The sequence below is a fragment of the Microbacterium sp. WCS2018Hpa-23 genome, assembly GCF_031843845.1.
GTDB lineage: Bacteria > Actinomycetota > Actinomycetes > Actinomycetales > Microbacteriaceae > Microbacterium.
This window is the reverse complement of record NZ_JAVTIZ010000001.1, coordinates 628491-683594: the sequence shown is the minus strand read 5'-3', so window position 1 is coordinate 683594 and position 55104 is coordinate 628491. Positions and strand designations below refer to the sequence as shown.

At 67.7% G+C, this 55104-nt stretch carries 59 protein-coding genes, 1 tRNA gene and 1 other RNA gene (1 of these 61 cut by a window edge); 22 read left to right on the top strand and 39 right to left on the bottom strand.

The window, feature by feature from the left end; translation table 11 throughout:
• Positions 1–35: 35 nt before the first annotated feature.
• Positions 36–1310: an MFS transporter gene (locus RQG77_RS03190; RefSeq protein WP_311243393.1), complete on the bottom strand. Its 1275-nt coding sequence runs from the start codon at positions 1308–1310 to the stop codon at positions 36–38.
• 186 nt (positions 1311–1496) lie between these two features.
• Between RQG77_RS03190 and RQG77_RS03185 the strand changes: the two genes are divergently transcribed.
• Together RQG77_RS03185 and RQG77_RS03180 are read left to right on the top strand one after the other, a co-directional pair.
• On the top strand, positions 1497–2702 hold the full coding sequence (locus RQG77_RS03185; RefSeq protein WP_311243392.1) for a PLP-dependent aminotransferase family protein: 1206 nt from the start codon (positions 1497–1499) through the stop codon (positions 2700–2702).
• Positions 2699–2977 carry a hypothetical protein gene (locus RQG77_RS03180; protein WP_311243391.1) on the top strand — a complete coding sequence of 93 codons (279 nt, stop codon included), beginning with the start codon at positions 2699–2701 and terminating at the stop codon, positions 2975–2977. The genes RQG77_RS03185 and RQG77_RS03180 overlap by 4 nt, the downstream gene beginning before the upstream one ends.
• A gap of 14 nt (positions 2978–2991) precedes the next feature.
• On the opposite strand, the gene RQG77_RS03175 is transcribed toward RQG77_RS03180, so the two are convergent.
• Genes RQG77_RS03175 through RQG77_RS03165 form a run of 3 tightly spaced genes read right to left on the bottom strand, consistent with a single transcriptional unit; the run spans position 2992 to position 5658 of the window.
• Positions 2992–4194 (bottom strand): acetyl-CoA C-acetyltransferase, encoded by a 1203-nt coding sequence (locus tag RQG77_RS03175; protein WP_311243390.1) that lies wholly within the window; start codon positions 4192–4194, stop codon positions 2992–2994.
• 38 nt (positions 4195–4232) lie between these two features.
• Complete coding sequence (locus RQG77_RS03170; protein ID WP_311243389.1) at positions 4233–4883, bottom strand: 3-oxoacid CoA-transferase subunit B; 651 nt, start codon at positions 4881–4883, stop codon at positions 4233–4235.
• A gap of 1 nt (position 4884) precedes the next feature.
• A complete protein-coding gene (locus RQG77_RS03165; protein WP_120493059.1) occupies positions 4885–5658 on the bottom strand; it encodes a CoA transferase subunit A in 774 nt (257 codons plus the stop codon).
• 105 nt (positions 5659–5763) lie between these two features.
• On the opposite strand from RQG77_RS03165, the gene RQG77_RS03160 reads away from it, so the two are divergent.
• The 4 genes from RQG77_RS03160 to RQG77_RS03145 are packed head-to-tail and all read left to right on the top strand — an operon-like array spanning position 5764 to position 8764.
• Positions 5764–6552: an IclR family transcriptional regulator gene (locus tag RQG77_RS03160; protein WP_311243388.1), complete on the top strand. Its 789-nt coding sequence runs from the start codon at positions 5764–5766 to the stop codon at positions 6550–6552.
• 43 nt (positions 6553–6595) lie between these two features.
• On the top strand, positions 6596–7033 hold the full coding sequence (locus tag RQG77_RS03155) for a MarR family transcriptional regulator (protein ID WP_311243387.1): 438 nt from the start codon (positions 6596–6598) through the stop codon (positions 7031–7033).
• Positions 7024–8256, top strand: coding sequence for an MFS transporter (locus tag RQG77_RS03150; protein WP_396653383.1), 1233 nt, complete (start codon positions 7024–7026; stop codon positions 8254–8256). The genes RQG77_RS03155 and RQG77_RS03150 overlap by 10 nt, the downstream gene beginning before the upstream one ends.
• A gap of 34 nt (positions 8257–8290) precedes the next feature.
• The gene (locus RQG77_RS03145; RefSeq protein ID WP_311243385.1) at positions 8291–8764 is read left to right on the top strand and encodes a YbaK/EbsC family protein; all 474 of its coding nucleotides are present in this window, start codon (positions 8291–8293) and stop codon (positions 8762–8764) included.
• Positions 8765–8782: 18 nt separating this feature from the next.
• Here the strand turns inward: RQG77_RS03145 and RQG77_RS03140 are convergent, their stop codons facing one another.
• Both RQG77_RS03140 and RQG77_RS03135 read right to left on the bottom strand, forming a co-directional pair.
• Entirely contained in the window at positions 8783–9199 is a 417-nt protein-coding gene (locus RQG77_RS03140) for a hypothetical protein (RefSeq protein ID WP_311243384.1), read from the bottom strand.
• Positions 9200–9305: 106 nt separating this feature from the next.
• Positions 9306–9378, bottom strand: a tRNA-Lys gene (locus tag RQG77_RS03135).
• A 148-nt stretch (positions 9379–9526) separates the two neighbouring features.
• On the opposite strand from RQG77_RS03135, the gene hisN reads away from it, so the two are divergent.
• Both hisN and RQG77_RS03125 read left to right on the top strand, forming a co-directional pair.
• Positions 9527–10324, top strand: coding sequence for a histidinol-phosphatase (gene hisN / locus RQG77_RS03130; RefSeq protein ID WP_311243383.1), 798 nt, complete (start codon positions 9527–9529; stop codon positions 10322–10324).
• Positions 10325–10337: 13 nt separating this feature from the next.
• A complete protein-coding gene (locus RQG77_RS03125) occupies positions 10338–10904 on the top strand; it encodes a hypothetical protein (RefSeq protein WP_056308074.1) in 567 nt (188 codons plus the stop codon).
• Between the two features lie 51 nt (positions 10905–10955).
• On the opposite strand, the gene RQG77_RS03120 is transcribed toward RQG77_RS03125, so the two are convergent.
• Positions 10956–11270: a hypothetical protein gene (locus RQG77_RS03120; protein ID WP_311243382.1), complete on the bottom strand. Its 315-nt coding sequence runs from the start codon at positions 11268–11270 to the stop codon at positions 10956–10958.
• 88 nt (positions 11271–11358) lie between these two features.
• Between RQG77_RS03120 and RQG77_RS03115 the strand changes: the two genes are divergently transcribed.
• Positions 11359–12213 carry a transposase gene (locus RQG77_RS03115; protein WP_311243381.1) on the top strand — a complete coding sequence of 285 codons (855 nt, stop codon included), beginning with the start codon at positions 11359–11361 and terminating at the stop codon, positions 12211–12213.
• Between the two features lie 92 nt (positions 12214–12305).
• Here RQG77_RS03115 and ssrA read toward each other — a convergent pair.
• Positions 12306–12675: a transfer-messenger RNA gene (gene ssrA, locus RQG77_RS03110) on the bottom strand.
• A 142-nt stretch (positions 12676–12817) separates the two neighbouring features.
• On the opposite strand from ssrA, the gene RQG77_RS03105 reads away from it, so the two are divergent.
• Positions 12818–13486, top strand: coding sequence for an SIMPL domain-containing protein (locus tag RQG77_RS03105; RefSeq protein WP_311243380.1), 669 nt, complete (start codon positions 12818–12820; stop codon positions 13484–13486).
• A 6-nt stretch (positions 13487–13492) separates the two neighbouring features.
• Here the strand turns inward: RQG77_RS03105 and hflX are convergent, their stop codons facing one another.
• On the bottom strand, positions 13493–15004 hold the full coding sequence (gene hflX, locus RQG77_RS03100; RefSeq protein WP_311243379.1) for a GTPase HflX: 1512 nt from the start codon (positions 15002–15004) through the stop codon (positions 13493–13495).
• Between the two features lie 68 nt (positions 15005–15072).
• Between hflX and RQG77_RS03095 the strand changes: the two genes are divergently transcribed.
• Positions 15073–15714: a methyltransferase gene (locus RQG77_RS03095; RefSeq protein ID WP_311243378.1), complete on the top strand. Its 642-nt coding sequence runs from the start codon at positions 15073–15075 to the stop codon at positions 15712–15714.
• Between the two features lie 18 nt (positions 15715–15732).
• Here the strand turns inward: RQG77_RS03095 and RQG77_RS03090 are convergent, their stop codons facing one another.
• The 16 genes from RQG77_RS03090 to dapA all read right to left on the bottom strand — a co-directional run bounded on the left by RQG77_RS03090 (position 15733) and on the right by dapA (position 31071).
• Positions 15733–16413 carry an HAD family hydrolase gene (locus tag RQG77_RS03090; RefSeq protein ID WP_311243377.1) on the bottom strand — a complete coding sequence of 227 codons (681 nt, stop codon included), beginning with the start codon at positions 16411–16413 and terminating at the stop codon, positions 15733–15735.
• Complete coding sequence (dapF, locus tag RQG77_RS03085; RefSeq protein WP_311243376.1) at positions 16413–17285, bottom strand: diaminopimelate epimerase; 873 nt, start codon at positions 17283–17285, stop codon at positions 16413–16415. Before dapF ends, RQG77_RS03090 begins: the two co-directional genes overlap by 1 nt.
• 22 nt (positions 17286–17307) lie before the next feature.
• A complete protein-coding gene (locus tag RQG77_RS03080) occupies positions 17308–17751 on the bottom strand; it encodes a GNAT family acetyltransferase (RefSeq protein ID WP_311243375.1) in 444 nt (147 codons plus the stop codon).
• Between the two features lie 27 nt (positions 17752–17778).
• Positions 17779–18306 carry a dihydrofolate reductase family protein gene (locus RQG77_RS03075; RefSeq protein WP_311243374.1) on the bottom strand — a complete coding sequence of 176 codons (528 nt, stop codon included), beginning with the start codon at positions 18304–18306 and terminating at the stop codon, positions 17779–17781.
• Between the two features lie 64 nt (positions 18307–18370).
• Positions 18371–19309 (bottom strand): tRNA (adenosine(37)-N6)-dimethylallyltransferase MiaA, encoded by a 939-nt coding sequence (gene miaA / locus RQG77_RS03070; RefSeq protein ID WP_311243470.1) that lies wholly within the window; start codon positions 19307–19309, stop codon positions 18371–18373.
• 14 nt (positions 19310–19323) lie between these two features.
• Positions 19324–20871, bottom strand: a complete 1548-nt coding sequence (miaB, locus tag RQG77_RS03065) for a tRNA (N6-isopentenyl adenosine(37)-C2)-methylthiotransferase MiaB (RefSeq protein ID WP_311243373.1) — start codon at positions 20869–20871, stop codon at positions 19324–19326.
• Between the two features lie 83 nt (positions 20872–20954).
• A complete protein-coding gene (locus RQG77_RS03060; protein ID WP_311243372.1) occupies positions 20955–21893 on the bottom strand; it encodes a regulatory protein RecX in 939 nt (312 codons plus the stop codon).
• 39 nt (positions 21894–21932) lie between these two features.
• Entirely contained in the window at positions 21933–22976 is a 1044-nt protein-coding gene (gene recA, locus RQG77_RS03055; RefSeq protein ID WP_056509487.1) for a recombinase RecA, read from the bottom strand.
• A gap of 265 nt (positions 22977–23241) precedes the next feature.
• Positions 23242–23466: a DUF3046 domain-containing protein gene (locus tag RQG77_RS03050; RefSeq protein WP_311243371.1), complete on the bottom strand. Its 225-nt coding sequence runs from the start codon at positions 23464–23466 to the stop codon at positions 23242–23244.
• Positions 23467–23488: 22 nt separating this feature from the next.
• Positions 23489–23797, bottom strand: a complete 309-nt coding sequence (locus RQG77_RS03045; RefSeq protein WP_056509484.1) for a helix-turn-helix domain-containing protein — start codon at positions 23795–23797, stop codon at positions 23489–23491.
• Positions 23798–23938: 141 nt separating this feature from the next.
• A complete protein-coding gene (locus tag RQG77_RS03040; RefSeq protein ID WP_311243370.1) occupies positions 23939–24421 on the bottom strand; it encodes a CinA family protein in 483 nt (160 codons plus the stop codon).
• Positions 24418–24993 (bottom strand): CDP-diacylglycerol--glycerol-3-phosphate 3-phosphatidyltransferase, encoded by a 576-nt coding sequence (pgsA, locus tag RQG77_RS03035; protein WP_311243369.1) that lies wholly within the window; start codon positions 24991–24993, stop codon positions 24418–24420. Before pgsA ends, RQG77_RS03040 begins: the two co-directional genes overlap by 4 nt.
• The gene (locus RQG77_RS03030; protein ID WP_311243368.1) at positions 24993–27704 is read right to left on the bottom strand and encodes a DNA translocase FtsK; all 2712 of its coding nucleotides are present in this window, start codon (positions 27702–27704) and stop codon (positions 24993–24995) included. The genes pgsA and RQG77_RS03030 overlap by 1 nt, the downstream gene beginning before the upstream one ends.
• Before the next feature lie 82 nt (positions 27705–27786).
• A complete protein-coding gene (locus RQG77_RS03025; protein ID WP_311243367.1) occupies positions 27787–28281 on the bottom strand; it encodes a GNAT family N-acetyltransferase in 495 nt (164 codons plus the stop codon).
• 67 nt (positions 28282–28348) lie between these two features.
• Positions 28349–30025, bottom strand: a complete 1677-nt coding sequence (locus RQG77_RS03020) for a ribonuclease J (protein ID WP_056308111.1) — start codon at positions 30023–30025, stop codon at positions 28349–28351.
• A gap of 68 nt (positions 30026–30093) precedes the next feature.
• Complete coding sequence (gene dapA / locus RQG77_RS03015) at positions 30094–31071, bottom strand: 4-hydroxy-tetrahydrodipicolinate synthase (RefSeq protein WP_056308113.1); 978 nt, start codon at positions 31069–31071, stop codon at positions 30094–30096.
• A gap of 154 nt (positions 31072–31225) precedes the next feature.
• Between dapA and RQG77_RS03010 the strand changes: the two genes are divergently transcribed.
• Positions 31226–31765 carry an NUDIX hydrolase gene (locus RQG77_RS03010; RefSeq protein WP_311243366.1) on the top strand — a complete coding sequence of 180 codons (540 nt, stop codon included), beginning with the start codon at positions 31226–31228 and terminating at the stop codon, positions 31763–31765.
• A 72-nt stretch (positions 31766–31837) separates the two neighbouring features.
• On the opposite strand, the gene RQG77_RS03005 is transcribed toward RQG77_RS03010, so the two are convergent.
• Genes RQG77_RS03005 through RQG77_RS02995 form a run of 3 tightly spaced genes read right to left on the bottom strand, consistent with a single transcriptional unit; the run spans position 31838 to position 33881 of the window.
• Complete coding sequence (locus RQG77_RS03005; RefSeq protein ID WP_311243365.1) at positions 31838–32599, bottom strand: SDR family oxidoreductase; 762 nt, start codon at positions 32597–32599, stop codon at positions 31838–31840.
• A complete protein-coding gene (locus RQG77_RS03000; RefSeq protein ID WP_311243364.1) occupies positions 32599–33075 on the bottom strand; it encodes a dihydrofolate reductase in 477 nt (158 codons plus the stop codon). The genes RQG77_RS03005 and RQG77_RS03000 overlap by 1 nt, the downstream gene beginning before the upstream one ends.
• The gene (locus RQG77_RS02995) at positions 33072–33881 is read right to left on the bottom strand and encodes a thymidylate synthase (RefSeq protein WP_311243363.1); all 810 of its coding nucleotides are present in this window, start codon (positions 33879–33881) and stop codon (positions 33072–33074) included. The genes RQG77_RS03000 and RQG77_RS02995 overlap by 4 nt, the downstream gene beginning before the upstream one ends.
• Positions 33882–33977: 96 nt before the next feature.
• Between RQG77_RS02995 and RQG77_RS02990 the strand changes: the two genes are divergently transcribed.
• From RQG77_RS02990 to RQG77_RS02980, 3 genes are all read left to right on the top strand, one after another.
• On the top strand, positions 33978–34391 hold the full coding sequence (locus RQG77_RS02990) for a thioredoxin family protein (protein ID WP_311243362.1): 414 nt from the start codon (positions 33978–33980) through the stop codon (positions 34389–34391).
• 23 nt (positions 34392–34414) lie between these two features.
• Positions 34415–34981 (top strand): DUF4395 domain-containing protein, encoded by a 567-nt coding sequence (locus tag RQG77_RS02985; protein WP_311243361.1) that lies wholly within the window; start codon positions 34415–34417, stop codon positions 34979–34981.
• Positions 34982–35065: 84 nt separating this feature from the next.
• Positions 35066–35491, top strand: a complete 426-nt coding sequence (locus RQG77_RS02980) for an OsmC family peroxiredoxin (RefSeq protein ID WP_311243360.1) — start codon at positions 35066–35068, stop codon at positions 35489–35491.
• Positions 35492–35497: 6 nt separating this feature from the next.
• Here RQG77_RS02980 and RQG77_RS02975 read toward each other — a convergent pair whose 3' ends face one another.
• The 5 genes from RQG77_RS02975 to RQG77_RS02955 form a co-directional block, all read right to left on the bottom strand.
• Positions 35498–35932: a hypothetical protein gene (locus tag RQG77_RS02975; RefSeq protein ID WP_311243469.1), complete on the bottom strand. Its 435-nt coding sequence runs from the start codon at positions 35930–35932 to the stop codon at positions 35498–35500.
• Entirely contained in the window at positions 35932–36672 is a 741-nt protein-coding gene (gene dapB / locus RQG77_RS02970) for a 4-hydroxy-tetrahydrodipicolinate reductase (RefSeq protein ID WP_311243359.1), read from the bottom strand. Before dapB ends, RQG77_RS02975 begins: the two co-directional genes overlap by 1 nt.
• 59 nt (positions 36673–36731) lie before the next feature.
• Positions 36732–37334, bottom strand: coding sequence for a histidine phosphatase family protein (locus tag RQG77_RS02965; RefSeq protein ID WP_311243358.1), 603 nt, complete (start codon positions 37332–37334; stop codon positions 36732–36734).
• An 80-nt stretch (positions 37335–37414) separates the two neighbouring features.
• Positions 37415–38443, bottom strand: coding sequence for an aldo/keto reductase (locus tag RQG77_RS02960; RefSeq protein ID WP_311243357.1), 1029 nt, complete (start codon positions 38441–38443; stop codon positions 37415–37417).
• A 217-nt stretch (positions 38444–38660) separates the two neighbouring features.
• A complete protein-coding gene (locus RQG77_RS02955) occupies positions 38661–40937 on the bottom strand; it encodes a polyribonucleotide nucleotidyltransferase (RefSeq protein ID WP_056308135.1) in 2277 nt (758 codons plus the stop codon).
• Between the two features lie 363 nt (positions 40938–41300).
• Between RQG77_RS02955 and RQG77_RS02950 the strand changes: the two genes are divergently transcribed.
• Complete coding sequence (locus RQG77_RS02950; RefSeq protein WP_311243356.1) at positions 41301–42611, top strand: UDP-glucose/GDP-mannose dehydrogenase family protein; 1311 nt, start codon at positions 41301–41303, stop codon at positions 42609–42611.
• Positions 42612–42686: 75 nt separating this feature from the next.
• On the opposite strand, the gene RQG77_RS02945 is transcribed toward RQG77_RS02950, so the two are convergent.
• Positions 42687–44612: a GDSL-type esterase/lipase family protein gene (locus tag RQG77_RS02945; protein ID WP_311243355.1), complete on the bottom strand. Its 1926-nt coding sequence runs from the start codon at positions 44610–44612 to the stop codon at positions 42687–42689.
• A gap of 154 nt (positions 44613–44766) precedes the next feature.
• Here RQG77_RS02945 and RQG77_RS02940 point away from each other — a divergent pair, with 154 nt between their 5' ends.
• Both RQG77_RS02940 and RQG77_RS02935 read left to right on the top strand, forming a co-directional pair.
• On the top strand, positions 44767–45336 hold the full coding sequence (locus tag RQG77_RS02940) for a VTT domain-containing protein (RefSeq protein WP_311243354.1): 570 nt from the start codon (positions 44767–44769) through the stop codon (positions 45334–45336).
• A gap of 39 nt (positions 45337–45375) precedes the next feature.
• Positions 45376–45552 (top strand): DUF5302 domain-containing protein, encoded by a 177-nt coding sequence (locus RQG77_RS02935; RefSeq protein WP_311243353.1) that lies wholly within the window; start codon positions 45376–45378, stop codon positions 45550–45552.
• Positions 45553–45615: 63 nt separating this feature from the next.
• Here RQG77_RS02935 and RQG77_RS02930 read toward each other — a convergent pair whose 3' ends face one another.
• Complete coding sequence (locus RQG77_RS02930; RefSeq protein ID WP_311243352.1) at positions 45616–47055, bottom strand: cation:dicarboxylate symporter family transporter; 1440 nt, start codon at positions 47053–47055, stop codon at positions 45616–45618.
• A gap of 107 nt (positions 47056–47162) precedes the next feature.
• Here RQG77_RS02930 and RQG77_RS02925 point away from each other — a divergent pair, with 107 nt between their 5' ends.
• Both RQG77_RS02925 and RQG77_RS02920 read left to right on the top strand, forming a co-directional pair.
• A complete protein-coding gene (locus RQG77_RS02925; protein WP_311243351.1) occupies positions 47163–48497 on the top strand; it encodes an ATP-binding protein in 1335 nt (444 codons plus the stop codon).
• Complete coding sequence (locus RQG77_RS02920; protein WP_311243350.1) at positions 48494–49192, top strand: response regulator; 699 nt, start codon at positions 48494–48496, stop codon at positions 49190–49192. The genes RQG77_RS02925 and RQG77_RS02920 overlap by 4 nt, the downstream gene beginning before the upstream one ends.
• 96 nt (positions 49193–49288) lie before the next feature.
• Here RQG77_RS02920 and RQG77_RS02915 read toward each other — a convergent pair whose 3' ends face one another.
• From RQG77_RS02915 to RQG77_RS02905, 3 genes are all read right to left on the bottom strand, one after another.
• Positions 49289–50641, bottom strand: a complete 1353-nt coding sequence (locus tag RQG77_RS02915) for an FAD-binding oxidoreductase (protein ID WP_311243349.1) — start codon at positions 50639–50641, stop codon at positions 49289–49291.
• A gap of 80 nt (positions 50642–50721) precedes the next feature.
• Positions 50722–51366: an FMN reductase gene (locus RQG77_RS02910; RefSeq protein ID WP_056509413.1), complete on the bottom strand. Its 645-nt coding sequence runs from the start codon at positions 51364–51366 to the stop codon at positions 50722–50724.
• 1 nt (position 51367) lies between these two features.
• The gene (locus RQG77_RS02905; protein ID WP_056308149.1) at positions 51368–52591 is read right to left on the bottom strand and encodes an LLM class flavin-dependent oxidoreductase; all 1224 of its coding nucleotides are present in this window, start codon (positions 52589–52591) and stop codon (positions 51368–51370) included.
• Between the two features lie 108 nt (positions 52592–52699).
• Here RQG77_RS02905 and RQG77_RS02900 point away from each other — a divergent pair, with 108 nt between their 5' ends.
• Positions 52700–53857 carry an acyltransferase family protein gene (locus RQG77_RS02900; protein WP_311243348.1) on the top strand — a complete coding sequence of 386 codons (1158 nt, stop codon included), beginning with the start codon at positions 52700–52702 and terminating at the stop codon, positions 53855–53857.
• On the top strand, positions 53854–54717 hold the full coding sequence (locus RQG77_RS02895; protein WP_311243347.1) for a serine hydrolase: 864 nt from the start codon (positions 53854–53856) through the stop codon (positions 54715–54717). Before RQG77_RS02900 ends, RQG77_RS02895 begins: the two co-directional genes overlap by 4 nt.
• A 13-nt stretch (positions 54718–54730) precedes the next feature.
• Here the strand turns inward: RQG77_RS02895 and efeB are convergent, their stop codons facing one another.
• On the bottom strand, positions 54731–55104 hold the 3' portion of the coding sequence (efeB, locus tag RQG77_RS02890) for an iron uptake transporter deferrochelatase/peroxidase subunit (protein WP_396653376.1). It continues 940 nt past the right edge of the window; 374 of the gene's 1314 nt are visible here — the last part of the coding sequence; its start codon lies off the right edge, out of view; it ends in the stop codon at positions 54731–54733.

Genomic DNA, 55104 nt, shown 5'->3' with positions numbered 1-55104 from the left:
CGCTGCAGTGGTGGTGCTCCTCAGACTGCTGAGGCTCAATCCGAGGCTACGCGACGTCCGGGCATGCTCAGTCGCCAGTTGACAAGCCCGGCGGCGAACGCTATCGCCGCGGCGATGATCGGGAGGATCAGCGCACTTCCGGTGCCGACGTTCTCGGCGAGTTCTCCCGCCACCGCCGCTCCGAGCGACTGGCCGACGACGATGCCGGAACCGAGCATCGTCATGACGGTGGCGGAGCGCCCCAGCGGGCTCCGAGCCGCGCCGAAGCTGTACTGGGTGACCAGCGTCGGTCCTATGCCGATGCCCATGATTGCCAGCGCCACCATCATCATCGCCGGAGAATCGACGAACAGGAGCAGCACGCTTCCCGATAGCAGGATGCCGGAGAACACCAGCCACCTCGCACGCAGCGAGAAGCGCACGGGGAGCCACGCGACACCGAGCGCGAGGATCGCCGATCCCACGCCCATGACCCCATACAGCAGGCCCGCCTGCTCCGGTGCGCCACGGTCGGCCATGAAGGACGTCAGCGAGGTGAGCATCGTGCCGAAGAACATCCCCACACCGAGGATGCCGATGACGACGATGACGACCTTCGGAGTGAAGAGCTCGGAGACGGATGACGGCGCGCGGCCGTCGCTGCCTCGGTGCACGGACACGGCCCGCGCGCTCGGGTGCAGGGCGAACGCGCCGACGAACACCACGGTGAGAACAGCAGCGCCCACGAGCGGGGCCCAGGGCGAGAGCGCCGATGCCAGGATGCCGACGATGAAGGGGCCAAAGACGAACACGGTCTCGTCCGCCGCCGACTCGTAGGCCATCGTGCCTGAGAGTGTGCGGCTGCGCACGGCTTCGGGCATCCGGTCGGTGATCATCGTCACGAGCCGGGATCGCGACATCGGAGCGACCTGCGGCGCCGTGGCCCCGATGCCGAAGGCGGCGACGAGCACGAGCGCGTCCGCAGCACCCGCGTAGACCACGACGGTGAACAGCACGAGCATCGCACCGTTGGCGATCGCGAGGATCAGCAGAACCATGCGCTGTCCGAAGCGGTCGGCCGCTGCACCCAGCAGCGGCCCGAAGCACGCCGTCCCGAGGCCGACGGCGGCGGACGTGAGTCCGCCGAGCGAGAGTGAGCCTCGCGCCGAGACGACGACCGTGAGGACGCCGACGACCATCATCGCGAACGGCAGCCGCGCGATGAAGGCGATGAGGAAATACGGAAGCCCCGCGATACGGAGGAGACCAGGCCCCCCCGGCGTAGGAGTCGAGGAGTGATGCTCTGGTGTGGGAGTCGTTGCGTGCGTCATGGCTCTCGCGCGCCCGGGGGACGCGGGGTCGGGTGCCGCCGCTGTCCGCCGGAATGCCGGCGGCCGGTAGATACACGGATTGCGGCCGCGGACCAGCCGCGACGTCTCCATGGTACCGCGCCGTCGTGAACGGCGCCTGGACGTCGGCAGTACTGTGGTGGCACCCTGACCTACGAGGAGGATCCCATGCCTGCCCCCGAGACCCTCACCGCTCTTCCCGAGCGTTCGCAGCGCGCCGGATCAGCCAAGACCTCTCCGGTGCGAGACCTGCTCGCGCTCACCCGGCGACCCGAGGTGATCTCGTTCGCCGGCGGACTGCCCGCGCCGGAGCTGTTCGATCTCGATGGGATCCGCGAGGCCTACGACCAGGTGCTCCGCTCCCCCGCCGTACTCCAGTACTCGACCTCCGAGGGCGATCCCGGTCTGCGCGAGGAGGTCGCCCGGCAGTACTCCGTCGACGGTCTCCCCACCGATGCCTCGGACCTCATCGTCACCACCGGCTCGCAGCAGGGCCTCGGCCTGCTCTCCACCGCGCTGCTCGACCCTGGCGACGTGATCCTCGTCGAAGAGCCCTGCTATCTCGCGGCGCTGCAGACGTTCGCGCTGATGGGAGCCCGTGTCATCGGCGTCCCCTACGTCGGTGACGACCTCGACATCGAGGAGCTCGAGCGGCTCGCCGCCGAGCACCGCCCCAAGTTCTTCTACACGGTCCCGACGTTCCAGAACCCCACCGGCCGCACTCATGGTGTCGTGGAGCGCCAGCGGATCGCGACCGCCGCCCAGCGGCACGGATTCAGGATCATCGAGGACGAGCCCTATCGTCAGCTCCGCTACGACGGAGAAGCGCTGCCCTCTCTCGCGACGTTCGCACCCGAGCATGTGCTGAGCCTCGGGAGCTTCTCCAAGGTGATCGCACCCGGGCTCCGGATCGGATGGGTGCGCACGACTCCCGACATCCGGCCGACCGTGACCATCGCCAAGCAGGCCGCCGATCTGCACACCTCCACCGTGGACCAGGCGGCCGCGGCCCACTACCTCATGTCCGGACGGGCGATGGGCGCACTCGACCGCATCCGCTCCGCCTACTCCGAAAGGCGAGATGCGATGCTCGCGGCGCTTCCCGAGGCCTTGCCGGGCGGCAGCACCTGGAACAGCCCGGACGGCGGGATGTTCGTCTGGGCGCGCCTTCCCGAGGGGATGGACGCCACGGCGGCCCTCCCCCGAGTTCTGCAGCACGATGTCGCGTACGTGCCGGGGGCACCGTTCTTCGCCGGGCGACCCGACGAGCGTGCGCTGCGGCTGTCGTTCACCACGTATGCGCCTGACAGAATCCGCACCGGGTTGTCAAGGCTGGGCGCGGCATGGCCGACGCCGGGTAGCGTGAAGGCATGAACTACCTCTCGGGTACCGGACTCCTCGGCGCGATCATGACCGGCGTCACCCTGCTCCGCGGCTCTCGCGAGACGAAGATCACGTGGCGATCCGCCCTCGCCTGGGTGAGCTGGGGCATCAGCCTCGCGCTCGCCATCGGCGCCGTCATCGATACACGACGCGCCAGGCAGGGACGCCCCGTATCGCCCGACTCCCCCGTCTACGCGAAGCAGCAGAGGGCCTACGAGAAGGAAGCGAAGAAGAATCCCCGGGACTTCACGCCCTCGAAGCGCTGACGCCGGAGCGGCGCTCAGCGCGTGAGGATCAGCGCCTCTCCCTGACCGCCGCCGCCGCACAGGCCGACAGCCGCCCTCCCCGCACCACGCCGCGCGAGCTCGTGCGCCACGTGCACGACGAGGCGAGTGCCGGACGCGCCGATCGGGTGTCCGATCGCGATCCCCCCGCCGTGGATGTTGACGACTTCGCTCGACAGCCCCAGTTCGACCTGGGACCGCGCCACGACAGCGCCGAAGGCCTCGTTGATCTCGACCAGGTCGAGATCCGAGGGTGAGATCCCCTGCTTGTCACAGGCCTTCTCGATGGCTCGCGCCGGCTGCGCCTGCAACGAGTTGTCCGGGCCCGCGGTCTGCCCGCTCGCACCGACGGTCACGAGCACCGGCCAGCCCCTGGACTCCGCCAGTGCACGGGTGGTGACGACGACCGCTGATGCACCGTCGGAGATCTGCGACGAGTTGCCTGCGGTGATCGAGCCTCCCTCGGCGAACGCCGCCCGCAGGCCGCCCAGCGATTCGACGGTCGTGTCGGGACGGATGCCCTCGTCTGCCGACACCCGGATGTCCTCGCCCCGGCGCTGGGGCACCGAGACAGCGACGATCTCGTCGTCGAACACCCCGGCCTTCTGCGCCGCGGCCGCTCGCTGATGAGACAGCGCGGCGACCGCATCCTGCGCCTCACGCGTCAGCTCGTAGCGGGAGTTGTGTCGCTCGGTGGAGGCCCCCATGCTCTCGCGGTCGTACGCATCGGTGAGACCGTCGTAGGCCATGTGGTCGAGCACCTCGACGCTGCCGTACGTCCAGCCGTCGCGAGAGCCCATCAGCAGATGGGGGGCGCGAGTCATGGATTCCATCCCCGCCGCGACGACGACCTCCGCGTCTCCCGTGCGGATCATCCGGGCCGCGTCGATGATCGCGGTGAGCCCGGAGAGGCAGACCTTGTTCACCGAGTGCGCTGGCACGTCCCAGCCGATACCCGCACCGACCGCGGCCTGACGCGCGGCGTTCTGTCCTGAGCCCGCGGCGAGCACCTGACCGACGATCACCGCGTCGACATCGGTCGGATCGACAGAAGCCTGCTCGAGGGCGCCGCGGATCGCGAACGCCCCGAGTTGCGGCGCGGTGAAGCTCGCCAGCTGACCCTTCAGCCGCCCCTGTGGAGTGCGGGCTGCCGCGACGATGACGACATCCTCGCGGTCGGTGTGATCGTGTGCGGTCATCTCTGTCCCTCTGTCCTGTCGTTCATGCGCCCTGTCGTTCATGCCCGATGCAGCGCATCGGCGATGAGGAGCGGCGGTTCGGTCGCTGCCACGACCTGCTCCACGGTTACTCCCGGCGCCAGCTCGACGAGCACGAGCCCTTCCTGTGTGACGTCGATCACCGCGATGTCGGTGATGATCCGGTCGACGACTCCCCTCCCGGTGAGCGGCAGCGAGCAGTCCCGGACGATCTTCGCCGAGCCGTCCTTGGCGACGTGCTCCATGAGCACGATCACGCGGGCCGCGCCGTGCACGAGATCCATCGCTCCGCCCGGGCCCTTCACCATCTTTCCAGGGATCATCCAGTTCGCTAGGTCACCCGTGGCCGACACCTGCATCGCTCCGAGGATCGCGGCATCGATCTTGCCGCCGCGGATCATCCCGAAGCTCAGCGCCGAATCGAAGAACGCCGCACCGGGAAGGACGGTCACCGTCTCCTTGCCCGCGTTGATGAGGTCGGGGTCCACCGAGTCCTCCTGCGGATACGGACCGACGCCCAGTATCCCGTTCTCCGATTGCAGCACCACGGTCACCCCGTGCGGCACATGATTCGGCACGAGCGTCGGCAGACCGATGCCGAGGTTGACGTACGAGCCGTCCTGGAGTTCGGCCGCTGCACGGGCGGCCATCTCGTCACGCGTGAGCGCCATGTCAGGCTCCTTCCGCGGCGACCGTGCGCCGTTCGATGCGCTTCTCGATGTCGCCGCCGACCTCGACGACCCGATGCACGAAGACGCCGGGCAGGTGGACGCGATCGGGATCGAGCTCGCCGGGTTCGACCAGCTGCTCGACCTGAGCGATGCAGATCCGCCCGGCCATCGCGGCGAGCGGGTTGAAGTTGCGCGCGGCCTTGTTGAAGATCAGGTTGCCGTGCCTGTCGCCGACGAGGGCGTGCACGAGGGCGAAGTCGGTGCTGATCGCCTCTTCGAGCACGTATTCACGCGACTCTCCCGCGACCTCGAAGCTGCGCACGTCTTTGGGAGGGGATGCCACTGCCACCGTGCCATCCGGATTGTAGCGTCGGGGCAGCCCGCCCTCGGCGACCTGGGTCCCCACTCCGGTCTGCGTGTAGAACGCGGCGATCCCGGATCCGCCCGCGCGGAGCTTCTCGGCGAGCGTTCCCTGGGGCGTCAACTCGAGCTCGAGCTCACCCGACAGGAACTGGCGTTCGAACTCCTTGTTCTCACCGACGTAGGACGACGTCATCTTGCGGATGCGCTGAGCGGCCAGCAGGACCCCCAGCCCCCAGTCGTCGACACCGCAGTTGTTGCTCACGATGCTGAGGTCGCGGGTTCCCTGCGCGAGAAGGGCCTCGATCAGGGCGATCGGATTGCCGGAGAGCCCGAATCCGCCCACCGCGAGCGAGGAACCGTCCTCGATGTCCGCGACGGCCTCTGAGGCCGATGCCCACTGCTTGTCGATCACGCGTGCTCCTTCGAAGACGTGCCTGAGTCCAGCATCCGCCCGCGGGCGCCCTCACCGGAAGGCGACTCTTGCGATGTGGACGCTTCACGACGTAGCGTCCACATTATGGAATCCGCTTCGCGCAGCGTCCCCGGCGCCCAGGCCATCGCACGGGCCGCCTCGCTCCTGAGGCTGGTCACCGCGAGCGGCCCTGACGGCGCGTCGTTGCAGGACCTCGCCCGCTCTGCGGATCTGTCGCGATCGACGGCCCATCGACTCCTGTCGGCGCTGCGTGCCGAGGGCCTCGTGGACCGCGATGCCGAGAGCACGAGGTGGATGCCGGGGCCTGAGCTGTTCCTCATGGGTTCCGTCGCCGCAGCGCGTTACGACGTGACGGCACTGGCTCGCGACATCGTGCGGTCACTCGCGGTCAAGACCGAGGAGAGCGCCTTCCTGTCGGTGCGGCGCGCGGATGAGACCGTGTGCCTGCTGCGCGAGGAAGGGTCCTTCCCGATCCGCTCCTTCGTCCTGAGTGAGGGCGTGCGCTTCCCCCTCGGCGTCGCCAGCGCAGGGCTCGCCATCCTGTCCTTCCTTCCTGACCACGATGTGGACGCGTATCTGGAGAGACATCCCGACCTCGAGACCACCTGGGGGCGTCAGCACCGAGAGCACCCGCTTCGAGCCAGGATCGCCGAGACGAAGGAACGCGGGTACGCCGTCAACCCCGGGCTGATCGTCGAGGGCAGCTGGGGCCTCGGCGCCGCGGTGTTCGACCGGTCCGGCCGCCCCGAATGGGCGTTGAGCCTGACGGGGGTCGGCTTCCGGTTCGGCCCCGATCGTATCGCCGACCTGGGGCGCACGCTGCTCGCTCACGCGCACCAGCTCTCCGCACGGATCGCAGGCTCACGGCGTTGAGCTCGCGCACCCTTTACATACCATCAGGTATATACTCGATGGTATGCAACGCCAGGATGTCATTCCCTCGCTCGTGCTGTCCGGGTACGCCCTGGGCCGAATAGCCGCCAAGGATGCCGGCAATGACGCGCCGGCCGCTCAGTGGCGGGTGCTGAACCTGCTCGAGCAGTCCGGCCCGAGACGCGTGGGAGAGCTCGCGGCCGCGGCGCGGACGACCCAACCGGGAATGACCCGACTGATCGGCGCCCTGGAGCGCGAGGGCCTCGTGCTCCGCTCCCCCGTCGCCGAGGACTCCCGGGCGATCGCCGTGGCGATCACGTCGATGGGCTCGGACGCGCTGAAGGCCTGGCGTGCGGAGTTCCGCGACATCCTGGCCCCCCGCTTCGCCGGCCTCGACGACGACGAGTGGACCATCCTCACCCGCGCCGCGGAGATCCTCGCAGCGCACACCGAAACCGACTCGACAGGAGCATCAGAGTGAGCACCACCACCACCTCAGTGTGGAAGCAGCCAGCGCAGGTATGGGCGGTCGCCTTCGCGTGCGTCGTCGCCTTCATGGGCATCGGCCTGGTGGATCCGATCCTGCCTGCCATCGCCGAGTCGCTCCAGGCGAGCCCGTTCGAGACGGAGCTGCTGTTCACGAGCTACCTCGCGGTGACAGGACTCGCGATGCTCGTGACGAGTTGGATCTCGTCCCGTATCGGAGCGAAGAAGACGCTCCTGATCGGACTCGCGCTCATCGTGGTGTTCGCCCTGTTCTGCGCGCTCAGCGGCAGCGTCGATGCCGTGATCGGCTTCCGCGCCGGCTGGGGGCTCGGCAACGCGCTGTTCATCTCCACGGCGCTCGCGACCATCGTGGGCGCGGCATCGGGCGGCAGCTCCGCGGCGATCATCCTCTACGAAGCCGCCCTCGGGCTCGGCATCGCGATCGGACCGCTCCTCGGCGGACTGCTGGGCGAGCAGAGCTGGCGTGCCCCGTTCTTCGGAGTCGTCGTGTTGATGGCGGTCGCCTTCCTGGCCGTCCTCGTCCTCCTCCGCGGCCCCGGCGAGAAGCGCACGCCCGTCCCGTTCTCGGCGCCGTTCAAGGCCCTCGGCCGCCCCGCGCTGGCGATCCTCGCCGTGGCCGCGTTCTTCTACAACATCGGATTCTTCATCCTGCTCGCCTTCTCGCCGTTCCCGCTCGGCTTCGGTGCGATGGGCATCGGCTTCACCTTCTTCGGCTGGGGCCTGGCGCTCGCGATCACCAGCGTCTGGGTGGCTCCCCTGCTGATGCGCCGGATGTCGCGTACCAGCGTCATCCTCAGCGTCCTGCCCCTCCTCGCGATCGATCTGATCGTCGCGGGGTTCCTGGTCGAATCCGCTGCCGCACTCGTCGTGTGCATCGTCATCGGCGGACTGCTCCTCGGCATCATGAACACCGTGCTCACGGAAGCGGTGATGGAGGCGACCGACCTGCCGCGTTCGGTCGCATCCTCCGCATACTCCTCGGTGAGGTTCCTCGGCGGCGCGATCGCCCCGCCGCTCGCCGCAGCCCTCTGGCACGCATTCAACGCCACGATCCCCTACGTCGTCGCCGCGGTCGCCGTCCTCATCGCAGCCCTCACCGTCTTCCTCGGGCGCAGGATCCTCTCGCACATCGATGACGAGCCCGAAGACGCGACGGCCGAGGACGCCGAAGCGATCCTGATCGGCGACGCCGCCTGATCCGCGAGTCTGCTGCGTTCGGTACCGTGGGCCCATGAGCGCCCTCCCCGAACGCAGCAGACTCGTCCAGCAGCATCTCGCAGAAGCGGGCGTCGAGTCGGAGATCCGCGTCCTCCCGGACTCCGCCCGTACCGCCGCCGAAGCCGCAGCCGCCATCGGATGCGACGTCGCAGCGATCGCGAACAGCCTCGTGTTCGTCGCGGATGGAACCCCCGTGCTCGTCATGACGAGCGGCGGGCACCGCGTGGACCTCGAGGTCCTCGCCCGGAGCATCGGCGCAGACGCCATCGGGATGGCACCGGCATCCGTCGTCCGCGAAGCGACCGGACAGGCGATCGGCGGCGTCGCACCGGTCGGGCACCCGGTGCGGCTGCGCACCTACATCGATGACGCGCTCGGTGACCACCCGGAGATCTGGGCTGCCGCGGGCCACCCGCATACGGTCATGCCGCTCACCTTCGAGAGCCTGAGGGCGCTCACCGACGGCGAGGTCATCGCCGTCGCCTGAGCGCGTCACTTGACCGCGTCACTTCACCGTGACGGTGATCTCCGCCGTCTCCTGATCGCTCACATCCTCGGGAACCGAGCCACGGAACTGGTACTCGAACTGAATCACCGTCGTGCCGTCGCCGACCGGCGCGAAGCGATACGACAGCTCGCTCGGAGCGCCAGCCTCGCCCTCTTCACCGAGGTAACGGGAGCGTTCGTCTCCGGGCCCGAGCACCTCCGGGTCGGGCTCCTGGGTGATGATCCATTCGTCGCCCACGGTGTGATTCACCTCGCCGAAATCGACGACGAGCGCCTCACCCGGAGCCAGCGTCACGGAGGACGTCGTGTGGTCGACGGTCTTCTCCATCACCGCAGAACAGCCGCTGAGCCCCAGCCCGACGACCGCCGTGACAGCCACGACGGCGAACCTCGCCACCAGTATCCGCATCGCCATCCCCTTAGCGTTTGCATCAAACTAGCGCACAGGACGCGATCAAGGCAGTAGCACCGCGGACGCGAAAAAGCCCCGATGACTGGCGAGAGTCATCGAGGCTGATCCGTGCACCCCCTCGGACTTGAACCGAGAACCCACTGATTAAGAGTCAGTTGCTCTGCCGATTGAGCTAGAGGTGCGTGGCCCGGTGAATCCCCCGGCCAAGGAATTACATTACCAGCCGATGGCCGCCGTGCGAAATCGAGGCGGGTACATCGCGACCGCCGCGCGTGTCGCCCCGAGTCCGCCCCTCTCTGAGGCCGCCATCGGGCCGGTTATCCTAAGAGAGTGACCGCCTCCCCCAGCGCCGACGACCTCTCCCGCGACCTCGAGCTCGCCCTCCGACTGGCCGACGCCGCCGACGCGCAGTCGTTGCCGCGATTCGACAGCCCCGACCTCGAGGTATCGACCAAGGCCGACCACTCTCACGTGACCGACGCCGACCTCGCGACGGAACGAGCGATCCGCGAGGTCCTCGCGTCCGAGCGCCCGGAAGACGGGATCTTCGGCGAGGAGTTCGGCGCACAGGGCAGCACACATCGTCAGTGGATCATCGATCCGATCGACGGCACGGCGAACTTCCTCCGCGGCGTCCCCCTCTGGGGCACCATGATCGCGCTCGCGGTCGGCGGCGTCCCGCAGGTAGGAGTCGTCAGCATGCCGGCGCTCGGCCGGCGCTGGTGGGCAGCCGCAGGATCCGGCGCGTGGACGGCGACGGATGCCGAGCCCCGCCGCATCCGCGCATCCTCGGTGTCGTCTCTCGACGACGCGAGCGTGAGCTTCCAGAGCATCGCGCAGTGGGCGGAGTCCGGCCACCTCGATCAACTGCTGAAGCTCGCCGACCGTGTCTGGCGGGACCGCGCATACGGAGACATCTACGCATACATGCTGCTCGCAGAGGGACGCATCGACATGGTCGCCGAGTTCGGCGTCAAGGAGTACGACGTCGCAGCGGCCGTGCCGATCGTGCGGGAGGCCGGAGGCCGCATGACCGGGTTCGACGGCACCGAGACGATCTCGGACCTGTCGGCACTCGCCAGCAATGGCGTCCTCCACGACGCTTTCCTCGAGCTCCTCCACGACTGACGAAGGCACCGCGATGATCACACGCACGACCTCCGCCGCATTCGGCGCACTGCTGCTCGCAGTGGCGCTCACCTCCTGCGCCGGCACACCCGATGCAGAGGCGACCCCGACTCCGAAGGCTCCGAAGCCCTCCCCCACCGCGACCGCTGAGCCCGTCGCGACGCAGCCTCCGGAGACCGCGACGGAGCCGACATGCGACACGATCGTGTCCGCCGGCACCGTGCAGGCACTCACGGATGCCGGGTGGACGTTCGAGGAGAAGGAGTTCGTGATCGGTGACGTCACGCTCTCCGACGGACTGCTCTGCTTCTGGGCGGACTACACGGTCGCCTCGGACCACGGTCAGCTCTACGGGTGGTCGGAGATCTCCGCCGACGACGCGACGCAGGCGCAGTCATCGCTCCTGTCGCAGGGGTGGACACGCGAGGACGGCTCTGACGGCATCTACATCACAGAGAATCCCCAGTTCTCGATGGGCACCGACGAAGACGGCTACGGCATGACGTACCTCTTCGGAGACGGCTGGGTGAAGTTCGCCGACACCCGTCAGGGACTCATCCTCATCGAATGGGCCGGCTGACCGCGCTCGCCTCTCCCGGGGCGCTCGGTCTTTGCTCGGACCAGCGCTCGATCACGGCGCAGGCGTGTCGATGACTTCGTCGACCAGAAGGATCCCACCCGTAGAGTTCACCGACTGCATGAGGTCTTCGATCCACCTCGCGTTCAGTTGAGGCTGCTCCGGCTCGTCGAACGTGAAGCGGAGCGGGATGGACGGGTGGATCCAGATCGTGGATCGCCCGCCGGGCTCGCCCTCGGGGTGACGCCACGACAGGGTGAAGCTCTCCTGCCTGCGGAGCTTCGTCGCGATGACGATCTTCAGGTGCGCGAGCGCGCGGTCCTCGATATGGATCGGAACATCGGATGCTCCGTAGAACAGCGTGGCCATCCGCCCAGAATACTGGTTGCCGCCCGTCGTACCGAGCAGATATCGCGCACGCCCGATACCCGGATTCCCGCGGTGTATCGTCTCTCGCATGGAGCCCTCCCTCGCCGACATCGCCGTCGAGCTCTACGTCGGGCCTCCGGCGGACTTCGTGGCCGCACGCAATGCCCGCGCGGCGGAGACCGCGGACACCGCCCTGGCAGTTCAGATCCGCGCACTGAAGAAGCCATCGGTGGCCGCGTGGGTGGTCAATGTGTTCGCGCACGAGCGCGCCGCCCAGCTGGGCGAGGCACTGCAGCTCGCACAGGAGCTGCGAGAGGCGCAGGAGGATCTGGATGCTCGGGCGCTCTCCCAGCTCGGCCGAGACCGCCGCGCGCTGACGAACAGGCTCGCGACTGCAGCCATCGAGCTCGCCGAAGCACGCGGAGAGCGGATCACGACTTCCACGCGGGAAGCGGTCCAGCAGACGATCACCGCCGCGTTCTTCGACCGGACGGCCGCGGCCGCCGTCGCCTCCCGGCGACTCGTCCGCGAACTGGAACCCTCGGGCGACTTCGCCGAGATCGCGGACAGCCTCGTCGGCGGAGGTGCGCCCGCCCTGCCCGAGACCCCGGCCAGGCCGGTCGACGAGGTCAAGGCGCGCCGTGATCGTCGCGATGCCGAACGAGCCGTGCGCGATGCGGACAGGGCGCATGAGCGCGCTGTCCGCGACGCCGCTGCGGCGGACCGCACTCTGCGCGTCGCCTCACTGCGGGTAGAGGAGCTGGACCGGCGCGAGCGCGACCTGGAGGCCGAGCTGACGACGGTCCGGAGCGACGCGAAGCGCGCTCGCGCCGAGGTCCAGCACGCCGGCGAGGAGCAGCAGGAACTCGCTCAGCGGATCGGCGACACTGAGGCGACCCTGCAGGCCGCACAGGCGGCGCTGGATGACCTCGGCGGCTCCTGAGCCGAGCCGTCCACACTGCGTCCCGACACAGAAGAACCCCGAGTTCATCACATGGCGTGACGAACTCGGGGTTCCCTCTCGTGACAGCGACCTGGTGGAGCTGGGGGGAATCGAACCCCCGTCCAACGCTGAGTCTCCACGCCTTCTCCGGGCGCAGTCTGTGCAGACGTTCTACTCGGCTCCGACCTTTGTCACAGACACCTAAGTCGACAAGCCCAGCCTGGGAAGAGTCCCACGTGACGTCCAGACGCCATCACGCAGCAAGATTCCTAGATGACGCCAGGATCCGTATCGGAATCACATACGGCCTGACGGACTATCGGGCTCGCTTATGCAGCGAGGGCGAAGTCGTTGCGCTTGGTTTCGGCAACTATTTTTTTGCAGAGAGCGTTTACGAGATAACTCTGCATCCTCGGCCCGCTTCTCGTGGATTCACAGGCGCTGTCGAAACCGATCAGCCCCGTGGTCCTTCTCTCGAAGGAGCCGCTGTCACTCTGTGGAATTTCCAACCCGGGAACCGGAGTACCCGAGCATCACAGACTACAACGTTCGTCGCGGCTTCGCCATTCCGCTCGTGCGCGAGGCGCTGGCGTAGAGTCGCCCCATGAGCGAAGTCACCGTCACCGTCCGCGGCGAGCACGAGGCGCGCGTCGCGCCGGAGCGCGCCACCATTCGTGTGAGCGTCCGCGCCGAGGGGCCGGAACGTGCCTCTGTGGTCGACCGGGTGATGCGACTGGCCGAACCTGTCCGCGACAGCATCATCACGCGTAAAGACGCCGAAACCGTCGTCGAGTGGACGAGCAAGCGCCTCTCGGTTCGCGCCGAGCGGCCATGGAACAACGAGGGCAAGAGGCTTGCCCCGGTGTACTACGCGAGCATCGACCTGACCGCGACGTTCGCCGAGGCATCCGAGCTCTCCATCTGGGTGTCGGATGTGTCGCCCTGGGACGGTGTCGAAGTCGGCTGGGTCAACTGGCACCTCACCCCTGAGACGACCTCCCGGATCGAGCGCGAGGTCGCCGCCGAGGCGGTCGGGGTGGCCGTCGCGCGAGCTCAGGCGTACGCGACCGCCCTCGGACTCGGTGACGTCGTGCCGATCGAGATCGCGGATGTCGGACTGATCGCCCCGACGCCCGCGCCGCCGTTCGCCGGCATGGCGAAGGCACGAGGATCCGCGCTCGCGTCCGCCGATGCCGGCAACGCATCGATGGAGTACGAGCCGGACGAGATCGTCATCTCCGCCACCGTCGAGGCACGCTTTCTCGCGCGCTGAGGCGGCTCAGGCGTCCGCTGCGTAGGGGGCGAGGTCGGCCGCCAGACGCTCGGACACCCGAGCATGCACGGCGGTGCCGTTCTCCTGGTGCTCCACCGAGAGCAGCATCCCGGTCTCGTGGATCGCGGCGACGAGATCGCCTCGGTCGTAGGGGACGACCGCGTGCACCTCGACCGCAGGCTTCGGAAGCGCCTCCTCGATGGCTGCTCGCAGCTCCTCGACGCCTTCACCTGATCGCGACGAGACGAAGTGCGCCTTCGGCTCGAGTCCGCGCAGCACGAGTCGTTCGTCGTCGTCGATGAGGTCGGCCTTGTTGAACACGACCAGTTCAGGCATGTCTCGCACACCCACGTCACCCATCACGTCGCGTACGGTCTGCAGCTGACCGGCGGGATCCGGGTGCGCGCCGTCGACCACGTGCAGCACGACATCGGCGTCACCGACTTCTTCGAGCGTCGACCGGAAGGCCTCGACGAGCTGATGCGGGAGGTTGCGCACGAACCCGACCGTGTCCGTGAGCGTGTAGACGCGACCGTCCGAGGTCTCAGAGCGGCGCACAGTCGCATCGAGCGTCGCGAACAGAGCGTTCTCGACCAGCACACCCGCGCTCGTCAGCGCGTTGAGCAGGCTCGACTTGCCGGCGTTGGTGTATCCGGCGATCGCGACAGATGGGATCGTGTTGCGCTTGCGCTCGGCGCGCTTGGCTTCTCGGGCCGGACCGAAGTCGCGGATCTGACGCCGCAGAAGCGCCATCTTGGTGCGGATGCGGCGACGGTCGAGTTCGATCTTCGTCTCACCGGGGCCACGTGAGCCCATACCGGCACCGCCGGCGCCGACCTGGCCACCGGCCTGACGGCTCATCGAGTCGCCCCAGCCGCGCAGACGCGGGAGCAGGTACTCGAGCTGCGCGAGCTCGACCTGAGCCTTGCCCTCACGGCTTTTGGCGTGCTGGCTGAAGATGTCGAGGATCACCGTGGTCCGGTCGATGACCTTGACCTTGACGACGTCCTCGAGGGCGCGCCTCTGGCTGGGCGCGAGTTCGGTGTCGGCGATCACCGTGTCGGCACCCGTGGCGGCGACGATGTCCTTGAGCTCCTGAGCCTTGCCGCGTCCGATGTAGGTCGCGGCATCCGGGTGCGGGCGACGCTGCAGCACGCCGTCGAGCACGACCGCTCCCGCTGTCTCGGCCAGAGCGGCGAGCTCCCGGAGCGAGTTCTCGGCATCCTCCTGGGCGCCCTGCGGGTATACACCGACGAGCACCACGTTCTCGAGCCGCAGCTGGCGGTACTCGACCTCGGTGACGTCTTCGAGCTCAGTCGAGAGACCGCCCACGCGCCGCAGCGCATGACGATCCTCGAGGTCCCATTGGTCGCCGTCCGACGACGCGTGAGACGCCGTCGATCGATCCTGCAGCGCCTGCGCGTCACCGAAGACACGCGCTTCGGTGCGCTTCTCCGCATTCGCGAGCACGCGATCGACTGCTTCGTCACCGGTGGAGTGTGTGGTGGTCTCCGTCATCCGTCCCTTATCTCTGGGTTTTGTTGCGAGCCTTAACCTTAGCCCGCGCTGTCCGCTACGCTCACGGTATGGGGTCCGACCATTACTTCACCGCGGCCCCGGCAAGCCCCGAGAACCTGCGATCGATCCATGTGACGCTCGCAGGCCGTGAGCTGGACCTCACCACCGCTGGTGGCGTCTTCAGCCCGGATCGGCTGGATGCCGGTACTGCCGTCCTTCTCGCAAACATGCCTCCCGTACCGCCGGGAGGTCATCTTCTCGACCTCGGAAGCGGGTGGGGGCCGATCACGCTGTCGATGGCACTCGCCGCGCCTCATGCGACGGTGTGGGCCGTGGATGTGAACGAACGAGCACTCGACCTGGTTCGTCGCAATGCCTCGGCTCTCGGTCTCACTAATGTCAACGCATCCCTGCCTCAGGATGTTCCCGCCGACGTCACGTTCCGGTCGATACGCTCGAACCCGCCGATCCGCGTCGGCAAGAACGAACTGCACGGACTGCTCGAGAAGTGGATCCCCCGACTCGATGAGCGCAGCGACGCCTGGCTCGTCGTGCAGCGCAATCTCGGCGCGGATTCACTCCAGCGATGGATCGGCGCGACGTTCCACCCCGGCTTCAGCGTCCACCGGACTGCGACGGCCAAGGGATACCGGGTGCTGAAGGTCCGCAGGCACGGCACCCCTCCGACCGAGCCCATCACGCTCGTCTGACCGACCGCGGCATGCTGCTCACCGGCGCATCAGCCCCGGCAGCTGGAGCATGTCCGTGAAGACGGTCGCTCCTTCTCGCTCCAGCCAGTCGGCTGGAGTGAGCCCGCCGGCGTAGCCGAAGACCCGCATCCCCGCAGCGCACGCGGCCTGGACACCGAAACGGCTGTCCTCGACCACCGCGCATCGTTTCGGTACTACACCGAGCTGCTCGGCCGCGTGCAGGAAGAGGTCCGGAGCGGGCTTGCCGTTCTGGACGTCGTCTGCGCTGAAGATCCGACCTTCGAAGCGCGGGAGGAGTCCCGTCAATCCCAGCGTCCGTCGGATCTTCGCATGTGTCCCGCTCGATGCGACGCACGTCGCGACCCGGATCTCATCCAGCGCAGCCTCGACTCCCGGCACCGCCGTCAGATCGCGCTCGAACGCGTCGACGTACCAGGGCTGATAGGGCGTCTCCCAGTCGTCCGGGAGCGGTCGGCCGAGGTATGCCTCGACCTCGGCGCGAAAGTGCACGGACGAGCGTCCCACGAAGCGGTGCAGGATCTGCTCTCGCGACAGCGGCCAGCCGAGATCGGCGAGGACCCGACGGTCGACCTCGATCGAGAGCCTCTCGCTGTCGACGAGGACTCCGTCACAGTCGAAGATGACCAGGTCGATCGGCTCGACCAGGTCGATCGGCTCGATCGGTTCGATCGGCCGCATCAGATCAGGTCGACCTCGCCGCTGAACACGAGCTGGGCGGGCCCGGACAGCGCGACGTGCTCGCCGTCCTCCGCCGGGAACATACGCACCCCGAGAGTGCCTCCCGGCACCTCGACGCGCCAGTTGTGAGGAGCCTTCTCACCTGCCCAATGGCGGACGGCGAGAGCCGTGGCCGCGACACCCGTGCCACAGCTGAGCGTCTCTCCGACACCGCGTTCGGACACGCGCATGCTGACGTGACCGATCCCATCGCGCACGAGCGGCTCGCCGGGGACGACGAACTCGACGTTGGCTCCTGCAGGAAGCACCGGTTCGAGCGCCGGCGCGCGGTGCAGCTCCAGCGAGGCCAGTTCGGCTTCGGATGCGAGAGCTACCACGACGTGCGGGTTGCCGACGTCGATGCCCAACCCGGGGCGTGTGACCGGAAGGCCGTCGGCCGTGACCAGCGGGTCGTCGCCGGAGAGCTTCCACAGCCCGAGATCGACCTGGTAGCCCGTCTCACTGCGCGTCACATCACGCACTCCCGCGCGGGTGCCGATCGGAAGCGTCGATCCGGGTTCGATGGTGGCGAGGCCGGACCGCACGAGGTAGTGCGCGAACACACGGATTCCGTTGCCGCACATCTCGGCGATCGACCCGTCGGCGTTCCGGTAGTCCATGAACCACTCGGCGTCGGGCTCCTCAGCGAGCGATGCCTGGCCGTCGGCGATCGCGGCGGAGCGCACGACGCGGAGGACGCCGTCTGCCCCGATGCCGAAGTGTCGGTCGCACAGCACGGAGACCTGCTCAGCGCTCAGATCGAGAGCGCCGTCGGGGTCGGCGATGATGACGAAATCGTTGCCCGTGCCGTGTCCTTTGGTGAATGCGACCATTCGACCAGTCTAGAGATCCCGGCTATGCGTCGACGATCAGACGCTTTCCCGTGTTCGATACCGAGAACCGCTCGTACCCGAGGGCGTCGTACAGACCCAGCACGGTGTCGTTGCCCTCGCGGACCATGAGCTGCACCTTGGGGCACCCCAGCGCGAGAAGAAGTCGCTCGGCCTCGCAGACGAGCGCGCGGGCGATCCCCCGGTGCCGGTGCGATGTGGCAGTCGCCAGGTAGTACAGCCACCCGCGATGGCCGTCGTATCCGGCCATGACCGACCCGACGATCGTCGGCTCGTCCTTGCCTGACGAAGAATCTTCGACCACGAGGAAGAGATCGGGCTGCACCGTGAGCTTGCGCTCGATGTCGAGTCGCGGGTCGTTCCACGGACGGGTGAGCCCCGCCTCGTCCCACAGTGCGACCACCGATTCCGTGTCGCCGCGATCGAACGCCCGCACCGCCCAGCTCATGCCTGCAATTCTAGGATCGATGCCGCATCAGCCACGCACCACGCGATATCGTCCGCACATGAAGTTGCGGTTGCGCGCGACGTCGATGAGTTCGAGATCTACGGGTCTCGGAAGGAGCGGCGCCCCGGACCCGAGTGTGACCGGTGCGTACTGCACCCACACCTCGTCGAGCAGGCCCGCATCCGCGAACTGCCCCGCCAGGTCTCCCCCACCGACGACCCAGAGATCCTTGCCGTCCGCCGCGTCGACCATCTCGCCGTGGACATCCGCGACGTCGCCCTGTGCGATGCGGATCGCGGCGCCCTCCGGCACATCGAGGGCACGGTGCGTGAAGACCCAGGTGGGCTGCGTGTACCCCCAACGCCCGTCTTCGTGTCGCATGACCCACTCGTAGGTCGACGCACCCATCGCGAGAGCGCCGATCGTCTTCTCGAATGCTGCGTAGGCCATCGGGCCGTCGTGGTCGATGTCCTGCTTCAGGAGCCAGTCGAGCGAATGCTGGTCGGTCGCGATGAAGCCGTCGAGGCTGCTTGCCGTGTAGAAGTGAGTGGCCATGCTTTCACCCTCTCATCGACCACCGACATCGAGCATTGGTTGCGGACGTGGCGGCGCACGCACATCACGTCGCGAGGAGCGCGGCGGCGTCGACAGGCGGTTCGTGCCAGGTCAGTCCGGGGTAGCGCTTGAACCACGACACCTGGCGGCGGGCGTACCGGCGCGTGAGTGCTTGCGTCTCCTCTATCGCCTCGGCACGGGTCAGTCGCCCGTCGAGTTCTCCGAGAGCTTGGGCATATCCGATCGCCCGCGGAGCCGTCGCACCACGTTCGAGCCCCTGCTCACGCAGCGCCCTCACCTCGTCGACGAGCCCGACCTCCCACATCCTGTCCACTCGAGCGTCGAGTCGGTCGACCAGGGCGCCGCGGTCCACGTGCAGACCGATCAGTCGCGTGTCGGTCTGCCAGAGAGAAGGCTGCTCGGGCAGCGCAGCGCCGTGTGTCGCGCTCCCCTGTTCAAGGACTTCGAGCGCGCGGATGACGCGCCGGCCGTTCCGAGGATCCACCTTCGAGGCTGCTGCGGGGTCGAGGGTTCTGAGCCGCTCGAGCAGAGAACCGATGCCGTCGGTCGCGAGCTCTCGCTCGAGGCGCTCGCGGATAACCGGGTCGCGCGGGGGGAATGCGAAGTCGAAGACGATGCTGGAGACGTAGAGACCCGAGCCGCCGACGAGGATCGCATCCCCACCGCGCTCCTGGATGCCCGTGACAGCGGCGCGGGCGAGAGGCTGGTACCAGGCCACCGCGGCGTCCTCGTCGACCTCGCGGACGTCGAAGAGGTGGTGCGGGATCCCTCTTCGGTCACTCGGCGCGAGCTTCGCCGTACCGATGTCCATGCCGCGGTAGAGCTGCATGGCGTCCGCGTTCACGATCTCCGCGGGGTTGCCTCTCTCGCGCAGCGTCTCGGCCAGGTCGAGAGCGAGGTCACTCTTGCCCGTTCCCGTCGCGCCGACGATGGCCCACAGGCGTGGCGATCGACGAACTCCACGCGCCTCCGACACGCTCATACGAGGAGCTGCGGTCACACGCCGACGCGAAGCGTCGGCAGGCCGAGGGAGACAGCGCGGAGGCCGTCTCCGGTGCTCGGGGCAGGAACAGCGCACGAATCCGCCTGCGCCCGATCCCAGGCGTCTCCGCCGCGGGTACGGCGGATCCGCAGGGGCGCTCCGGTCGGATCGTCCGCGAGAAGGTGGAAAGGTGCGGCGTGGGTGATCGTCACCGAGACCACGTCACCAGGGCGCGGCACCGCCGAGCCTGCAGTGACCTCGAAGTGGACGAGGCGGTTGTCCTCGCCACGACCGGTGAGGCGGTGTGTCTCGGCATCCTTCTTGCCCTCGCCCGTCGAGACCAGCACCTCGACCTCGCGGCCCACCTGCTTCTGGTTCTCCTCGAGGGAGATCTGATCCTGGAGCGCCATGAGGCGGTTGTACCGCTCCTGCACGACGGCCTTGGGGACCTGGTCCTCCATCGTCGCCGCCGGCGTGCCCTCGCGGATCGAGTACTGGAAGGTGAACGCGCTCGAGAAGCGAGCCTTCTCGACGACACGCATCGTGTCCTCGAAGTCCTCGTCGGTCTCGCCGGGGAACCCGACGATGATGTCCGTGGTGATCGCGGCGTTCGGGATGCGGTCGCGCACCCGGTCGAGAATCCCGAGGAACTTCTCACTCCGGTAGGAGCGGCGCATCGCCTTGAGGATCCTGTCGCTGCCGGACTGTAGTGGCATGTGCAGCTGAGGCATGACGTTGGAGGTCTCAGCCATCGCGTCGATCACATCGTCGGTGAAGGCCGCGGGGTGTGGGCTCGTGAAGCGGATACGCTCCAGTCCGGCAATCTCGCCCGCGGCGCGGAGCAGCTTTCCGAACGCCTGTCGGTCGCCGAACTCGACTCCATAGGAATTGACGTTCTGTCCGAGCAGCGTGACCTCGATGGCGCCGTCTTCGACGAGCAAGCGGATCTCGTTCAGGATGTCGCCGGGGCGGCGATCCTTCTCCTTGCCTCGGAGGCTGGGCACGATGCAGAAGGTGCACGTGTTGTTGCACCCAACCGAGATGGAGACCCAGCCGCTGTGCGCAGAATCCCGCTTGGTCGGGAGAGTCGAGGGGAACACTTCGAGCGATTCGAGGATCTCGAGCTCGGCATCGCCGTTATGACGCGCGCGCTCGAGGAGCCCCGGAAGGGAGCCCATGTTGTGGGTGCCGAAGACGACATCGACCCAAGGGGCCTTGTCGAGCACGGCCTGCTTGTCCATCTGGGCGAGGCATCCGCCGACGGCGATCTGCATGCCGTCTTTGCGGCGTTTGACCCCTGCGAGCTGACCGAGGGTGCCGTAGAGCTTTCCCGAGGCGTTGTCTCGCACCGCGCACGTGTTGATGATCACGACATCGGCCTCGTCGCCCGCTGCGGCGCGGACGTAGCCTGCGCTCTCGAGTGACCCAGACAGCCGTTCGGAATCGTGGACGTTCATCTGGCATCCGAAGGTGCGCACCTCGTAGGAGCGGCTGCGTCCGTCGGCGTCGATTGCTGCCGACGACGAACTGATGATCGTCGGCTCACTGCGCGGGATAGTCATGGTTCCACCATTCTACGAGCGCATCCGGCCACGGTCAGCGGCGAAGCGATGTGTCGCAGAGATCGATGATCAGGCGGTCGGCCTCAGTCGGAGTCCACGAAACGCACACCGGACGTCGGCCTCCCGAACGTTGCCTCCGCGAGAGCGGACTTCGCCGCGGTCATCGCGACCGAGCCGTTGTAACCCCGGCGGGAGAGCTGACCGACAAGGCGCCGCAGCGCTGTGTCACCGTCGAGACGTGACAGCCCCCGCGCCTTGGTGCGCGCATACTCGAGCGCGCGCTCGGCGTCGTCGTCCGGCAGGTCGTCGAGCGCTGCGTCGACCACGTCACGGGGAATTCCCCGCTGCGCGAGAGCCCTGGACAGAGCGACACGGCCCTGCCCCTTTCGCTCGACGCCCGACGTGACGAGCTGACCGGCGAGCAGAGCATCATCCAGATACCCTCTTCGACAGAAATCGTCGAGGATGTCATCTACAGCACCGGAATCGAGACGGGTGCCGTCTTGCTCATACCCTTTGAGAACCATCCGTGCCTCTGAGATCGAGAGCGACCGAGAGCGCAGCTTTCTCACCAGCAGCTCCTCTGCGGCTTCTCGTACGCGTGCCGGGTCGACCCCACCCCCGACGTCACCGTCGAGGTCGCTCTGCGGGTGCAGCGCCCGCAACCGCGGCGCAGACCGTGCCGCCGCTCCGCGCGCCGGATGCCGGTCGCTCGGATCGCGAGAATCGATCGACGCTGCCGGGGTCACGGTTGTCTTCGGCCCGGCGTCACCCCACGTCGAGTTCCACGCCGCGGCGTCATCCGCTGGGGCGGGCCCATCTCCACTGGGTCGCCCAGAGGCTGTGAGCCCGGCATCCGCGGAGGCGTGCCGCTCGAAGCGACCGCCCTCCGGCGACTCGGGCGCCGTTCGCTCCGTCGCGTTCGCCGAGCCTCTGCCGGCCGGACGCTCGCGCGAGGCGTTATGGCCGAACAACGGGATGACGGGGGCGAGCTGATCCCGCCCGCCCCCGTCATCACTCATGGCCCACTCCGATCGCGGAACGACCTCGAACCGTCATGATCACGCCGGGCGACGCTCGGCGAGCTCGTCAGCGGGAGCCTCGACGGCGCCGCCGATCCCGAGCTTCTGCTTGATCTGGGTCTCGATCGCGAGTGCGATGTCCGGGTTCTTGAGCAGGAACGTGCGGGCGTTCTCCTTGCCCTGGCCGAGCTGATCGCCGTCGTAGGTGTACCAGGATCCGGACTTCTTCACGATGCCGTGCTCGACACCGAAGTCGATCAGACTGCCCTCGCGCGAGATGCCGACGCCGTACAGGATGTCGAACTCGGCCTGCTTGAAGGGCGGAGCCATCTTGTTCTTGACGACCTTGACCCTGGTGCGGTTTCCGACCGCGTCGGTGCCGTCTTTCAGCGTCTCGATGCGTCGGATGTCCATGCGGACCGACGCGTAGAACTTCAGCGCCTTTCCGCCGGCGGTCGTCTCCGGCGATCCGAAGAAGACGCCGATCTTCTCGCGCAGCTGGTTGATGAAGATCATCGTGGTGTTCGTCTGGTTGAGCCCACCGGTGAGCTTTCGCAGAGCCTGCGACATGAGTCGAGCCTGCAGACCCACGTGCGAGTCGCCCATCTCGCCCTCGATCTCTGCGCGCGGCACGAGAGCCGCCACGGAGTCGATCACGATCAGGTCGATGGCACCGGAGCGAACGAGCATGTCGGCGATCTCGAGTGCCTGCTCACCCGTGTCGGGCTGCGAGACGAGGAGGGCATCGATGTCGACACCGAGCTTGGCTGCGTAGTCGGGGTCGAGCGCGTGCTCGGCATCGATGAAGGCAGCGATACCACCGGCGCGCTGGGCATTGGCGATCGCGTGCAGTGTGAGAGTCGTCTTACCCGAGGACTCGGGCCCGTAGATCTCGACGATGCGGCCACGCGGGAGGCCACCGACGCCGAGAGCGACGTCGAGGGCGATGGAGCCGGTCGGGATGACCGCGACAGGGGCGCGTTCGTCGCTGCCCAGTCGCATGACGGAACCCTTTCCGAACTGGCGATCGATCTGGGCGAGTGCGGTCTCGAGGGACTTCTCGCGGTCAGCGGGTGATGGCATGACGGGCTCCTTATGCTCGCGTGGTGCCGCCTGTAGGCTGTCGCGGTCCTCCCGGCTGGGCGGAACTCTCCGACAAGGCGTATGGCTCTTCGGCTTGTCTTCACCGTACGAGGCACCTCGGACATTGAGTCGTCAGCACCAGGAATCAGGGAGAACAAGATCTCTGAACCACTTGTGCAGAAGACTACGCCCTTTTCGAACACATCTTCGATGACACGCCGGATCGGCGTGTCGGGAGACTGGACGCGTCGAACGCGTCAAACCCTCACTTCTTGCGGGGTTCGAGGCGCCCGGCGCCATGACGGCGCTCGAGTGGCACGTCCGTCTCTGCGCACAGCGCGAGCCAGATGTCGCGCGGCGGGAGACCGGCATCCAGAGCCTCGTCGGCGGTGCGTCCCGAAAGCTCCGTCAGGACGAGGTCGCTGACGAGAGACGAACCCCGGCCTCCGAATTCCGCGTCTACGGCGCGGAGAAACTCACTGCGACGCATGAAGAGCGGGAACCCTCGACGTTCAGTGGAGCGAGAGCTCGGGCTCGATCGAGGCGACCAGGTCGTCGGGAACGACGTCCGGGAACACCTGGATGCCCTCGAGGACGGAGATACGATCGCCGACCTCGCGCATGATGATCGAGATGGGAACGTCGAGTGCGTCCGCCACGGAAGCGAGGATCTCGCTCGATGCCTCTTTCTGGCCCCGCTCCACCTCACTGAGGTAGCCAAGCGCCACAGAGGCCTTGCTTGCGACCTGCCGGAGCGTACGCCCCTTCTGCAGGCGGAAGTCCCTCAGCACATCGCCGATTTCCTGTCGTACAAGAATCATCGGAACCTCCTCCCAGATCGTCTTCTCGAGGTCTCCCTCGAGGAGACCGCCAGTCTAGTCCTACCGACCTTCACAAAATCTACCTTCGCACGCTGTGCTTTCGGTGTGAGCACATCGATGACAACGGAACTCATCGCCCACCTATTCCCGCACGAGTCGAACGAGCAGGGCGAGCGCGGCGTCGACCGCCTGCGCACGGATCTCGGCGCGATCGCCGGGGAACACGTGAGGCTCGGTGACGGATGCGGTCGGCGTCACGACGGCGATGTGCACGGTGCCGACCGGTTGACCGTCGGGCGACTCCGGTCCGGCGATCCCCGTGGTCGCGACTCCGACGTCGGCACGACGCCCGTCGACACTCACCGCACTGCGGACCCCGTCGGCCATCTGCCGAGCGACCTCGGGGTGCACGGGACCGTGCACTGCGAGAAGGTCAGCATCGACTCCGAGCAGACTGTGCTTCACCGGCGTCGCGTAAGCGACCACCGCACCGAGAAACGACGCGGACGCCCCGGCGACGGAGACGATTTCGGCCGCGACGGCACCGCCGGTCAGCGACTCCGCCACCCCGAGGGTCCATCCGCGGGCGACCAGCTCGTCGAGAGCCTCCGACGCAGCGGTCACGACGGCTGCCGAGAACCTCGCACCTGCGCGACGATGTAGTCGATCCCGCTCGCCACCGTGAGGATCAGCACGACGATCATCAGGAACGCCGTCACGATGATCCAGGGGCCGAGTCCGATGAGCACGTGCAACGGGAGAAGCGCCCAGGAGAGCGCGACTGCCTGCACCGCCGTCTTCACCTTGCCCATCCAGGCCGCCGCGACCACATGCTCCTTCGCGACGATGAGCCGATGGACGGTGATGCCGACCTCACGGATCAGGATCACGATGACCAGCCACCAATTCAGTTCGCCCAGCACCGCAAGACCGACGAAGCCCGCGCCGGTGAGCAATTTGTCGGCGATCGGATCCCAGAGTTTGCCGAAGTCGCTGACGATGTCGTACCTGCGAGCGAGGTAGCCGTCGACCCAATCGGTCGAGATCGCGACGATGAAGAGCACCGCCGCGATCCATCTCATCACCAGGTCGTCGACACCGTACGTTCCGCCGAGGAGGAGCAGGACGAAGAAGATGACCGCGAGCGGGATGCGCGCGACGGTGATCGCGTTGGGAAGCTGCCGGGGAATCGCCATCAGTCGCGCCCCGTCAAGCCCCAGGCGTCTTCGTCGCCGTCTCCGTCGGCCTCGACGACCGGCAGCCCCTGGAACTGGGCTTCGACCGGATCGTGCGGCGTTCCCGCGGCAGTGGCCGACTGAGTGGCCGCCGCCGGCTTCGCCGGGACGTCATCGCCTCGGAGCTTCGCCATGACCTGCGGGAGCTGCTCGGCCGTGGCCAGCACATCGCGTGCCTTCGATCCCTCCGAGGGTCCGACGATCTCGCGCGACTCCAGCAGATCCATCAGTCGACCGGCCTTCGCGAAGCCGACGCGCAGCTTGCGCTGCAGCATCGAGGTCGACCCGAACTGCGACGACACGATCAGCTCGGCGGCAGCGAGGAGGAGCTCGAGGTCGTCTCCGATGTCCTCGTCGACCTCCTTCTTCTTGGCCGGCTCCATCGCTTCCTGCACGTCAGCACGGTAGTCGGGGCGCGCCTGACGGGTCACATGCTTGACGACCGCGTCGATCTCCTTCTCGTCGACCCACGCCCCCTGCAGACGGAACGGCTTCGATGAGCCCATCGGCGAGAAAAGGGCGTCACCCTGACCGATCAGCTTGTCGGCGCCGGGGCTGTCGAGGATCACGCGGCTGTCGGTGACGCTGGTCACCGCGAAAGCGAGCCGTGACGGCACGTTGGCCTTGATGAGACCGGTGACGACGTCGACGCTCGGTCGTTGAGTGGCGAGGACGAGATGGATGCCGGACGCACGAGCCAGCTGCGTGATGCGCACGATCGAATCCTCGACGTCGCGCGGGGCAACCATCATGAGGTCGGCGAGCTCGTCGACGACCACGAGGAGGTACGGGTAGGGCTTGAGCACACGCTCGCTCCCCACCGGCAGCTCGACCTCGCCAGCGCGCACCGCGCGGTTGAAGTCGTCGATGTGACGGAAGCCGAACGACGCGAGGTCGTCGTACCGCATGTCCATCTCCTTCACGACCCATTGCAGCGCCTCGGCCGCCTTCTTCGGGTTCGTGATGATGGGTGTGATCAGGTGCGGAACGCCGGCGTAGCTCGTGAGCTCGACGCGCTTCGGGTCGATGAGGACCATCCGGACGTCCGTCGGGCGTGCCCGCATGAGAAGGCTCGTGATCATCGAGTTCACGAAGCTCGACTTACCGGATCCGGTGGAACCGGCGACGAGCAGGTGGGGCATCTTCGCGAGGTTCGCGATGACGATGTTGCCGCCGACGTCTTTGCCCACGCCGATCGTCATCGGATGGGTGCTCTTGTGCGCAGCCGGAGACCGCAGCACGTCGCCGAGCGCGACCATCTCTTTGTCAGCATTGGGGATCTCGATGCCGATGGCGCTCTTGCCGGGGATCGGCGAGAGGATGCGCACGTCGTTGGACGCGACGGCATAGGCGAAGTTGTTGCTCAGCTGGAGGATCTTCTCGACCTTGACCCCGTGCCCGACCTCGACCTCGTACTGCGTGACTGTCGGACCGCGAGAGAAGCCGGTCACCTTCGCGTCGACCTTGAACTGCGTCAGCACACTCGTGATCTGCTCGATCACCTTGTCCGTGGCCTCGGAGCGGGCAACCGGAGGTGGTCCTTCGACCAGCAACCCAGGCGAGGGCAGGATGTACGGAGCCACAGGCGCCTGAGGGCCCCGCTCCCCCGGTCCGTCGGTTCCGAAGCCGTCGAGTCCTGGCAGCTCGGGAACCTCGCCGGTGTCGGACTCGTCGTCGAGGAGAGCGGTCGTCTGCTGCCCCGCCAGCGACTCCGTCACCGACCGGACGTCGGAGAGCACCTCGGTCGCGGCGTCGTACGGGTCTTCGACGACGACGGCCTGGTCGTAGGCCGGAGTCGGCTCGGAGGTCGTGAGCAGAGCGGTGATGTCGTCGGAGCCGAGAGTCCCCTCGTCGGGGTCCTCTTCACGGCCGGTCTTGTTGCGCCGCCACCAGGGCAGGACATCAGGATCGTCGACCTTGTCGGCCTCGTCGATCGCGGCGGCATCCTTCGTCGGCTTCTCGGTGCGCTCGGCATCGAACATCCACGCGTACAGGTCGCCCAGTCGCTGGCCGATACGGTTCGGCGGCGTCTTGGTGAGGATCAGCACGCTGAGCCCCGCGAGGAGGGCGAGCACGATGTAGGCGCCCACGGGGGTGAGGTACGAGAGGGGCTCCCCGATCAACCAGCCGAATAGGCCACCGGCATCTCTCAGCGCGGTGATCTGCGGCTGCGGCTGCGGCTGTCCGCCCGCGACGTGACAGAAGCCGGACAGCGTGATCAATAGCAGGCCGACCCCGAAGCCGATCCGTCCGTTGTCGTGCACCGATGCGGGATGTCTGAACAACCACCCTGCGAGAACGATGAGCAACAGCGGAAGGACGAATGCAACGCGTCCTACGAGCATTCCCGCCGAGTAGGCGCTGATGTTGGCAGCGACCTCGTTGCCAATGAAGAACCATTCGTTGACCGCGCCTGCGATCGCGAGCAACACGAGCAGGAACGGGAAGCCGTCGCGCCGATCGTCCTTCTCGAGGGTCTCGGGACCGAACGCGCGGAAGAGTCCGCCGACGCCGTGGGCGAGACCCGCCCACGCGCGCACAGCGACGGGAGGCTTATCGAGTTCGTCGATGTACTTCTTCGGCGCAGCCTGAGCCTTTGGAGCGGCCTGCCTCTTCGGGCGAGGCGTGGCGCTCTCGGACGCGCGCGCTGACTTCGTGGTACTCCTGGCCATGCTCTCACGTTACGACCAGAGGCCGACATTCCCCGTAATGACGCGGCATTCCGAAGTCTTCGCCCGGGTCCGAGGGCGGCGCTCAGGACATCCGATGAACCATCGTGTCGCGGACTTCTCCGATGTCCGTGACCACGAACCCCTCCGACCGATAGAGCGTCCGCGCGAAGTTGTCGCGTTCGACGCTCAGGCTGAGGCGCGGATGCCCCTGCTCTCGTGCGTGCGTCACGAGCCGGCGGAGCAGCAGACGTCCGACACCGTGGGCGCGCCAGATGGGCTGCACGCCGATGATGAGCTCCGGCACCGCCGTTCCGACGAATCCGAACCCCGGGTCGTCCTGCGACAGCATCCGATACCAGGCGGCCCCGATCGGTCTGTCATCGGAATCGACCGCGACGAAGCCCGCATCCGCGGGGCGCATCCACCCGGCCACGTATCGTCGATGCTCGGTCGCGGTGAGGATCTCGTGACGAGCCCGCGCTCCGCCCGAACGCCAGTTCGCAGCCTCCACGACCATGTCGCCGAGGAAGCTCCCGTCAGCCTGGGCGGCGGGCCTGATCGAGAAGGCGTCGGACATGTCCAGAGCCTACGGTGCGCGCGTTACAGCCGGGTGTCGTCCGACTGTGAACGCGCGACCGCTGCGCTCAGGCCTCGATGACGAGGGGGACGATCATCGGGCGACGGCGGAGCTTCTGGTTGACCCAGCGTCCGATCGTCCGGCGGATGACCTGCGACAGCGCATGCGTGTCGCGGACGCCGTTGCCGGAGGCCTCCTTGAGCGCCGCGATGATCTTCGGAGTCACGTCGTCGAACACCGAGTCGTCCTCCGCGATGCCACGTGCGTGGATCTCCGGGCCGGAGATGATCCGCCCGGTCTGGGCATCCACGACGACGATGACCGAGACGAACCCTTCTTCGGCGAGGATGCGGCGGTCCTTGAGATCGGCGTCGGTGATGGCACCGACGGTGGAGCCGTCGACGTAGACGAAGCCGAGGTCGAGCTGCCCGACCACCCGGGCATCGCCGTCCTTCAGGTCGATCACCGTGCCGTTCGATGCGATGATCGTGCGCTCGGCCTCGACCCCCGTGTCCTGGGCCAGCTTCGCGTTGGCGATCAGGTGGCGGTACTCGCCGTGCACGGGGAGGACGTTCTTCGGCTTGAGGATGTTGTAGCAGTAGATCAGCTCGCCGGCTGCGGCGTGCCCCGAGACGTGGACCTTGGCATTGGCCTTGTGCACCACGTTCGCGCCGAGCTTCGTGAGGCCGTCGATCACGCGGTACACGGCGTTCTCGTTTCCGGGGATCAGGCTCGACGCCAGGATGACGGTGTCGCCCGGGCCGGGTTCGATCGCGTGATCGAGGTTGGCCATGCGGCTGAGCACGGCCATCGGCTCACCCTGCGAGCCCGTGGACATGTAGACGATCTTGTCGTCGGGAAGATCCCGCGCCTTCTTGTAGTCGATCAGCAGGCCGCTCGGCACCTTGAGGTAGCCGAGGTCCTCGGCGATCGTCATGTTGCGCAGCATGCTCCGCCCGAGCAGCGCGACACGGCGTCCGTGAGCGTGGGCCGCGTCGAGGACCTGCTGCACTCGGTGCACGTGACTGGAGAAGCTCGCGACGATCACACGGCGCGGAGCCTTGCCGATCACCTGGTCGAGCACGGGTCCGATCGAGCGCTCGGTCGGCGTGAAGCCGGGAACATCCGCGTTCGTGGAGTCGACGAGGAACAGGTCGACCCCCTCCTCGCCGAGGCGCGCGAAGGCTCGGAGGTCGGTGATACGACCGTCGAGCGGCAGCTGGTCCATCTTGAAGTCGCCGGTCGCGAGAACGAGCCCGGCGGGCGTGCGGATCGCGACGGCCAGGGCATCCGGGATCGAGTGGTTGACCGCGACGAACTCGAGATCGAAGGGGCCCACCTGCTCGCGCTGTCCTTCCTTCACGGTGAGGGTGAAGGCCTTGATGCGGTGCTCCTTGAGCTTCGCCTCGACGAGTGCGAGCGTGAGCCCCGACCCGATCACGGGAATGTCGCTCTTCAGACGAAGCAGGTACGGAACCGCGCCGATGTGGTCTTCGTGACCGTGCGTGAGCACGACGCCGACGATGTCGTCGAGACGTCCCTTGATCGGCTCGAAGTCGGGCAGGATCAGATCGACACCCGGCTGGTGCTCCTCAGGGAAGAGCACGCCGCAATCGACGATCAGGATCTTGCCGTCGAACTCGAAGATCGTCATGTTGCGGCCGATCTCGCCGAGGCCGCCGAGCGGAGTGACCCGCAGCGTTCCTTCGTCGAGTGCTGCGGGTTCTGCGAGCGGGATGGACATGCTGTCTCCTCAGTCGGACACTCGACGCGTCCGTTCGTTCGTTGTGGCGCGGCTCACCGCGCCCGGTGTCAGCGAGTGGTGCCGTGCACCTTCGGCAGGGCGCCGCCCGCGGCCGCGTTGCGGTCGGGGCGGAAGTTGGAGAAGTCGGCGCCGGGGACGTCCTTCACGAGATCGAGCTCGTCCTCGATGAGGGCGGCCTCCCACTCTTCAGGACCGACGAGCGGCAGACGGACGCGCGGGCTCGAGATTCGGCCGAGTCCATGCAGGATGTACTTCGCCGCGACGGTGCCGGGCACATGCGTCATGACGGCCCGCACCAGCGGCTCGAGACGCTTGTGCTCCGCGGTCGCCGTGGTGAGGTCGCCGCGATTCACGGCGTCGATGATCGTGCGGTACGGGGTCGCGGCGATGTTCGCGGTCACGCCGATCAGACCGGTCGCGCCGATGGCCAGGTGTGGAAGCACGTTCGCGTCGTCGCCCGAGAAGTACATCAGGTCGGTCTGGTTGAGCACGCGGCTCACCTCGGAGAAGTCGCCCTTGGCGTCCTTCACGGCGAGGATGTTCGGGTGCTTCGCGAGTCGCAGGATCGTCTCGTACTTGATGGGCACGCCCGTCCGTCCCGGGATGTCATAGAGGATCACCGGGAGGTCGGTGGCGTCGGCCACCAGACGGAAGTGGGTCAGGATGCCGGCCTGCGTGGGCTTGTTGTAGTACGGCGTGACGATCATGATGCCGTCGGCGCCGGCCTTCTCGCTGGCCTTGTACAGCTCGATCGCGTGCGCGGTCTCGTTGGATCCGCCACCCGTGATGATCTTCGCGCGGCCGGCGGAGACCGACTTTCCGATCTCGACGAGCTTGAGCTTCTCGGGGTCCGTCAGGGTCGAGGTCTCGCCGGTCGTTCCCGTCACGACGATTCCGTCAGCACCGGCGGTGATGACATCATCGATGTGCTTCTCGACGGCGGGCCAATCGACTTCGCCGTCGGCCGTCATGGGAGTGACGAGCGCGACGAGAACCTGTCCGAAAGGGTTGCCCGAGTGCGTCATGCCCCCAGCGTATCGGTTCGCGTGCCGCTCACCCAGACGAGGGACGGCCGATGACATCTCCGCGCGCGACCGCGATCTTCTCGCGGAGCACCAGCCCGGCCAGCTCGCCGACCGCGATCTCGTCGATCCTGGGGATCCGCATAGGCTCGACTCCATGTCATGGGTCACACGCGAGTCGTCGACGGTGTACGAGAACCGGTGGATCGAGGTGCGGGAGGACCAGGTCACCGGCCCCGGGGGCGACGGAATCTACGGGGTGGTGACCATGCGGCATCCGGCGGTCTTCGTGGTCGCGCTCGATGACGAGGACCGCGTCTGCCTCGTCACGCTCGAGCGCTACACGACGGGAGTCTCGATCGAGGTGCCCGCCGGAGGAAGCGATGGCGAGGATCCGCTCGTGGCCGCGCAGCGCGAGCTCGTCGAGGAGACGGGCTTCGTCGCAGAGGACTGGACGTCACTCGGAACCATGAACGCCCTGAACGGGATCGCCCACGCGCCCGAGCACGTGTTCCTCGCTCGGAGCCTGACTCCGTCTGACGATTCCACGCACACCCAGGCAGAGGAGGGCATCGACGCCGTCACCTGGGTACCGTTCGCCGACGTGCTCGGCATGATCGCCGAGGGCCGGATCACCGATGGAGAGACCGTCGCTGCGATCGCGCACGCCGGCATCCGTCTGGGCAGATTCCGCTGATCTCGTAGCGCCCTGATTCGCGGACGCCGCGCGCGGCGGGGCGCGCGCGGCGGGGCGCGCGCGGCGTTCAGGTCAGACGCGACCTCGTCGAGCGACGCCGGACGTCACCGAGCTCGGCAGCAGGCGCGCGATCGCGACGATCGCCTTGTAGCGCAGTGAGGGGACCGAGACGGCCTTGCCTCGCGCCGCATCTCGGAGCCCTTCGCGCACGACATCACGTGCGTCGAGCCACATGAACGCCGGGACGCCCTCGTGTCCTGGCGCGAGCCCCATCCGCTCATGGAAGGTCGTGTGCGTGAAGCCAGGGCAGACCGCGGTCACGCTCACTCTGTCGGGGGCGTACTCGACGTTCGCCCAGCGGCTGAAGCCGATGAGCCAGCTCTTGCAGGCCGAATACGTCGAGCGGGAGATGAATCCGGCGACGGACGCGACGTTGATGATGCGGCCACCGCGGCCTCGCATCGACCCGAGCGCCGCGTGCATGAGGCGCATCGACGCCTCGACGTGGACACGGAGGTGCCGCACCTCGTCGTCGATGTCATTGTCGGCGAACTGCAGCGGCAGGCCGAAGCCGGCGTTGTTGATCAGCAGATCGACCGGGTCGGAGGTGTCACGCAGACGGTCGGCGACGCGGTCCACATCGGCGCCCTCGGAGAGATCTGCGATGAGGACCTCGACCGCTATGCCGTATTCGCTGCGCAGTTCCGCCGCGACGCTCTCGAGAGCATCCGCCGACCGGGCCACGAGCACGAGGTCGGCGCGGCGACGGGCGAGCTGGCGGGCGAACTCGACGCCGAGCCCTGCGCTCGCTCCGGTGATCAGTGCGGTGGGCATCAGCGCTCGTACCCCAGGAAGCGGAAGCGGACTCCCGAGCGGGAGGTCTGCCACTCCCCCTCGTCGACCAGACGCCACCCGGTCTTCGACGGGGCATAGGCGTCGCCGCTGACCTCGATGTCGAGCTCGGTGACTTCGAGGCGGTCGGCATCGGCGATCACGAGTCGGAAGATCTCGGCTCCTCCGATGATCCAGACCCTCTCGTGTCCGCGCACCGCATCGGTGACGTTGGCTGCGCGCCTGACGCCGTCTTCAGTCCAGTCCTGCTGGCGCGTGATGACGATGTTCTCGCGGCCGGGGAGCGGGCGGAACCGCTCAGGCAAGGAGTCCCAGGTCTTGCGCCCCATGATCACCGGCGCGCCGAGCGTCTTCTCCTTGAAATGCGCGAGATCTTCAGGGACGCTCCACGGCATACCGCCTTCGGCGCCGATGACTCCACCCTGCGCTTCGGCCCAGATCAGGCCGACCCACGTCACACCGCCACCGCCGCCCGGATCGGGGCGTGGTGCTGGTAGTCCTCGACGATGAAGTCGTCGAAGGCGTAGTCGAAGACCGACTCCGGCTTCCGCGCGAAGCGCAGTGACGGGTACGGATACGCATCGCGACTGAGCTGCTCGCGCACCTGGTCGAGGTGGTTGTCATAGATGTGGCAGTCGCCGCCGGTCCAGACGAAGTCGCCCGGTTCGAGCCCGACCTGCTGAGCCACCATCAGCGTCAGCAGGGCGTAGGACGCGATGTTGAACGGGACGCCGAGGAAGAGATCCGCGCTGCGCTGGTAGAGCTGACACGAGAGCTTGCCGTCCGCGACGTAGAACTGGAAGAGCGCGTGGCACGGGGCGAGTGCCATGTCGGGGATGTCCGCGGGGTTCCACGCCGAGACGATCAGGCGTCGGGAGTCGGGAGCCTTGCGGATCTGCTCGATCACGTCGCTCAGCTGGTCGATGCTCTCGCCGTCGGGCGTCGGCCAGGACCGCCACTGCACGCCGTAGACGGGTCCGAGATCACCCGAGGCATCGGCCCACTCGTCCCAGATCGTCACGCCGTTGTCCTGGAGCCACTTGACGTTGGAGTCACCTCTGAGGAACCAGAGGAGCTCGTAGGCGATGGACTTGAAATGCACGCGCTTCGTCGTGATCAGCGGGAAGCCCTGCGAGAGGTCGAAGCGGATCTGCCGGCCGAAGACGCTGGTGGTCCCCGTGCCGGTGCGATCCGACTTGTGCGTGCCGGACTCCAGCACGTCGCGGAGCAGGTCTTCGTACGGCGTCGGGACGGCTGCGCTCATGTCTGCCAGACTACCCGCCCGCGAGGACCGAGAGTCCGTTCGTCACGATGCGACACATCAGCCCCGGCGTGTTCGAGTGACCCTTATTCTCGATCCATGTCGCCTGGAATCGCCCTCGCCGTGATCGGAGCGCTCCTCGTGATCGCCGCCGCCGTCGGGATCGTGCTGCGGCTCCTCGACGGGCGACGTCGAGGAGGAGGCCACCTCCGATTCGATCCCGCCGATGCGGACGCCGATCGGCTCGGCTCGCACGCCACGCTCGTGCAGTTCAGCACCGAGATGTGCGCGCGCTGCCCCCAGGTGCGCAGGATGCTGTCGAGCTACGTCGCAGATGCCGACGGCCTGCATCACCTCGAGGTCGACCTCACGCATCGACCCGATCTCTCGACACGCTACAAGGTCTTGCAGACCCCGACGACGTTCGTCGTCGACGGCTCCGGTGCCGTCCGCGCACGATTCCACGGTGTACCGCACCGCCACGCACTCACCGAAGCACTCTCCGCCGTCTGAGGCGGGAACGACTGGAGCAGTAGATGACCACTCCCGCAGGTATCGACCCCCGCGGCCCGCGCTTCGCCGCGACGATCACGACGGTGCTGTTGCTTGCCGCGACCTTCCTCGGCCTCATCGGCATCTCGACGGCGCGGTCCTTCGGCTGGTTCGCCTACCAACCGCTCGCGGCGGCGGACTTCGCCTCGGACACGTGGGCGATCGTCGCGGCATCCCCCGCCCAGCGCGCACTCGATCCCGGCTTCCTCCTCACGGTCGTGATCGCCCTGCTCTTCCTGTGGAGCGTGCTCTCCCCCGCGACAGCACCGTGGGGCGTCGTGTTCCGCCGGTTCGTGCGGCCACGACTCGCCCCGCCCACCGAGCTGGAGGATCCCCGTCCGCCGCGCTTCGCGCAGGGTGTGGGCCTCTTCGTCGTCACGATCGGACTCGTCCTGCACCTGGTCGGCGTGCCGTGGGCGCTGCCGATCGCGACGGCCGCCGCATTCATCGCCGCCTTCCTCAACGCCGCGTTCTCGTTCTGCCTCGGCTGCCAGATCTACCTGCTTCTGCAGCGTGCAGGCATCCTCGGCCGCACGCCCTCCGCGGCCTGAGCGCGGTTCCGCCCGACGCACCCGGTCGATAGGCTGGGCCCCACACGCGAGCGCACATCCCGCGGCGCGAGAACCGGAGGAATCATGCCCGTCACCAGCGAAGCCACCACCACCTGGACCGGATCCCTCACGGAGGGCTCGGGCACCGTCGCATTCTCCTCGTCGAAGCTCGGCACCTTCCCGATCAACTGGAAGGCCCGCAGCGAGGGCAGTGACACCACCACCACCCCGGAGGAGCTCATCGCCGCGGCTCACGCCTCGTGCTTCAGCATGGCCCTCTCGCACGCTCTCTCCGAGAACGGCACCCCGCCGGAGCGCGTCAACACCAGCGCGTCGGTCACCTTCAAGCCGGGAGTCGGAATCACCGGAAGCCACCTCAACGTCAACGCGGTCGTTCCCGGCCTCACGCCCGAGGCGTTCCAGACGATCGCGGCCGAGGCCAAGGTCGGCTGCCCCGTGTCTCAGGCTCTCGCCGGCATCGAGATCACACTCGAGGCCACGCTCGCCTGAGTCGGATCAACCCCTCGCGATGCGGATCGCCTCGCGGATGCTGGCGCGGGCGTCCTTGCGGCGCCCGGCCGCATCCTGCACGACACCCAAGCGGTAGCGAGCCCGCCAGTCCTCCGGCACCGCATCCGCATCCGCGGTGTACCGCTGGATCATCGGATCGGCGTCTGCACGGGCGATCCTCCCGCTGGGGGTGAGTTCGGTCTCTGCCTCCGGCATGCCGCCCTCAGCATCCAACTCGCGCCCCAGCCGGTCCGCCGCGAAGCCGAACTGCATCTCGCGCACGAGAGCCCACGCGCCGATCGGGGCGAGCACGATGAGCGCTATCCCCATTCCGATCGATACCGGGGTCCCGACGGCGAAGAACATCACAGCCAGCCACACGGCGACCGCCAGATAGACGAGAAGCGCTGCGCCCATCAGGCCCACGCCGATTCGCGACATCACGAGCGGAGGCCGATGTCGATCATGCTCTCGAGACCGACGAACACACCGGTGGCACTCGCTGCGAAGGGAACGGCGAGACGGATGCCCGGAGCGTAGGCGAGGGCGGGGTCGACGGTGTCGTGCGTGAAGGTGAGCGATTCTCCGGGCCCGGAGAGGATGACCTCCTGCTTCGCGATGACACCGGGGCGACGCAGCGAATGGATCGGCACGCTGCCGACCTGCTGTCCACGTGCGCGCTGATCGGCATGCGGGGCGCTGACCGGTCCCTGCTCGGCGCGTGCGGCTGCGATCAACTCGGCGGTGCGGACCGCCGTACCGCTCGGCGAATCGACCTTCGCCTCGTGATGCGCCTCGATGATCTCGGCGGAGCCGAAGAACGGTGCAGCCGCAGCAGCGAGAGCGGACCCGAGCACGGACCCCAGCGAGAAGTTCGGGATGAAGACGATGCCGGTGCCTGCATTCTCGACGAGCGGCCGCACGAGGGCGATGCGCTCCGACGACCAGCCGGACGTGGCCACCAGAACATTGATCCGGCGTTCGACCGCGGCCCGAACCACGTCGACACTCACCTGTGGCGTGGTCGCATCGATCACCAGCCCCGCGCCGTCCATTTCAGCGAGGTCGCTACCGGAGGTGAGCACGCGACTCACCTCGAAACCCTCGAGCTCATCGATCACCGCGTGGATGATCGAGCCGAGCTTTCCGGTGCCGCCGACGAGTGCTACCTGCGTGGTCATGCGTTCAGTCTATTTCGCAGGTGTTCGCCGCCCTCCGCGGCGGGCCGCTGACTGCCGAATCAGACCGGCATGGCGTCAGGGATTCCCGTTCTGAGCTCGACCGGGAGATGCCCGGTGTCGTTGTGGGTGAGCAGGGTCCACGGACGGCCCTGCTTCTGCGCGATGACGGTCAGACCGCAGTGTGCCTGGTTGAGGGTCATCCACCGCCACTCAGGAGCTCCGAGCACCTCGCGGACGAACCATGAGATCACGAAGTTGTGGGTGATGAGCACCTCGTGCACGTCGCCTGGCTTGCGCACGAGGAACTCGTTGACGGCATCGAACATCTGGGCGCGCCCCGCATCGAGCTCCGCCTCTGTGATCGAGCCGAAGAACGGTTCGTAGGCTGCTGGGGTCTCGTCGGTCATACCGGTCGGCACGCAGTCGAACAGCAGGGCGGTCGGCGCGGGGTCGACGGACGGGAGCCGGGCGGCGATCGCTCGCGCCGTCTCGTTCGCACGCAGCAGGGGCGAATGCCAGACCGCATCGAGAGGGAGCCCGGAGAGCCGGTCCGCGATCAGCTCTGCCTGACGCTGGCCCCGTGGCGACAGGGGTCCGTCGGCGAGACCGTGCTCGGCATCCTGATGTTCACCATGTCGGACCAGATATATGTAATGCGTCACAAACTCGCTCGCTTCATCGACAGCGCTTGCCGGGATTCACTCCACCCTATGCCAGGTCTGTGACAGAGGCGTTACGACGCTCAGTTGCCGGCGCGAGTGAGCTCAGCGACCTGTGTGCGCGAGAGGGTGACGCCCGCACCCTGCATGAGCTCGTCGACATGATCGGTCGCGAACGTGTTGACGATCGGCGCCGCGATCGTGCGCTGCGCGAGCAACCAGGCGATCGAGACGGCGGCGACCGGCACCTCGAGCTCGGTGGCCACCTGGTCGAGGGCTCGGAGGATCTTGGTACCCCGACGGTTGAGATGACCGCGGAGCTGCTCGCCGCGCACGCCTCTCGAGGTCAGTGCTTTGCTGCGATGCCGGCCGGAGAGGAACCCGTGTTCGAGGGCATGCGACGGCGTGACGGCGAGGCTCTGCGCACCCGCCACGAGTCGCAGATCGCCTTCGAACGGCTGCCGACGGATGAGATTGTACGGAGAGTCGATGACCTCGATGCGCGGATATCCGGCCGAGGCGAGGATACGCGCCTCGACGAGTCGCTCCGGTGCGAATCCGAACGCGCCGAGAGCACCGATCTTGCCCGCATCGACCATCCACTCGACGGTCGCGAGCGTGTCTTCGAGGTTCGTCGTCTTGTCGAGGGTCGCGTCGAGGTAGAGCACATCGATGCGATCGACTCCCAGACGCGTCAGCGACCCCTCGACCGCGCGCACGAGGTTGACGGAGCCGAGACCGGGGTTGTCGGCGTGCGCGCCGATGCGCACGCTGAGCACGGCGCGTTCGCGCTGTCCGCGCGTCTGCAACCACTGGCCGATGATGTGCTCGCTGCGTCCGCCCGAGAAGCCGTCGGCCGTATGGATCGCGTTGCCGCCGAATTCCACGTAGCGGTCGAGGATTCCGTGGCTCGTCTCGAGATCGACGTTCCAGCCGAACTCCGCCGCTCCGAGCATCAGGGGGAAGGTGTCGAGGCCGGTCTCGCCGAGCGGGACGCGGATGCTCTCCCCTATTCCGGGTCCGACGATCGGGATGGGAGCGGACGGGTGCTCTGCCGCGCCCTGCTGCGCGCGTTCGGGCGACGTACCTGCGCCTACGCTGAACAACCGCATATCCTCACCCCCGCGTCAGTCGGTGCGTACCGACCTGCGTCACTGCCTGTGATTGCACCCCCCGGTGCGTACTTCGAGAGTAAGCGACATCCGCGAACCAGCCGACCATTCCGGGGAACGGCGCAAGAACTTCCCATAACGGTTTGATCACGTCGGATACGACGAAGCCCGGGCCGTCCGTGAAGACAGACCCGGGCGTCGTGTCGAAGCGCTGCGATTACTCGGCTGCGGCCTCTTCAGCAGGAGCTGCGTCCGCTGCAGGAGCGTCGTCGAGCACGGGCTCGAGCGACAGCTTGCCGCGGTCGTCGATCTTCGTGATCTTCACGAGGATCTTCTGACCGACGGAGAGCACGTCGTCGACGTTCTCGACGCGCTTGCCACCGGCGAGCTTGCGCACCTCGGTGACGTGCAGCAGGCCGTCCTTGCCCGGGAGCAGCGAGACGAACGCACCGAACGTCGCGATCTTCACGACGGTTCCGAGGAACTGCTCGCCCACCTCGGGGTTGGTCGGGTTGGCGATCGCGTTGACCTGGGCGCGGGCGGCCTCGGCCGAGGGGCCGTCGGTCGCGCCGATGTAGACGGTGCCGTCCTCCTCGATGGAGATCTGCGCGCCCGTCTCGTCCTGGATCGCGTTGATCGTCTTGCCCTTCGGGCCGATCAGCTCACCGATCTTGTCGACCGGGATCTGCACGCTGATGACGCGCGGCGCGGTCGGCGCCATCTCGTCAGGAGCGTCGATCGCGGCGTTCAGAACGTTGAGGATCGTCAGACGCGCGTCGCGTGCCTGGGTCAGCGCGCCGGCGAGCACCGACGACGGGATGCCGTCGAGCTTCGTGTCGAGCTGGATCGCCGTGACGAATTCGCTGGTACCGGCGACCTTGAAGTCCATGTCGCCGAGCGCGTCCTCGGCGCCGAGGATGTCGGTGAGGGCGGCGTAGCGCGTCTCACCGTTGACCTCGTCGGAGACGAGACCCATCGCGATACCGGCGACGGCTGCGCGCAGCGGCACACCCGCGTTCAGGAGCGACAGGGTCGACGCGCAGACGGAGCCCATCGACGTCGAGCCGTTGGAGCTCAGCGCCTCGGAGACCTGGCGGATCGCGTACGGGAACTCCTCGCGGCTCGGCAGCACCGGCACGAGTGCGCGCTCGGCGAGGAAGCCGTGCCCGATCTCGCGACGCTTCGGCGAACCGACTCGGCCGGTCTCACCGGTCGAGTAAGGCGGGAAATTGTAGTGGTGCATGTAGCGCTTGCTCGTCGTGGGCGACAGCGAGTCGATCTGCTGCTCCATCTTGAGCATGTTCAGCGTGGTGATGCCCATGATCTGGGTCTCGCCGCGCTGGAAGATCGCCGAGCCGTGGACGCGCGGGATGACCTGCACCTCTGCGTCGAGAGGACGGATGTCCGCCAGACCGCGGCCGTCCATGCGCACGCTCTCCGTGAGGATGCGGCCGCGGACGATCTTCTTCGTGACGGACTTGTACGCCGCGGAGAACTCGAGCGGGGCTCCAGCGGGCAGGTTGCCGGCCTCGACCGCTTCGATGAGCTGCGCCTTGACGCGGTCCTTGACCTCGTCGTCCTTGCCCTGACGCTCCAGCTTGTCAGCGATCTGGTAGACGTTCACCAGGTCGTCGTAGGAGCGCTCGGCCACGAAGTCGTAGACCTCGCTGGAGTACGGCGGGAAGACCGGGTAGACGCCCGGCTCCTTCGCAGCGGTGGCTGCGAGCTCGGCCTGAGCCTTGACGAGCTGCGCGATGAAGGGCTTCGACGCTTCGAGACCCTGCGCGACGACGGCCTCGTCGGGCTTCGTGGCGCCGGCCTTGATCAGGTTCCAGCTGCCCTCGGTGGCCTCAGCTTCGACCATCATGATCGCGACATCTTCGGTGCCGTCGGACTTGGTGACGACACGACCGGCGACGATCAGGTCGAACACGGCCTCGCTGACCTGCTCGGCGGTCGGGAACGCGACCCACTGGTCGGCGTGCTCGCCCTGACCCGGGATGAACGCGAGGCGCACGCCGGCGACCGGGCCCGAGAACGGAAGACCCGAGATCTGCGTCGACGCGGAGGCTGCGTTGATCGCGAGAGCGTCGTAGAACTCGCCCGGAGCGATCGAGAGCACGGTGATGACGATCTGGACCTCGTTGCGCAGGCCGTCGACGAACGACGGACGCAGCGGACGGTCGATCAGACGGCAGACGAGGATCGCCTCGGTCGAGGGACGACCCTCACGACGGAAGAACGAGCCGGGGATCTTGCCTGCTGCGTACGAACGCTCTTCGACGTCGACCGTCAGCGGGAAGAAGTCGAATCCCTCACGCGGGTGCTTGCCTGCGCTCGTGGCCGAGAGGAGCATGGTCTCGCCGTCGAGGTAGGCGGCGACTGCGCCCTGAGCCTGCTGCGCGAGGCGGCCGGTCTCGAAGCGGATGGTGCGGGTGCCGAAGCGGCCGTTGTCGAGAACGGCCTCGGTGGCGGTGATTTCAGGACCTTCCAAGAGGTCTCTCCTTCTTTGTTTAGACTCGCGAATCCGTATGACGCGCGAGCGTGTTCATGAAGGAGCGGATGCAGCCGGATACGGGCGCGCGGGCAATCCCGCGAATGTCACCTGCGCTGGCCACCAGTAGAAAGCCACCCGACGACCCGCCGAGGAACCCACCACAGGGGACCAGCTCTCCGCCGATCGCTCCATGAGTCGATATGAAGTTGTGCAGCCGACAGTCGTCGACCTCGTCCAGCCTACCAGCGGCACCCCGAAAAGCCCCGCGACCGCGCCATCCGGACGTTCGGACACGCGTCGGACACGCGTCGTTCACGGATCGGATGCCGGCTCGTGAGGAGCATCCGGTGTCCTGGCACCATGCGCATGTCAGTGATCGGATGCGGGTACCTCGGTGCCGTGCACGCCGCAGCGATGGCCTCGATCGGACACCACGTCGTCGGGATCGACGTCGACGCACGGAAAGTCGCGGCGTTGGCGAGCGGCACCGCACCGTTCTTCGAGCCGCAGCTCGGTGAACTCCTGCAGGAGGGCCTCACCTCAGGACGACTGAGATTCAGCACCGAGATGTCGGATGCGAGCGGAGCGGCGATCCACTTCATCGCGGTCGGCACTCCGCAGATCGCGGGCGGGCATGCCGCAGATCTGCGGTTCGTCGACGCTGCCGTGGCCGCACTGCTCCCCCACCTGCACCCGGGAGACGTGGTGGCCGGAAAGTCGACGGTGCCCGTGGGGACGGCCGAGCGGCTGAGCGCGGCGGTCGCCGAGTCCGGCGCGACCCTCGTGTGGAACCCCGAGTTCCTCCGCGAGGGCTGGGCGGTGCACGACACGATCTCACCCGACCGCCTCGTGGTGGGTGTGACGTCCGGTGTCGACGGTGAACGTGCCGCGGATGCGCTCCGTGAGGCATATCGCCCCGCACTGGAGGCCGGCACGCCGTTCCTCGTGACGGATCTGGCGACGGCCGAGCTCGTGAAGGGTGCGGCCAACGCCTTCCTCGCCACCAAGATCTCGTTCATCAACGCGATGGCCGAGATCGCCGAGGCTTCTGGCGCCGACGTCGCGCTCCTCGCGGACGCCCTCGGGCACGACACCCGCATCGGACGACGGTATCTGGGCTCGGGCATCGGGTTCGGCGGCGGCTGTCTCCCGAAGGACATCCGCGCTTTCGCCGCCCGCGCCGAGGAGCTCGGGCGCGGAGAGGCCGTGGGGTTCCTCCGCGAGGTCGACTCGATCAACCTCCGGCGACGCGACAGAGTCGTGCAGATCGTCGTAGACGCCCTCGGGGGTCTGGTGTTCGGACGCCGCATCGCGGTGCTCGGTGCCGCGTTCAAGCCGTTCAGCGACGACATCCGCGACTCGCCCGCTCTCGACGTCGCCGTGCGGTTGCGCGGTCTGGGAGCGGACGTGGTCGTCACCGACCCGGCCGCTCTCGAGAACGCCGCGGCGGCGCACCCCCAGCTCGGCTACGCGACCGAACGCGACGACGCCCTCCGCGACGCTGACGCCGTGGTGATCGTCACGGAGTGGGATCTGTACCGCCGCGAGATGACTCCCGAGCACGCCGGGTCGCTCGTCGCAGGCCGCGTCATCGTCGACGGCCGGAACTGCCTCGATGCCGCTGCCTGGCGCGCCGCGGGCTGGGCCTACCACGGCATGGGACGCCGCTGATCGAGCAGGGTCGCGCGATCGGGCGCTTCGCCGACCCGACCGCCTGAGCCTTCTGGCGCGTTCGCCCGGGTCGCGTCAGCTCACCCGCACCCCGCTGCGCGAGGTCGACCGCCCCAGGTACACGTAGTCGTCGTGCTTCGCGCTGCGCCCGTCGCCGGCCGCGCGGCCGTGAAGGCGACGCCACACCCACGGCAGTGCGTGTCTCCGCCACCACAGGCCCGCACCGATCGGCTCGTTCTCGTGCAGCGACGCGTCGAGAGCGCCGAGCGCGTCCGCGTGCGGGACGGCCAGCATCTCGCCCGCTCGGTACGCGAGGAAGCGGTGACCGCGACTGCTGAGATGCACGAGGTCCTCGCCCCAGTTCGATCGGTCGGGAAGGGAGGGATGCAGATCGGTGTCGATCAGGATCGCCCCGGTGCGGGCGGCGATGCCGGCGAGCGCCGTCGCGAACGCAGCGAATCGGCGGGAGTAGATCCCCGCCGCCCGCCGGCGAGGGAGGAACGGCGTGACCAGCACGACATCGGCTCCGATGCCGCGGAGTCGCCGCACCGCGCCCTCGACCTCTGCGGCGAGCGCGGGCACGTCGGCGGTGGGCTTCACCAGGTCGTTCGCCCCGATGAGGACTGACACGAGATCCGGTTCGAGTTCGAGGGCGCGCGGGAGCTGGATCTCGCAGACGTCCCGGACCCGCTTCGATCTGATCGCGAGGTTCGCGTAGTGCAGTCCACCGCGAGCGGCGAGCAGCAGTGCGAGGCGGTCCGCCCAACCGCGCAGGGCTCCGTCCGGCGCCGGGTCGCACAGCCCTTCGGTGAGGGAGTCGCCCATCGCCACGTAGCGGTGCCAGCGACGAGGATCGACGGGAGCAGCGATCTCAGGGCGGGTCAGGCGACGCGCGCGGAGCCCCGAGTCCACGGCGCGCAGCGTCCGTGCCTCGTCGAAATGGCCGAGCAGTTGGTCGCACACGCTCGACCAGCTGCGCCCCTGCACCGCCTGGTGTCCTGCCTCGCCGAAGGCCCTGCGCTTGCGACCGTCTCCGGCGAGGTCGGCGACCCTCATCCGCAGATCCGCCAGGTCTCCGGGTCGGTACAGCCATCCGTCGATCCCCATCCGCACCAGATCCAGCGGACCACCACGTCCGGTGGCTACGACGGGGACCCCGCTCGCGTGCGCCTCCTGCAGGGTCTGACCGAACGTCTCGCTCTCCCCCGGGTGCACGAACACGTCGAACGATGCGGTCGCCGCGGCGAGCGCGTCTCCCTCGAGATGGCCGAGGAAGAGCGCGTGGGGCATCAGGGCGGTCAGCTTCATGCGGCTGGGCCCGTCCCCGACGATCACGAGTCTTGCTCCGGGGATGCTCTGCAGCATCGCGAGGTCCTCGACCTGCTTCTCGGGCGCGAGGCGGCCGACGTATCCGATCACGACGTCACCGCCCCACTCCGCTCGCAGCGTCTCGCTGCGTCGGGAGGGCTGGAACCGTTCGGCGTCCACTCCTCTGCCCCACCGACGCACCCGATCGACTCCGAGAGAGGCGAGGCGCTGCGCGGAGTCGGCCGACGGTGCGAGCGACAGGGTCGAGCGACGGTGGAGCCGGGCGATGTGCGCATGCGCGACACCGGTCGTCACCGGTACCCGGTATCTCTCGGTGTACGCGGCGACATCGGTCTGGTACGCCGCGACCGCGGCGACGTCGAGACGCTCTGCGGCGAGCGCTCCCCGCCAGCCCAGTGCGAAGGGCGAGGCGAGGTGCACGACGTCGGGCTGGAAGCGACGAAGGGATGCGGCGACGCGGTGCGCCGACGAGGTCCCCACCCGCACGTTGCGGTACCCGGGGAGGGCGACGCTCGGTATGGGCTCGATGACGGCACCGTCGACCTCGGTGGGCATGCCGACGGCATCCGGCGCGATCACATGCGCCTCGTGGCCCGTGCGCTCGAGGTGCTTCAGGATCTGCAGGACGGATCCGGTGACACCGTTCATGTGCGGAAGGAAGGACTCTGTCACGATCGCGACTCTCACATGCCCAGGATGCCGTCGACGACGGGTGTCGACTGCGCGAAACCCCTCAGCGCACCAGAAGTTCACCGGATGCTGGATCGCGCGTCACCGGCTATCCGGTCGTTGGTTCCCGTTCACCTGCGCCGAGCACTCTGGAGCCGTGTCTGATCTGCTCGCCGGCCCCTGGGCCCTCGCCGTCATGAGCCTCCTGGTCCTCGGTGACTCGTTCTTCGTCGTCGTACCAGGGGAGATCGCGGTCACCGCTCTCGCGGCGATCTCTCAGTCATCGGGGGCGCCACCCCTGTGGGCGGTGATCGTCTGCGCGGGGGTCGCGGCCGCCGTGGGAGACACCGCCTGCTATCTGATCGGTCGCACGGTCGGGACGGAACGGTGGCGGTGGATGCGGGTGCCTCGCGTGCGTCAGGCGCTCGGCTGGGCAGGGCGACGACTCGACGGCGGAACGGCCACCGTGCTGTTCACCGCCCGCTTCGTTCCTTTCGCACGCCTGGCCATCAACCTCGTCGCCGGCGCCTCGCGCATACCTCCCGGCCGGTATCTGTGTCTGGTGGGTGTGGCAGCCTTCGGGTGGGCGGCCTATCAGGCGTCCGTAGGCGCCGTCGTCGCCGCTGTCGTCCCCGGTGGCCCTGTGGTGGCCGTCGTCGTGTCCGTGGCGGTGGCGCTCGCTCTCGGTGCGGTGATCGACCTCGTCTCCCGCCGGGCACGGAGGTAATCTCCCCACCCGTCAGAGGCGTGCTCTAGGCTGGCGAACATGAGCACCGAAGAAGGCGCCTCCTCCAGCGAGGACATGAAGCGCAAGTTCAAGGAAGCGCTCGAGAAGAAGAACGCGCACCACAGGCAGGGCGAGGCCCACCTGGACGGCGACTCCGCCGTCCACGGCGCGGCAGCTCCGCAGACGCGGCGCGAGTTCCGACGCAAGAGCGGTTGACCACACGGATGCGGGAGCCGGCGACTGCCGACTCCCGCATCCTTCTTCTTCCCGGCCCGAGGCTCAGTTCTGTGCGGCGCGGAGACGCGCCCGCTCCTCTTTCGCCGCCATCTCGTCGAGGGCGGAGTCCTTGAGGCCCTGGACGTCGACGGCCTTCCGCTCATCAGCCATCCCGTGCTCGTCGATCCCATCGAGCTGCGACTCCTCGAACGGAAGCGCGCCGCTCAGCACCTGCTGCACCCGGTCACGATCGATCTGACGGGTCCAGGTGCCGATCAACAGCGTGGCGACCGCGTTGCCGGTGAAGTTGGTGAGCGCGCGCCCCTCCGACATGAACCGGTCGATGCCGACGATCACTCCGACGCCGTCGACGAGATCGGGACGGTAGGCCTGCAGCCCACCGGCAAGCGTCGCGAGGCCTGCGCCTGTGACACCGGCGGCTCCCTTGCTGGCGATGATCATGAAGACCAGCAGTCCGATCTGCTCTCCGATCGTCATCGGCTGCCCCATGCCCGTCGCGATGAACAGCGACGCCATCGTCAGGTAGATCGCCGTGCCGTCGAGGTTGAACGAGTACCCCGTGGGAACCGTGATCCCGACGACCGGCTTCGAGACTCCGATGTGCTCCATCTTCGCGATCAGGCGCGGGAGCGCGGACTCCGACGACGAGGTGCCGACGATGAGCAGGTACTCACGTGCCAGGTACTTCACGAGGCTGAAGATGTTCACCCGGGTGACGGCGAAGAGCAGCGTACCGAGTACCACGACGATGAACAGGAAGCAGGTGATGTAGAACGCGATCATGAGCACACCGAGGCTCCAGATCGCGGCGATGCCCGTCTTGCCGACCACCGCAGCGATCGCTCCGAACGCGCCGAGGGGGGCGAGCCACAGGATCATGCCGAGGATGCGGAACACCAGCTTCTGGAGGTTCTTGACCGCGTCCATGATCGGGGCGCCCTTATCGCCGAGCCCCTGCAACGCGAAGCCCACGAGCAGGGCGATGAACAGCACCTGCAGGACGCTCTCACCCGTGAACGCCGAGAAGAAGGTCGTCGGGATGATCCCGAGGATGAACTCGGTGGTGGTCTTCGCCTCGGTCTCGGTCGCGTCGTAGCTCGAGTTCGCCATGTCGAGGCCTGCACCGGGGTGGATGATGTTGCCGACGACCAGTCCGATCGCGAGCGCGAACGTGGACATGACCATGAAGTAGAGCAGCGCCAGACCACCGATCTTCCCGACGGTGGCCGCCTTCGCGATGGACCCGACGCCGACGACGATCGTGCAGAAGATGATCGGCGCGATCATCATCTTGATCAACGACACGAAGCCCTTGCCGATCGGCTCCAGGCTCTGGCCCACCTCCGGCCAGATCAGGCCGACCGCCGCGCCGAGCACGACGGCGATGATCACCGACACGTACAACCAGGTGTGCCGGTCCCAGGCCTGCTTTCCCCGCCGCCAGTGGAAACCGGGAAGCGAGAACCCTGTGGTGATGGCCATGTTTTCCTCCTTGATCATGAACGTCTTCGTCTCATGCCCGCTGGCGCCCTCGCCTTCGGTAAGCTCACCGTCGCGGACTTCCCCCGACAGCACCATTTGTGGTCGTATTGGTCACCACCGATATCCCGGACTCCGCGATCACCGACGATCGGAAGGACGCGATGGCACACGCGCGCGACACGAGGAGCACGGCTTCCCGGGTCTTCCTGGTACTCCTGGCAGCCGCAGTCGTGGTGGGAGCACTGGTGGCCGTCTTCCTGGTGGTGGATGCGCAGCGCGCCACCCATGCGGAAGCGGAGCGGGTCACGGCGGCGACAGCGGTGACGATCGCCTCGTCCCCCCTCGTCGTCGAAGCTCTCGCGACGGAGGACCAGGCGGACGCGACCCGCACGCTCGAGCCCTACGCTCTCGATGTCATCGCGGACGCCGATCTCGACTTCGTGACGATCATGACGGCCGAGGGCACGCGCCTCACACACCCCGACATCGACCAGATCGGTGGCGAGTACCTCGGCACCATCCCCGACTCGACACGCACACTCACCGAGGTCTTCACCGGCACCCTGGGGCCGTCGGTGCGAACCATCGTGCCGGTGGTCGCCTCCGGCGGCGAACTGCTCGGCTGGGTGTCATCCGGCGTGACCATCGAATCCATCTCCGAGACCCTCGTGCGCCGGCTGCCGCTCTCGATCGGCATCACCGTCGGGCTCGTGGCCCTCGGCGCTCTCGGCGCGTGGATCGCTCGTCGGTTCACACGCGGTATCGCGGGAGACCTGCCACCGGGTCAGGTGCGAGACGCCGTGTCGTCATACGAATCCCTGCGCACCCTGGGCGATGCGTTGCGCGCTCAGACGCACGAGCACGGCAACCGCATGCACACGGCGGTCGCGCTTCTCGAGCTCGGCCGCAGCCAGGAGGCGATCGAGATCCTGACCGAGACCTCGCGCCAGAGTCAGTCGCTCGTCGATCAGGTCACCGCGCGCCAGGCAGGCGACCCCGCCGTCGGTGCGCTGCTTCTCGGCAAGGCGTCGCAGGCCAAGGAGCGCGGGATCGACTGGCGGGTGAGCATCGACCCGGACACTCCAGCGTCCCCGCTCTCCCCCGTCGACAGCGTCGCCGTGCTCGGCAACCTGATCGACAACGCCATGGATGCCGCCGCCACCGGCACCGAGCGCTGGGTGGAGGTCTCGCTGCGCCCCTCGGAGGACGGCGGAATCATTCTCGACGTGTCAGACGGCGGTGACGGCATACCCTCCGAGCTGCGCGAGCGTGTGTTCACCCAGGGCTTCTCGACCAAGCCCGCAGACGCCCAAGGGCGCGGAGTCGGGCTCGCCCTCGTCCGCGCGGTGGTGGCCGGGGTGGGCGGCACCGTGGAGCTCTCCGCTCATCCGACCACTTTCACCGTCATCCTTCCGCCGGTGAGAGGACGCAGGAGCCCATGATCCGCACGCTGATCGTCGATGACGACGCTCTGACACTCGAGCTCCACCGCTCGTACCTCGAGAGGATCGACGGGTTCATCGTGGGCGGGGAGTGCACCGGCGCTCGGGCCGCGCTCGCTGCCGTACTCGAGCAGCCGCACGACGAGCCGTTCGACCTGGTCCTCCTCGACATAACGATGCCCGACGGCTCGGGCATCGATGTGCTCCGTGGGCTCCGTGCCCGATCCGCGGCCGTGGACGTGATCGCGATCACCGGCGTGCGCGACGCGGACACCGTCCGGCAGATGGCAGCTCTGGGCGTCTACCAGTACCTCGTCAAACCGTTCCCCTTCGCGGTGTTCCAGGAGCGCCTCACCTCGTATCGCATCCATCGCGAGCAGGCGCGGTCGACGGCCGGGGAGGCGACCCAGGCGGAGATCGACGCGCTTCTCGGACGCACGACCGGGACGATTCCGATTCCCAAGGGACTGTCGGCCGCGACGCTGCAGAAGGTGACCGCAGAACTGCGCTCCACCGGCACCGCCGTGTCGGCGAGCGAGGCGGCATCGCGGCTCGGTATGTCACGCGTCTCCGCGCGGAGGTATCTGGAGCATCTGACCGACTCGGGCATCATCACCCGCAGCGCCCGTTACGGAGCACGTGGGCGACCCGAGACGGAGTACCGCTGGACCCGACGCGTCGACGGAGCCGACTGACGCCCGCGCGGCCCCCCGTGTCCGTCCCGATCTTTCGCACGACGCGGATCCTCTCCGCAGGATGGGGCGCGGTGTCAGCGCGGAATCAGCCCGGTCTCAGCGCGGGAGCCGACCCTCGTGAATGAGCGAGTCCGGGTCGGCGGCGGCCCTGATGGCGCGCAGGCGATCGACCGCCCCCGGACCACCGCACCGCTCGACAGTCTCGCCCGGCCCGAGGAACGTCGGGACCGTGTGCGGAGCGACCGCGTGCGCCAGCACCTCCCGGAAGCCCGCCATGCTCGCATCGCCCGGGTCGCTCGGCGCCCCGGGGAAGACGGGCACCAGCGCGTGGAGCAGCCAGCCGACGCCCTGAAGCGTCGCGAACCCCGCGCGTCGAGGTTCGTTCAGCGCGCCACCGAGCATCCGGATGTCGATGCCCATGATCGGCCACTGCTCCGGCAGCTCGCGGAACCGGAAGAGATCGTCGATCGTCGCGTCATCGAGCGACGACAGCGCAGCAGACACGCCCTTGCCCGGCGTCGGCTCGGTCGGTTCGCCACTCGACGCCGCGACGGTCTTCGGAGATGTGGCCCCCGACACCTCACGACGGACCGTGCCCGCTCGCCGCACCTGCTCGATCAGCTCATCGGCGGCTCCGACCGTGGACAGCGCCTGCACGGTGAGGAAGCTGCGCCCACGGATCTCCTCGGGAAGCTGCGGAGCGTCGGGCATGCGCATCGAGTTCACGAACACGTTGAGTGATGCCGGGGCCCCTGCGGACAGATCGCGGACGGCCCGCATCACCGACCCCGCGTCCGCAGCGTCGAAAGTGAGCTCGGTTCCCCAGAGCGTCGGTGCGGGAACCAGGTCGATCTCGAGGGACGTCACGATTCCGACGACGCCTCCTGCTCCGCGAAGCGCCCACATCATCTCGGGGTCGCTCTCATCGTCGACCCGCTCGTGGGTCCCGTCGCTTCGCAGCACCCACGCGGCCCTGAGGTTGTCTGACCCGAGTCCCGCCGTGCGACTGAACCAGGAATGGCCGCCGCCCAGGGTGTATCCCGCGACGGCGACGACCGGGCTCGTGCCCGCAGGAGCCACCCAACCTGTTCCTTCGAGCGCCTCGACGACGGCGCCCCAACGGACGCCGCTGCCGACACGGACCACGCCGGAGCCGAGGTCGACCGACAACTCGTCGAATGCGTCCATGCGTACGATGACGGCGCCGGCCAGGTCTCCGCCTGCGCCGTGCCCGGTGGGTTGCACCGCGAGCGTCACGCCCCCGTCGCGAGCGGCGTCGAGCAGAGCGCGCAGATCGCGCAGATCGGCCGGTGCGGCCACGCCCGCCGGATGCTGTTCGATCGCCAGGTTCCACGGACGGCGCGCCGCATCGAAGGAATCATCACCGGGGAGGATGAGGGCGCCGCGCAGGGCATGCCGCGCGGGTTCGAGCACAGAGCGAAGGGCCATGAGGTCACCGTACGACGCCCTTCGGACATCGTCTACGGCCTCATGGCCCTGCGCTCTTTCCCGGTCGAGCCGGGGATCGGTCATTCTCCGGCGAGACCACCGAGCATGTGACCGAACGATCGTCCTTCACCGAGGTACGTGGCCGGATCGTACGGATCGGCGACCGCGGTCGTCTCGCGCCGCGCGATGGCCTCGGCGAGCTCTCGTGCGCCCTTCTCGACCCGCTTCGCCAGCGGCGCGACGTCGTCTCCGGCCCCACCCCAGTCGCTGGACGCCGCGAACACGCCCGTGGAGACGGCCTCGGCGTGCAGGTACGCGAACAACGGGCGGATCGCATAGTCGATGGCCAGCGAGTGCCTCGCCGTGCCGGCGTTGGCTCCGATCAGCACCGGCTTGCCGGTGAGCGCGTCGGGGTCGAGCACGTCGATGAACGACTTGAACAGTCCGTTGTAGCTGGTCGAGAAGATCGGGGTGACGGCGATCAGGGCGTCCGCCGACACGACCGTGTTGATGGCGGTCTCCAGCGCGGGCGGAGCGAATCCCGTCAGCAGGTTGTTCGTGATGTCATGCGCGTAATCGCGCAGCTCGATCACGTCGACGCTGGCGTCGATGTCGTGCCCGGCGAGCGCCTTCACGGTCTCAGCCGCAAGACGATCCGCGAGCATCCGCGTCGACGACGGGTTCGAGAGCCCCGCAGAGACGACGGCGATCCGGCGAGTGGCCATCTCAGGCCTCCTTCCGGCTGAGCCCGAAGGCGGCACCGGCCGGAGCCGGGGTGTCCTGGTAGGGAGAGTCGCCCGTCAGGTTGTCGCCGCGGTTCGCGCCGGGGCGTGCCTGACGCGTGGGACCGTCGCCGAACTCGGCCTTCACCCGCGACGCGTGGGTCGGGGCATCCGGCACGCTCGCCGGGCGATCCTTCGCGAGCTCCTTGCGGAGCACCGGCACGACCTCGGAGCCCAGGATGTCGAGCTGCTCGAGTACCGTCTTCAGGGGAAGGCCCGCGTGGTCGATCAGGAACAGCTGGCGCTGGTAGTCGCCGTAGTGCTCGCGCATCGCGGCGTAGCGGTCGATGACCTGCTGAGGTGAGCCCACCGTGAGCGGGGTCATCTCGGTGAAGTCCTCCATGCTCGGACCGTGTCCGTAGACCGGGGCGTTGTCGAAGTACGGGCGGAACTGGTTCACGGCGTCCTGCGACTTCGCCGCCATGAACACCTGACCGCCGAGACCGACGATGGCCTGCTCCGGCGTGCCGTGTCCGTAGTGCGCGTAGCGCTGCCGGTAGAGCTCGATCAGGCGCTGGTAGTGCTCCTTGGGCCAGAAGATGTTGTTCGCGAAGAAGCCGTCGCCGTAGTAAGCGGCCTGCTCGGCGATCTCCGGCGTACGGATCGATCCGTGCCAGACGAACGGAGCGACGCCGTCGAGCGGGCGGGGAGTCGAGGTGAAGCCCTGCAGCGGGGTGCGGAACTTGCCCTCCCAGTCGACGACGTCCTCACGCCACAGCTTGTGCAGCAGCGCGTAGTTCTCGATCGCGAGCGGAAGCCCCTGACGGATGTCCTGCCCGAACCAGGGGTAGACCGGCCCGGTGTTGCCGCGGCCGAGCATGAGGTCCATACGTCCGTCCGAGACGTGCTGCAGCATCGCGTACTCCTCGGCGATGCGCACGGGGTCGTTCGTGGTGATGAGCGTCGTCGAGGTCGAAACGATGAGTCGCTCGGTCTGGGCGGCGAGCGCCGCGAGGAACGTCGTGGGGCTCGAGGACCAGAACGGAGGGTTGTGGTGCTCGCCGATCGCGAAGACGTCGAGGCCGACCTCTTCGCTGTGCTTGGCGATCGCCAGGGTCGCCTTGATCCGCTCCTGCTCACTCGGCGTGACGCCGGTGGTGGGGTCGCGGGTGATGTCGCTGACCGACATGATGCCGAACTGCACCGGGACGCCTGCCTGCTCACTCATGATTGCTCCGTCTTCTCCGAACCGATGCCCTGCATCCGGTTCTATTCATTTGAATGTATCTGAGTCAACGCGATGCGAGCAACTTTATTCCCCGAGTAGCCTCGGAGGATGAACACCGCCGGAGCCGACACGACGAACCCCGCCACCGGATCCGTCCCGAAGCCCCGCAAGCGTGTGCCGTTCTGGGACAACGCACGCTACGCGTGCATCGTTCTCGTCGTCCTCGGGCACGCGATCCAGCGTCTCACCTATGACTCCGATATCGCCCTCGCGGCCTACCTGGCGCTGTACGCCTTCCATATGCCGGCGTTCGCGATCATCTCCGGGTACTTCTCGAAGTCGGGCTCCCCCACCCGCGTGCAGATGGCCCGTGTCATCACCGACATCCTCCTCCCCTACGTCATCTTCGAGTTCCTCTGGACCCTCACGAAGTGGCTGGTCGAAGGACAGGCCGAACCGAACTTCACCAAGCCGTCGTGGACGCTCTGGTTCCTGCTGGCCCTCGGCATCTTCCGTCTCGTGCTCCCCTACCTGGCGCTGCTGCGCTGGCCTCTGCTGTGGACCGTCATCATCTCGATCGGCGTGGGCTATCTGCCTAACGTCGACAGCACCTTCTCGCTCTCGCGGACGCTGGGCCTGCTGCCGTTCTTCGCTCTCGGCTGGTGGCTGCGCGAGCGCGACATCGTCAACAGATTCAGTCTCCTCGACGTCCGCCCATGGTGGATCCGTGCGGTCAGCCTCCTGCTGCTCGGTGCAGCCGGATTCGTCGCCTGGCGCTGGATAGATGTCTGGGAGAAGATCGACCTGCGCCACTGGCTGTTCTACGAGGACGCGTACGCGGACCTCGGCGGAGAGCAGTGGTGGGCCGGCGGTGTGCGTGTCGCGTTGATGCTGCTGGCGGTGATCCTGAGTGCCGCGTTCTTCGCTCTGATCCCCCGAAGCACCCACTGGTGGACGCGATTCGGTCAATACACGATGTACGTGTTCCTGCTGCACTCGTTCGTGCTCTACCCGTTCCGCGAGACCGGGGTGCTGCGCGACCTCGACCCGACGTGGCTGTGGCTGCCGCTCGTGACTCTGCTGTCGGTGGTGCTGGCCCTGGCCCTCGCCACGAAGCCCGTGCGCTGGTTGTTCCGTCCTCTCGTCGAACCTCGCCCCCGGTGGCTCTTCCGGGATCCGGAGCTCGCGAGCCGCGAGGGGCATCGCAGTGATCCGACGGGGTCCCGTCGGCCACGCCAGACGGCAGCCGCTAGCCTGAAGGAGTGACCCGAGCCCAGCAGATCCGCGACCGCATCGTGGATCATGCGGATGCATCGGGGTTCGGCGCCCACGGACTCCACGTCCGCGTCGGCAGTGATGTCGCGGAGCACCGGTGGACGCCCGATGTCCGGGAGGAGATCCACTCCGTCGCGAAAGGCGTGTGCGTACTCGCCGCAGGCCTCGCCGCCGACGAGGGCCTTATCTCGCTGGATGCGCCGGTGGCCGAGTACCTGCCTGACTTCACCCTCGGTGACGGCGTCGATCAGGTCACCCTCCGACACCTGCTGTCCATGTCGAGCGGCATCGACCTCCCTTGGTCAGAGACCATGATGACCGACTGGCCGGATCTCGCGCGGGAGTTCCTCTCCCGCCCGTCACGCGGGCGCGTCTTCCAGTACTCCAACGCCAGCACATACACGGCGATGACGGTGCTCGCCGCGAGGGTAGGCGACATCGTCGACTTCCTGCGCCCGAGGTTGCTCGAACCGCTCGGCATCGACGAGATCGAGTGGGAGCGATGCGAGCGGGGACGGATCGTCGCCGGCAGCGGCATCGCCCTGCGCACCGAGGAGCTCGCACGCCTCGGACGACTCATCCGCGACCGCGGCGAATGGGAGGGGCGACGCGTCGTACCTGCTTCGGTGATCGACGCGATGCATTCCGACTGGGTGACAGCCGGCCAGAACCCCGCCTATGAGCGCTATGCGCTGGGCGGGTGGGACGGCCCAGGCACTGCGTGGCGTCTGCACGGCGCCTACGGGCAGCTGCTGATCTTCTGCGACGACGCGGTCGTCACCATCACGGCGGACGACCACTTCGGCGCAGACGCGATGGCCGCATTCGCCGTCGAGACCCTCAGCGCCTGAGCGACCTCGCGGGTCAGGCGAAGAGCTCGGCGCCGACGTACGACCCCGGGGTCGCACCGGCCGGGATCGCCCAGATCCCCGAGCCCACGTGCCTGATGTACTCGTTCATGAGATCCGTCGACAGCCGCCGCTGTAGCGTGATGAACTGCGCGGGGTCCCGCTGATACGACAGGAAGAACAGCCCGGCGTCGAGGCGCCCGAGGTCGTTGTTGCCGTTGACGTAGTTGAACCCGCGGCGGAGGATGCGGATGCCGTCGTTCTGGTCGGGATGCGCCAGGCGAACGTGCGCGTCGGCGTCGATGGCCGAGGTGCCGAAGTCGGGTGCGGTGAACTCGTCACCACCCGACAGCGGGGCCCCCGCGCCCTTGTCCCGCCCGATGATCGCAT

What these genes read in the sequence shown, in the direction of transcription:
- RQG77_RS03010 (WP_311243366.1), top strand. Translation starts at nt 31,226, where the DNA reads ATGTCATGGGTCACACGCGAGTCGTCGACGGTGTACGAGAACCGGTGG.
- RQG77_RS03180 (WP_311243391.1), top strand. Translation starts at nt 2,699, where the DNA reads ATGAACTACCTCTCGGGTACCGGACTCCTCGGCGCGATCATGACCGGC.
- RQG77_RS03175 (WP_311243390.1), bottom strand. Translation starts at nt 4,194, where the DNA reads ATGACCGCACACGATCACACCGACCGCGAGGATGTCGTCATCGTCGCG.
- RQG77_RS03095 (WP_311243378.1), top strand. Translation starts at nt 15,073, where the DNA reads ATGGGGTCCGACCATTACTTCACCGCGGCCCCGGCAAGCCCCGAGAAC.
- RQG77_RS02935 (WP_311243353.1), top strand. Translation starts at nt 45,376, where the DNA reads ATGAGCACCGAAGAAGGCGCCTCCTCCAGCGAGGACATGAAGCGCAAG.
- RQG77_RS03120 (WP_311243382.1), bottom strand. Translation starts at nt 11,270, where the DNA reads ATGGCCACGCTGTTCTACGGAGCATCCGATGTTCCGATCCATATCGAG.
- hflX (WP_311243379.1), bottom strand. Translation starts at nt 15,004, where the DNA reads ATGACGGAGACCACCACACACTCCACCGGTGACGAAGCAGTCGATCGC.
- miaB (WP_311243373.1), bottom strand. Translation starts at nt 20,871, where the DNA reads ATGACTATCCCGCGCAGTGAGCCGACGATCATCAGTTCGTCGTCGGCA.
- miaA (WP_311243470.1), bottom strand. Translation starts at nt 19,309, where the DNA reads ATGAGCGTGTCGGAGGCGCGTGGAGTTCGTCGATCGCCACGCCTGTGG.
- RQG77_RS03185 (WP_311243392.1), top strand. Translation starts at nt 1,497, where the DNA reads ATGCCTGCCCCCGAGACCCTCACCGCTCTTCCCGAGCGTTCGCAGCGC.
- RQG77_RS02985 (WP_311243361.1), top strand. Translation starts at nt 34,415, where the DNA reads ATGACCACTCCCGCAGGTATCGACCCCCGCGGCCCGCGCTTCGCCGCG.
- RQG77_RS03090 (WP_311243377.1), bottom strand. Translation starts at nt 16,413, where the DNA reads ATGCGGCCGATCGAACCGATCGAGCCGATCGACCTGGTCGAGCCGATC.
- RQG77_RS02975 (WP_311243469.1), bottom strand. Translation starts at nt 35,932, where the DNA reads ATGTCGCGAATCGGCGTGGGCCTGATGGGCGCAGCGCTTCTCGTCTAT.
- recA (WP_056509487.1), bottom strand. Translation starts at nt 22,976, where the DNA reads ATGCCATCACCCGCTGACCGCGAGAAGTCCCTCGAGACCGCACTCGCC.
- pgsA (WP_311243369.1), bottom strand. Translation starts at nt 24,993, where the DNA reads ATGGCGATTCCCCGGCAGCTTCCCAACGCGATCACCGTCGCGCGCATC.
- RQG77_RS02990 (WP_311243362.1), top strand. Translation starts at nt 33,978, where the DNA reads ATGTCGCCTGGAATCGCCCTCGCCGTGATCGGAGCGCTCCTCGTGATC.
- RQG77_RS03060 (WP_311243372.1), bottom strand. Translation starts at nt 21,893, where the DNA reads ATGAGTGATGACGGGGGCGGGCGGGATCAGCTCGCCCCCGTCATCCCG.
- RQG77_RS03145 (WP_311243385.1), top strand. Translation starts at nt 8,291, where the DNA reads ATGAGCGCCCTCCCCGAACGCAGCAGACTCGTCCAGCAGCATCTCGCA.
- RQG77_RS03140 (WP_311243384.1), bottom strand. Translation starts at nt 9,199, where the DNA reads ATGGCGATGCGGATACTGGTGGCGAGGTTCGCCGTCGTGGCTGTCACG.
- RQG77_RS03045 (WP_056509484.1), bottom strand. Translation starts at nt 23,797, where the DNA reads ATGATTCTTGTACGACAGGAAATCGGCGATGTGCTGAGGGACTTCCGC.
- RQG77_RS03115 (WP_311243381.1), top strand. Translation starts at nt 11,359, where the DNA reads ATGGAGCCCTCCCTCGCCGACATCGCCGTCGAGCTCTACGTCGGGCCT.
- RQG77_RS03125 (WP_056308074.1), top strand. Translation starts at nt 10,338, where the DNA reads ATGATCACACGCACGACCTCCGCCGCATTCGGCGCACTGCTGCTCGCA.
- RQG77_RS02995 (WP_311243363.1), bottom strand. Translation starts at nt 33,881, where the DNA reads ATGAGCGCAGCCGTCCCGACGCCGTACGAAGACCTGCTCCGCGACGTG.
- RQG77_RS03020 (WP_056308111.1), bottom strand. Translation starts at nt 30,025, where the DNA reads ATGTCCATCCCGCTCGCAGAACCCGCAGCACTCGACGAAGGAACGCTG.
- RQG77_RS03155 (WP_311243387.1), top strand. Translation starts at nt 6,596, where the DNA reads ATGCAACGCCAGGATGTCATTCCCTCGCTCGTGCTGTCCGGGTACGCC.
- RQG77_RS02950 (WP_311243356.1), top strand. Translation starts at nt 41,301, where the DNA reads ATGCGCATGTCAGTGATCGGATGCGGGTACCTCGGTGCCGTGCACGCC.
- dapA (WP_056308113.1), bottom strand. Translation starts at nt 31,071, where the DNA reads ATGACGCACTCGGGCAACCCTTTCGGACAGGTTCTCGTCGCGCTCGTC.
- RQG77_RS03160 (WP_311243388.1), top strand. Translation starts at nt 5,764, where the DNA reads ATGGAATCCGCTTCGCGCAGCGTCCCCGGCGCCCAGGCCATCGCACGG.
- RQG77_RS03080 (WP_311243375.1), bottom strand. Translation starts at nt 17,751, where the DNA reads ATGAGCTGGGCGGTGCGGGCGTTCGATCGCGGCGACACGGAATCGGTG.
- RQG77_RS03170 (WP_311243389.1), bottom strand. Translation starts at nt 4,883, where the DNA reads ATGGCGCTCACGCGTGACGAGATGGCCGCCCGTGCAGCGGCCGAACTC.
- RQG77_RS02900 (WP_311243348.1), top strand. Translation starts at nt 52,700, where the DNA reads ATGAACACCGCCGGAGCCGACACGACGAACCCCGCCACCGGATCCGTC.
- RQG77_RS02960 (WP_311243357.1), bottom strand. Translation starts at nt 38,443, where the DNA reads ATGCGGTTGTTCAGCGTAGGCGCAGGTACGTCGCCCGAACGCGCGCAG.
- dapF (WP_311243376.1), bottom strand. Translation starts at nt 17,285, where the DNA reads ATGGTCGCATTCACCAAAGGACACGGCACGGGCAACGATTTCGTCATC.
- RQG77_RS02930 (WP_311243352.1), bottom strand. Translation starts at nt 47,055, where the DNA reads ATGGCCATCACCACAGGGTTCTCGCTTCCCGGTTTCCACTGGCGGCGG.
- RQG77_RS03050 (WP_311243371.1), bottom strand. Translation starts at nt 23,466, where the DNA reads ATGCGTCGCAGTGAGTTTCTCCGCGCCGTAGACGCGGAATTCGGAGGC.
- RQG77_RS03105 (WP_311243380.1), top strand. Translation starts at nt 12,818, where the DNA reads ATGAGCGAAGTCACCGTCACCGTCCGCGGCGAGCACGAGGCGCGCGTC.
- RQG77_RS02980 (WP_311243360.1), top strand. Translation starts at nt 35,066, where the DNA reads ATGCCCGTCACCAGCGAAGCCACCACCACCTGGACCGGATCCCTCACG.
- dapB (WP_311243359.1), bottom strand. Translation starts at nt 36,672, where the DNA reads ATGACCACGCAGGTAGCACTCGTCGGCGGCACCGGAAAGCTCGGCTCG.
- RQG77_RS02915 (WP_311243349.1), bottom strand. Translation starts at nt 50,641, where the DNA reads ATGGCCCTTCGCTCTGTGCTCGAACCCGCGCGGCATGCCCTGCGCGGC.
- RQG77_RS02920 (WP_311243350.1), top strand. Translation starts at nt 48,494, where the DNA reads ATGATCCGCACGCTGATCGTCGATGACGACGCTCTGACACTCGAGCTC.
- RQG77_RS03005 (WP_311243365.1), bottom strand. Translation starts at nt 32,599, where the DNA reads ATGCCCACCGCACTGATCACCGGAGCGAGCGCAGGGCTCGGCGTCGAG.
- RQG77_RS02910 (WP_056509413.1), bottom strand. Translation starts at nt 51,366, where the DNA reads ATGGCCACTCGCCGGATCGCCGTCGTCTCTGCGGGGCTCTCGAACCCG.
- RQG77_RS03025 (WP_311243367.1), bottom strand. Translation starts at nt 28,281, where the DNA reads ATGTCCGACGCCTTCTCGATCAGGCCCGCCGCCCAGGCTGACGGGAGC.
- RQG77_RS02905 (WP_056308149.1), bottom strand. Translation starts at nt 52,591, where the DNA reads ATGAGTGAGCAGGCAGGCGTCCCGGTGCAGTTCGGCATCATGTCGGTC.
- RQG77_RS03190 (WP_311243393.1), bottom strand. Translation starts at nt 1,310, where the DNA reads ATGACGCACGCAACGACTCCCACACCAGAGCATCACTCCTCGACTCCT.
- RQG77_RS03075 (WP_311243374.1), bottom strand. Translation starts at nt 18,306, where the DNA reads ATGGCCACTCACTTCTACACGGCAAGCAGCCTCGACGGCTTCATCGCG.
- RQG77_RS03030 (WP_311243368.1), bottom strand. Translation starts at nt 27,704, where the DNA reads ATGGCCAGGAGTACCACGAAGTCAGCGCGCGCGTCCGAGAGCGCCACG.